The organism is Microcystis sp. M169S2 (assembly GCF_020245865.1).
Taxonomy (GTDB): domain Bacteria; phylum Cyanobacteriota; class Cyanobacteriia; order Cyanobacteriales; family Microcystaceae; genus Microcystis; species Microcystis ichthyoblabe_A.
In genome coordinates this window covers 1-45,258 of the sequence record NZ_JADBUB010000049.1, presented here as the reverse complement: position 1 = coordinate 45,258, position 45,258 = coordinate 1, and the positions used below count along the sequence as shown (strand labels likewise).

Annotated in this window: 29 protein-coding genes and 1 tRNA gene; 22 read left to right on the top strand and 8 right to left on the bottom strand. The window is 42.5% G+C overall.

The window, feature by feature from the left end:
• Positions 1-629: 629 nt before the first annotated feature.
• The 5 genes from IM485_RS05685 to carA all read right to left on the bottom strand — a co-directional run bounded on the left by IM485_RS05685 (position 630) and on the right by carA (position 3,942).
• Positions 630-926 (bottom strand): DUF1816 domain-containing protein, encoded by a 297-nt coding sequence (locus IM485_RS05685; RefSeq protein ID WP_104397146.1) that lies wholly within the window; start codon positions 924-926, stop codon positions 630-632.
• A gap of 112 nt (positions 927-1,038) precedes the next feature.
• Positions 1,039-1,905 (bottom strand): 23S rRNA (guanosine(2251)-2'-O)-methyltransferase RlmB, encoded by an 867-nt coding sequence (rlmB, locus tag IM485_RS05680; protein ID WP_002741323.1) that lies wholly within the window; start codon positions 1,903-1,905, stop codon positions 1,039-1,041.
• A gap of 43 nt (positions 1,906-1,948) precedes the next feature.
• On the bottom strand, positions 1,949-2,365 hold the full coding sequence (locus IM485_RS05675) for a Mini-ribonuclease 3 (protein WP_002734315.1): 417 nt from the start codon (positions 2,363-2,365) through the stop codon (positions 1,949-1,951).
• A 3-nt stretch (positions 2,366-2,368) separates the two neighbouring features.
• The gene (locus tag IM485_RS05670; protein WP_045360375.1) at positions 2,369-2,719 is read right to left on the bottom strand and encodes an STAS domain-containing protein; all 351 of its coding nucleotides are present in this window, start codon (positions 2,717-2,719) and stop codon (positions 2,369-2,371) included.
• 74 nt (positions 2,720-2,793) lie between these two features.
• Complete coding sequence (carA, locus tag IM485_RS05665; RefSeq protein ID WP_287741853.1) at positions 2,794-3,942, bottom strand: glutamine-hydrolyzing carbamoyl-phosphate synthase small subunit; 1,149 nt, start codon at positions 3,940-3,942, stop codon at positions 2,794-2,796.
• 197 nt (positions 3,943-4,139) lie between these two features.
• On the opposite strand from carA, the gene IM485_RS05660 reads away from it, so the two are divergent.
• A complete protein-coding gene (locus IM485_RS05660; RefSeq protein WP_287741849.1) occupies positions 4,140-5,021 on the top strand; it encodes a helix-turn-helix domain-containing protein in 882 nt (293 codons plus the stop codon).
• 256 nt (positions 5,022-5,277) lie between these two features.
• Entirely contained in the window at positions 5,278-7,995 is a 2,718-nt protein-coding gene (locus tag IM485_RS05655; protein WP_287741847.1) for an AAA-like domain-containing protein, read from the top strand.
• On the opposite strand, the gene IM485_RS05650 is transcribed toward IM485_RS05655, so the two are convergent.
• Positions 7,992-9,434, bottom strand: coding sequence for an AAA-like domain-containing protein (locus IM485_RS05650; RefSeq protein ID WP_110578006.1), 1,443 nt, complete (start codon positions 9,432-9,434; stop codon positions 7,992-7,994). The genes IM485_RS05655 and IM485_RS05650 overlap by 4 nt on opposite strands.
• Positions 9,435-10,058: 624 nt before the next feature.
• On the opposite strand from IM485_RS05650, the gene IM485_RS05645 reads away from it, so the two are divergent.
• From IM485_RS05645 to IM485_RS05585, 13 genes are all read left to right on the top strand, one after another.
• Entirely contained in the window at positions 10,059-10,988 is a 930-nt protein-coding gene (locus IM485_RS05645) for a VOC family protein (protein WP_110578005.1), read from the top strand.
• A 34-nt stretch (positions 10,989-11,022) separates the two neighbouring features.
• Positions 11,023-11,682 (top strand): nitroreductase family protein, encoded by a 660-nt coding sequence (locus IM485_RS05640; RefSeq protein WP_002741314.1) that lies wholly within the window; start codon positions 11,023-11,025, stop codon positions 11,680-11,682.
• A gap of 93 nt (positions 11,683-11,775) precedes the next feature.
• Complete coding sequence (locus IM485_RS05635; RefSeq protein WP_287741843.1) at positions 11,776-15,570, top strand: AMP-binding protein; 3,795 nt, start codon at positions 11,776-11,778, stop codon at positions 15,568-15,570.
• A 195-nt stretch (positions 15,571-15,765) separates the two neighbouring features.
• Positions 15,766-21,210 carry a type I polyketide synthase gene (locus tag IM485_RS05630; protein WP_287741841.1) on the top strand — a complete coding sequence of 1,815 codons (5,445 nt, stop codon included), beginning with the start codon at positions 15,766-15,768 and terminating at the stop codon, positions 21,208-21,210.
• A 70-nt stretch (positions 21,211-21,280) separates the two neighbouring features.
• Positions 21,281-25,213, top strand: a complete 3,933-nt coding sequence (locus IM485_RS05625; RefSeq protein ID WP_287741838.1) for a beta-ketoacyl synthase N-terminal-like domain-containing protein — start codon at positions 21,281-21,283, stop codon at positions 25,211-25,213.
• A 28-nt stretch (positions 25,214-25,241) separates the two neighbouring features.
• Positions 25,242-26,561, top strand: coding sequence for a flavin-containing monooxygenase (locus IM485_RS05620; RefSeq protein WP_271927095.1), 1,320 nt, complete (start codon positions 25,242-25,244; stop codon positions 26,559-26,561).
• Between the two features lie 49 nt (positions 26,562-26,610).
• Positions 26,611-27,786 carry a type III polyketide synthase gene (locus IM485_RS05615; protein WP_002731880.1) on the top strand — a complete coding sequence of 392 codons (1,176 nt, stop codon included), beginning with the start codon at positions 26,611-26,613 and terminating at the stop codon, positions 27,784-27,786.
• Positions 27,787-27,798: 12 nt separating this feature from the next.
• Positions 27,799-28,404, top strand: coding sequence for an isoprenylcysteine carboxyl methyltransferase family protein (locus tag IM485_RS05610; protein WP_002731647.1), 606 nt, complete (start codon positions 27,799-27,801; stop codon positions 28,402-28,404).
• A gap of 80 nt (positions 28,405-28,484) precedes the next feature.
• A complete protein-coding gene (locus IM485_RS05605) occupies positions 28,485-30,116 on the top strand; it encodes an FAD-binding oxidoreductase (RefSeq protein WP_002776861.1) in 1,632 nt (543 codons plus the stop codon).
• 48 nt (positions 30,117-30,164) lie between these two features.
• A complete protein-coding gene (locus IM485_RS05600; protein WP_002776862.1) occupies positions 30,165-31,466 on the top strand; it encodes an MFS transporter in 1,302 nt (433 codons plus the stop codon).
• 60 nt (positions 31,467-31,526) lie between these two features.
• Positions 31,527-32,882 carry an efflux RND transporter periplasmic adaptor subunit gene (locus IM485_RS05595; RefSeq protein ID WP_287741833.1) on the top strand — a complete coding sequence of 452 codons (1,356 nt, stop codon included), beginning with the start codon at positions 31,527-31,529 and terminating at the stop codon, positions 32,880-32,882.
• Positions 32,883-32,924: 42 nt separating this feature from the next.
• Positions 32,925-36,023, top strand: a complete 3,099-nt coding sequence (locus tag IM485_RS05590; RefSeq protein WP_287741831.1) for an efflux RND transporter permease subunit — start codon at positions 32,925-32,927, stop codon at positions 36,021-36,023.
• 436 nt (positions 36,024-36,459) lie between these two features.
• Positions 36,460-37,239 (top strand): pentapeptide repeat-containing protein, encoded by a 780-nt coding sequence (locus IM485_RS05585; RefSeq protein ID WP_287741829.1) that lies wholly within the window; start codon positions 36,460-36,462, stop codon positions 37,237-37,239.
• 41 nt (positions 37,240-37,280) lie between these two features.
• Here the strand turns inward: IM485_RS05585 and IM485_RS05580 are convergent, their stop codons facing one another.
• Positions 37,281-37,799: a hypothetical protein gene (locus tag IM485_RS05580; protein WP_104397161.1), complete on the bottom strand. Its 519-nt coding sequence runs from the start codon at positions 37,797-37,799 to the stop codon at positions 37,281-37,283.
• Positions 37,800-38,174: 375 nt separating this feature from the next.
• On the opposite strand from IM485_RS05580, the gene IM485_RS05575 reads away from it, so the two are divergent.
• Genes IM485_RS05575 through IM485_RS05560 form a run of 4 tightly spaced genes read left to right on the top strand, consistent with a single transcriptional unit; the run spans position 38,175 to position 41,355 of the window.
• A complete protein-coding gene (locus tag IM485_RS05575; RefSeq protein ID WP_104397162.1) occupies positions 38,175-38,684 on the top strand; it encodes a coiled-coil domain-containing protein in 510 nt (169 codons plus the stop codon).
• Positions 38,685-38,728: 44 nt separating this feature from the next.
• On the top strand, positions 38,729-39,283 hold the full coding sequence (locus IM485_RS05570; protein ID WP_287741827.1) for a coiled-coil domain-containing protein: 555 nt from the start codon (positions 38,729-38,731) through the stop codon (positions 39,281-39,283).
• A 44-nt stretch (positions 39,284-39,327) separates the two neighbouring features.
• Positions 39,328-39,750: a shikimate 5-dehydrogenase gene (locus IM485_RS05565; RefSeq protein WP_104397164.1), complete on the top strand. Its 423-nt coding sequence runs from the start codon at positions 39,328-39,330 to the stop codon at positions 39,748-39,750.
• 57 nt (positions 39,751-39,807) lie between these two features.
• On the top strand, positions 39,808-41,355 hold the full coding sequence (locus tag IM485_RS05560; RefSeq protein ID WP_287741825.1) for a protein kinase domain-containing protein: 1,548 nt from the start codon (positions 39,808-39,810) through the stop codon (positions 41,353-41,355).
• 49 nt (positions 41,356-41,404) lie between these two features.
• On the opposite strand, the gene trhO is transcribed toward IM485_RS05560, so the two are convergent.
• A complete protein-coding gene (trhO, locus tag IM485_RS05555) occupies positions 41,405-42,217 on the bottom strand; it encodes an oxygen-dependent tRNA uridine(34) hydroxylase TrhO (RefSeq protein WP_287704157.1) in 813 nt (270 codons plus the stop codon).
• A gap of 77 nt (positions 42,218-42,294) precedes the next feature.
• On the opposite strand from trhO, the gene IM485_RS05550 reads away from it, so the two are divergent.
• From IM485_RS05550 to IM485_RS05540, 3 genes are all read left to right on the top strand, one after another.
• Positions 42,295-42,367: transfer RNA gene (locus IM485_RS05550), tRNA-Ala, on the top strand.
• Positions 42,368-42,680: 313 nt separating this feature from the next.
• The gene (gene recO / locus IM485_RS05545; RefSeq protein WP_287741824.1) at positions 42,681-43,463 is read left to right on the top strand and encodes a DNA repair protein RecO; all 783 of its coding nucleotides are present in this window, start codon (positions 42,681-42,683) and stop codon (positions 43,461-43,463) included.
• Between the two features lie 22 nt (positions 43,464-43,485).
• Complete coding sequence (locus IM485_RS05540; protein ID WP_104397168.1) at positions 43,486-44,976, top strand: MFS transporter; 1,491 nt, start codon at positions 43,486-43,488, stop codon at positions 44,974-44,976.
• Positions 44,977-45,258 lie beyond the last annotated feature (282 nt).

Sequence of the window (45,258 nt, the reverse complement as noted above, 5' to 3'; positions counted from 1 at the left end):
AGCAGAAAAATTAGCTAAATTAACAGGATGTACTCTCAGACAATTTCAAGAGAGATAGGCTTTTAGTGGTTTGGGAACAAGCTTTATCAATTTATTTATAATAAATTTGGTAGAGGATTAAAGATTAGTTATTGTGACTAACTCTTTTGATTAAAAAAAGATAAACTTGAGAATCTTCGATCAAATTTATTGACTCAAAATCAGCTGTACTTAGGGCTTGCTGAATAATGGTAAAACCCTTTTAAAATAAGGCTTGTGACCTGTTAAAATCCGATGTTAGTGCAAGAATATAGGATTGGGACATTCAAAAACCTTACATTATTCTTCTTGTAGTACATAGACTGGTACAAAAAAAGAAGGGCAACAAAGCCTGAAACGACTGGCTACTGACTCCTGACGACCGGCTACTAACCCCACCAACAAACTTTTTCAGCAAACCCTACTTAATTTAAATGAATCAACCCTAGCCCAAACCCCCCGCGCATCAGCTTTTCGGTGGGATGCTTACAGACGGCTGCTGATATATTTGTAATCATCTAAGAGTCACTGATAATTGCTGATTGTCGGTATTCCTGCAAATGTGAGATGCACCCGTTTACTGATCACTGATTACTGATTACTGAAAATTGTTAAGAAACTTGACTGCGTAAGACCTTTAGGGTATTCAGGAGCTTACTTTCTTCTTTTTCCTCAAAAATAGTTAAATCTTTCGGTTTACAACGTTTTATATCCAATTTAATCCCCTGCGCTCCTTCTGTTTTCAAATCTTCTTCATAACCGGCTTGAGCGACTTCAGCCTCGTCTTTAGCGAGAAAAGGACCGAAATAATAAGTACATCTGGGATAGTCGGTTTTAATCTCGACCCAGTAGGCTAATCCGAACCTTTCGAGTAAGCTAATCAAAAATTCTTTCATTTCGTTCCCCATCTAAATCTACTCTGGTGGTTTTGTTACGTTCGTTTACATTTCGCAAACTTCCTTCCTATTTTATTTATACTTTCTCCTTTTGGCTATTGGGAGTGTCGAAAAATACAGATTCTCAGTCCGGGGAATTTTGCCAGCGTTGACGGTAAACCTCGTAAAGAGCCATAGCCGCCGCCACCGAAGCATTGAGACTGGGGGTTTTGCCGGCCAAGGGGATAGATACCAACTCATCGCAGGACTTTTGGGTTAACAGACTCAAACCCTCTCCCTCCGAACCTACCACCAATCCTATCGCACCCGTTAAATTGATTGTGTGTAAAGATTTACCAGTTTTTGCCGCCGTGCCGTAGAGCCAAAAACCGGCCGCTTTTAATTCCTCTAAAGCACGATTGAGATTAACCACCCTAGCGACGGGTAAATATTCCAAAGCCCCCGCCGCCACTTTCATCACCGTCGATGTCACCCCGGCGGCGCGACGTTGGGGAATAACTACCCCCTGACAACCCATAGCTTCGGCGGTGCGAATAATTGCCCCTAGGTTATGGGGATCCGTGATCCCTTCAGCGATGACGATGACGGGGTGGCGACTTTTGCCCTTCGCTTTTTCGATTAGATCGGCTAATTCGATATAATCATAGGGGGACATCTGGGCCGCAATCCCCTGATGATTGGCCTTATTGGTAATCTGATCGAGACGCAGATCGTCCACCTCATCAATTACCGTGCCGTTGGCCTTGGCTTTTTCCAAAAGGGTATGATAACGGGGATCGTAACGGAGTCGATTGACCACCCAAATCCGATTCAGTTGGCGCTCCTCTTCCATGGCTGTTAAAACCACCCGGCGACCGTAGAGCAGATCATCAGCTTCTTGGTTTTCTGGAGTTACTGCTGGGGATTTAGCCAGAATTGGCCCGGTTTTTGGCCGCGAGGGCCGGCGAGAATTACGATTATCGGACTTGTCACGAAATGGTCGATCGCTCATGGTTGCATGGATTAAGAGTAAAGTCGGGAATCGTCCCTGAGGGCTATAATTCTAGTTTTTCTAATAGTTGATGTAATCTTGAGGGGTCTTGCAGATAAAGATAGCCGAACAGGGTTTCTAAACTGCTGGCCTGCTGATAGACTTGGGCTGTCAGACGACGGCGTTTTCCCGTGACCGCATTGCGTCCCCGGCGCAGAATTTCTTTTTCTTGGTCTGTCAGATAGGGCTGCAGTTGTGCTAAATCTAAAGCCTGTTGTTCGGCCCTGACCTTGCCCACCACCTGAGCGTGATAGTCTCCCAGACGCTGGGGCGGCAGTAAATAATAGGTGCGGATGTATAATTCATAAACAGCATCCCCCAGATAGGCCAGAGAAGCAGGCGATAATCGGTCAAGACCCTCTAGGATTGGTGAACCCTGGCCACTGACCTGTAAGCGAAGTTTTTCGAGAGGAGATTCCACGATTTACGCTTTTTCTAGATATTCGATCGCCGCTTCTAGGGTGGGTTGCAGGGAAAAAAACTTTTCCAATCGCACCAGTTTTACGGTTTGAGTTACCCGGGGATTGGTAACAATTTGTAAACTGCCCCCTTCGGTTTTGGCCTTTTTCACCAATTTTACTAAAGCCCCTAAACCGGAGCTATCGATAAAATCAATCTGAGCGAGGCTAATAATCACATCCTTGGGACCTTCCTCCACATAGCCTTCGATCACCTTACAAAAAGTCGGTTCGGAAAAGGCATCTAAAAGACCCGTCAAACGGAAAATTTGGTACTTATCTCTGACCTCACGCGTGCCTCGCAAGCTGACGGTCAAGTTAATTGCTTCTGGAATAATCCCCTCCTAGCCCTAGGTCCGTAAAAATCAAAACCCTAGTATATCCTAAAAATTTACGACCGATCCTTTTTTGCTTCCCGCATTAAATCAACAAATTTGCCAAACAGATAATCGGCATCGTGGGGGCCAGGACTGGCCTCGGGGTGGTATTGTACCGAGAAAAAGGGCAAAGACTTGTGTTTTAACCCCGCTACGGTGCGATCATTGAGGTTGAGATGGGTAATCTCCACTTGCGGATTTAAAGAGGCCTCCTGCACGGCAAAACCGTGATTCTGACTGGTAATTTCCACCTGTTGCTGCAGTCCGCAGGGTTGATTTAACCCGCGATGGCCAAATTTTAGTTTAAAGGTTTCTGCCCCTAGGGATAGGCCTAAAATTTGATGACCCATACAAATGCCAAAAGTGGGTTTTTCTCCTTGCAAAAGTTGCTTGGCTAGGGCAATTCCTTCGGTGACAGCTGCCGGATCTCCCGGTCCGTTAGAAAAGAAAATACCATCGGGATTATATTCGGCGATTTTTTCTGGGGGAGTGTCGGCGGGAACCACGATCACCCGACAACCGTAGCTGGCTAAACGTCGGAGAATATTGCGTTTGATGCCAAAATCGATCGCCACCACCGTTAACGGTTCTTGATCACTATCAATTGGCGCAAATTCCCAAGCGGACGGGGTGGGAGTCGTCCACTCGTACACTTCCTTGGTGGTTACTTCCTTAACGAGATTTAACCCAGCCATACTGGGGGCTGCCTGCACCAACCGCAGTAAATCATGATAATCGAGTATTTCCGTAGAAATTGCCCCATTCATCGCCCCAACCGAGCGAATTTTGCGGGTCAGAGACCGGGTATCGATGCCATAGATGCCAATAACATGATGAGCGGCCAGGTAATCCGGTAGGGATTGGCTAGAACGCCAATTACTGGGCCGGTGGCAGATATTTTTGGCGATCGCTCCTTTCACCTGGGGACGAATTGACTCCTCATCCTCGGGGTTAACCCCCGTATTTCCCAATTCCGGATAGGTAAAAGTGACGATTTGACCAGCATAACTGGGATCGGTGAGGACTTCCTGATAACCGGTCATCCCCGTGTTAAAGACAACTTCGCCGACGGTGGTTCCCTTGGCTCCGAAGGAATAACCCTCGTAAACTGTACCATCGGCCAGAACTAATAAGGCTTTTTGACTAGCAGCACTGGATATCATCGTCAATTTTTTAATTTTGAGTAGTGGTGAGAAACAGAAGTCAAGGATAGACTAGAACAGGGACTAGAAAACGAATTGCTTAGTTTTAATTGGCTAGAGCGTTTTATGATTAAGAGTACATCCGCTCAAGGACAATAGTTCCCCCTGACTAGCCATCGGCAATATCCTATCGCTTAAAAAATAACTATATAAGTAATATGAGTCCAAGAAAACTGACTGATGCCACGAAAAAAGAAATTCTTAAGCTTTATCGGGAAACGGAGGCCACCACTTCCACGTTAGCCGAGCGTTATGGCGTGAGTAGTTCTACGGTCAGTCGGTTTCTCAAAAATTCTTTTTCTAGCGAGGAATACGAGCAATTAATCCAGAAAAAACGCTTGGCCCGCAATCCTCGCGGTCTCGAGGAGGAGGGAGCGGCGGCGGATTTACCAGAAAAAGCGATCGAGGTGATTAGTGTTCGGGCAGCGCGCATCGCAGCTAAGGATGAGCAGGCTTTTGAGCAACCGATCGCTTCTGTGGAACAATTAACCCTGTTAATGGATACCGCTTACCCGCCAGAAGCAGATAATTCGGAAGACACGGAAATTAATGGCGATAAGACCCTAGAAACCGCTAATTTAAACGAGTTTTTCGTCGAAGCTATCGAGGAAGAGGAGGAGGAAGATGAGCTTGACGAGGATTGGGATGAAGAGGAGGATGAAGATGAAGATGAAGATGAGGAGGAACTAGCGGAGAGCTATTTAGGCCCGACTATCGTTAAAACCGCCCAATTACAGATCTTACCCCTCTCGGCGGCGGCTTTTCCCAAAACCTGTTACTTGGTCATCGATCGCGCTGCCGAATTAATCACCCGTCCCCTCAAGGATTTTGCTGAATTGGGTAAGGTTCCCCCTCAGGAAATCCAACAGCGCACTCTCCCCATCTTTGAAAGTCATCGCATCGCTCGTCGTTTCTCCAAGCGCAAGGAAAAAGTGATTAAAGTTCCCGACGGTCGCCTGATCGAAAAAGCTCACGCTCAACTGGAAGCGAAAGGGATCACCCGTCTGCTCATGGATGGTCGTATCTACGCTTTAGAGTAGGGAATTAGGGGATAGGAGACTTTTCAGTCTCTTCCGAACCCGTTGCTGAGGGTGGGGACTCGCGCAGTTGAGAGAATTCAGCTTAGATGAGTTTACCCGAAGAAAATATGCCAATTTCATTCAGAGCAGAACTAGCTTACCAATAATCGGCTATGAGTGAGCGCGGTTTTTTCTGGATTTATCACCGGGGTTAGTGTAGTTCAAACTGGTATTACTTACCCAAGTTTTGGTTATCTGGTCAATAAAATACCGAAATATGCAAGAAAACGCAACCGCCGAGAATGTTTATAAGTTTTCTAGTACCTTATCTCCTTCCGATCCAAGCTATGTGGATAGAAGGGCTGATCTGGAACTGTACCAAGCTCTGATGAACAGTCAGTATTGTTATATTTTCAATTCTCGCAAAATGGGCAAGTCGAGTTTGACGGTACGCATCCAAACTCAAATTGAAGTCCAAGGAGTAGCCTGTTCCCGTATAGACTTAAATGAATTGGGGACATCAGTAGATCAATCTAGCTGGTATCATTCCTTAATTATTGAAATTGCCGAACAATTAAAACTAAACATGACGGATTTAGAATCCTGGATCGCCAGTCAATCTGTTTCTAATGTTGGGTTACTTAGACAATTTATTAAAAAAATTTTATTAAGAAAAATTTCAACCAGTGTTGTTATCTTTATTGATGAAATTGATGTGGTTAGAAAACTACCTTTTGCTACTGATGACTTTTTTGCTTACCTTAGGTCTTGTCATGAAAAGCGAGTTATTAATGCAGATTTTAATCGTATTTCATTTGTTTTAATTGGCACGGCTACCCCCAATCAATTAATTCAAGATAGTCAAAGAACTCCTTTCAATATTGGTAAAGCAATTGAATTAAATGGACTGTCGTTAGAAGATAACTGTCAACCCTTGATGCAGGGACTAGAAGGGTTGGGTGTTTCCCCTCAAGAAATTCTACAAGAAATTTTTAGCTGGACTAATGGTCAACCTTTTCTAACTCAAAAATTGTGTTATTTAATTGCCAAGTTTAAAGTTACAATACCTCGGTCTCTCTTATCAGCCTGGATGCGAGATTTTGTTTATAAACACATTATTGATAACTGGGAAAAAAAAGATGAACCTGCTTTTTTATCAAGTATAAGAGAGCGACTGATTTATCATCCTGATCAAGGATATTTACTAAGGGTTTATGCCAACCTTTTAAAAGGTAAATTGGTGAAAGCTAGTAACACACCAGAACATGATGAATTATTACTATCTGGATTAGTTATCGTCGATAATCAGGGCTATCTTAGAGTGGCTAATGCTATTTATCAGGCAATTTTTAATCAAAAATGGTTATATAATGTATTAGCAGCTAGTCGTCCTTATCAATCGGAAATTGCTAAGTGGGAAGACTCAAATTTTACCGATACAAATTGTTTACTGACAGGTAAAAAGTTAGAGGAATCTAAAAAATGGCAAGAAGATAAAGAATTAGATAGTATCGATTATCGTTTTTTAGCCGCATCTGAGAGCATTACTCGTCAAAAACAATCTCGTTTATTTATGTTGGCAGCGGGAATATTTACTAGCATTGTTACAGGTTTACTTGGGTTGGGATTCTACCAGTCATGGCTGTTACCTTACTTTTATAAAATTCCCTATACTAAGGAGCCTGAACTATTTAGCCAAGGCGAAAAAAAGCTACTTATTAAACAGGAAAATTTTTATAAAGATCGGGGTATTTTAGCTTTTAAAAATGCTAATTATCTGGAAGCTAAACATTTATTCAAAAAAGCCTATCTTGCTCATCCTGAAGATGCAGAAACCTTGATTTATTATAATAATGCTATCGCTTATTTAAGTAATAATTATGTTACTTTGGCGGTGGTTATTCCCAGTGGCAAAAAAAATGAAATTTCCCAAGAAATCCTTAAAGGGATTGCTCAAGCACAATATTTATTTAATAGCCAATTACCGACAAGTGCGAATAATTTATTTTTAAATATCGTTATTGCCAATGATAATAATGACGAAAAAGTTGCTAAGATAGTCGCCAAGGAAATCGTTAAAGACCCCAAAGTTATTGGAGTAATTGGACATTATTCTAGTGAAGCCACCTTAGCAGCTTTACCTATCTATGAAAGAGCCAAAATTACTTTAATTTCTTCGACAAGTTCCTCGGATGTAATTGAGAGTGAATACTTTTTTAGAACCGTTATCACCAATGAAAAAATTGGTGAAACTTTAGCTAATTATGCCAGCCAACATGATCTAGATAAAGTAATTATTTTTAATAATTCTAACCAGATTGATAGCCAAGAACTTACTCAAGAGTTTCATCAAGCTTTCCAAAAAAAAGGCGGTAAAATCACTAAAGTAATTGATTTATCATCTTCCCTAGATATTGACGCAGAAGTTTTAAAAGCATTTTCCCAAGATCAAGTTAGAGGAATTGTCTTATTTCCCAGTTTGGAATCAGCTTCTGTGGTAGTAGAATTATCCCATACTCTTGAACAGTTAAATACCAGCACCACTCCAGAACTGAAAAATAAGCTAGTTCTTTTAGGGAGTCATTCCATGTATGAACATGAAATGTTGGTTGATAGCGGTAAATTTATTGATAATTTAGTTTTGGCTGTGCCTTGGTTTTCCCATCTAATTAAGTCCCAAAATTTTGTCAGAGATGCTCAAGCTTTATGGAAAGAAGATATTAGTTGGCGAACCGCTACCAGTTATGATGCAGTCCAATCATTTATAGCTGCTATTAGAGCCTTGCAATCCCAGAATAAAATTTCTTTAGAGTTGATACAAGAACATTTAGAAAACCTCAATCTTTCGGCCAGTTTGACCTCAGGCAATTCTCTCAGGTTTGTAGATAATGAATCCGAATCTAATCGAGAACCAATTACTGTGAGGGTTAAGAGTAAGTTAGAAGCAAAACTTGAAAAATCAATTCAGTTTCACTGGGAATCTCAAGGAGACTAATCAAGCAAATCGTCAAAATATACTTGATACAAATTGCAACGCACCTCTAGGGTATCATAATTTTTGTCGATCAGTCCCAATCGTTCCAAAAATTGGACAGATTCTCCTTTCATTTGAGCCGGAGTCAGAGCTTTTTTCTGAAGAATTTGCCTAAAAATATTCCGTAGGTTAGCATTACTTTTCAGATATCTCATCAGTAGGAAAAAATGACTTTGAAATGGCTCTCGTCCCTGCAAGGCATCATCTAGAACCTTTTCTAGAGAATTCCCTTCCTGCAATTTTACCAAGATTAACTTAATTAAATAAGGATTACCTCCCACTAAGTTCATGACCTTGTGAACATCTGATAACGTCCAATTAATGCCATTAACTTGAGCGAAAGAGAGAACTTGTTCCGCATTAAAATCCGATAAACTAGCCACATAACCTACACCAATTAAGGGAGAGGCATAAAAATCGTAGTTGCTATAAAATTCCGTTGAATGAATAATAATTAAGCGCAGTTTCCGCCAAGGTTGGGAACGTCTTTCATGCCAACTTCTGAGAATACCACAAATTTCATTACCGATTGTTTCAGTTTCCAAAATTGTATCAAATTTTTCAAAGACAAAAACCAGAGGATTAGCGCTGGGTTGGAGAACATATTCCTCTAAATATCGTCGAGTTTTGTGGGCAGGAGTTCCGGGACGAGACCAAAATTTATCGAGAAGAGATTCGTTAATCTTTAATTCTTGGGTAATGGTACGACAAATCGACAGCAGCAAGTCTTCACAACTAAGGGCAATAGTAGCTTTTTCCTCCTCACAATCAATGATAACTGGTTGATAATTATCTTGTTTGAGATGATGGACTAACCAATTAACTAAACGGGTTTTGCCACTATTATGAGGTGCGCGAATTCTTAGCAACGATTGTTCTTGCTGAAGAACTTTGAGACAATTTTCCTCCAGAGGTGGACGTTTTACATAATCCTTAATATAGGTCTGATAATCCTGTTGTTTTTCCTCATCTAAAGAGGAGAAAATAGCAGCAATTGCGGGAGATTGATGTTTACTTTTGTTTGCCCACTCTTGATCAAAGCTCCTTAGGTTAGTTAAAATATCATGACCCCTTTGCCAAAAAGTAATTTTAAAAGTACGAATTTTCCCTTGATTATTGAGACGATGATCTTCCAAAATACCTAAAAACTTTTCGTTAAGATATTCCGTTAGAGCATCCCGAATTTGCCATAACTCCAGCCTTTGACCACATTTTTCGGTCAGCATTTCTAAAGCATTAAGTTCGGCTTGAATTTTTAATTCTTTCTCATTAATCCAGCTAAATTTAATAGCTAGATTTTCACAATTATCCACCTCGTAGTTAGCAAACTTTAACAGAGCATTAAGCAGATATTTGGTTCTTTGTCTGGGAATATCCCCATAGGTAACTTTTCTAGACATTATCTCAAGTTTAGTAATTAAGGACTTTGCCGGTAATTGAAAAATTTAAGTAATGATTTGGTTACGGAATAAACTTAAAACAGTGATTTTCCTATCCTCCTTTTTGAGTGCAAGCTTCGCTCCCCTGTTTAACGGCGTGCGCTAAATCCAAGCGAATCGATTTTTAGGGGTGCTGGCAAGGTTTGATTCATCCTCCACAAAGGTTTCTCGGCTATTTTATGAGTTTTTTCACCTACCCACTTAGCCCTATTTGGCGGGCCTGGTGGTTGTGGCTGTTGACCATCCAAGTATTTCCAAGTAGTAACATGAATTTCCCGTTATGGCAACGATAGCGGATTTTTCTAGACGACCTTGACCACATCTCTCAAAAAAATTTTCCGCAAAACCCCGAAGTTCCCCAAGGTTTTTCTCCACCCCCAAGTTACTCAAACTCCAGTCTGGGATAGCAATTGAGGGCAAGAAAAATTAGCCTTTGACTGTGGGTGTACCCACAATGCCATAATCAACCACAACAAAGTTCAGATTTTCTTAATAGTCTTTTTCCCCTTGCTATGGCAGCACTTTGACCGATATCTGTCTGGCTATTTTGTGCCGAATTAGACAAACTCCACTGGATGACCGACTATGACTAAAATTGCTGATATTGCCTACGTTACCTATCAACATCCGGATTTAGACCTGTGCGAACGTTTTTTGAGGGATTTTGGCCTGATTACCGCAGTTAAAACCGATACAGCCTTGTATATGCGAGCTAGAGGCAAAAAACAGTTTGTCTATGTCGTAGAATGGGGAAAAGAAGCTAAATTTGTTAGTTTTGCCCTAGAAGCGACATCAGAATCTGTCTTACATGAACTAGCCACTTTAGCCTCCGCTTCTCCGGTGGAAACCCTGTTCACCCCCGGCGGTGGTCAGCGCATCAAAATTATTGACCCCAACGGTTTTAACCTAGAATTGGTCTATGGTATCGAGGAAGTGGAACCTTTGCCGATTCCTGAACCCTTGCAATGGAATCACGCTAGTCGGAAAACCCGTTTAGGTCGCACCCAAAGGCCGAAAAAAGAACCCGCACCTATTTTACGTCTAGGTCATCTAGCTATTGATGTCAAAGACTTTGAGGAAAGCTATCACTGGTATCAGCAGACTTTTGGCTTAAAAGCAACAGATTTAATTTATTACGGCCATCCCAGTTTACGAGTCGGGGGTTTTCTTCGTTGTCAACGGGGAGACGAATGGGTTGATCATCACACCATCGCCATGTTGCAAGGTTCTCACCCCAAAGTCCATCATACTGCCTTCGAGGTACAAGATTTTGACTCTATTAAAATCGGCCACGATTGGTTACGAGAAAAAGGATGGACTCCTGTGTGGGGTATTGGTCGCCATTTGTTGGGAAGTCAAGTGTTTGACTATTGGCAAGATCCTTTCGGTAGCCTCATTGAACATTTTACCGATGGGGACCTTTTCGAGCAAACCACCGAGCCAGAACTTCACGCCGGGGGGTTAGATATTCTCTATCAATGGGGACCGGCGATTCCCGAAAGTTTTTTAGGTTAAACCGTTGAAAACGTCTCATAAAAGGGTTTAGATGATGAATATTGCTGAAATATTTCAAAAAAGACGCTCTACTCGTAAATTTCGCACCGATGCCATTCCCGAAGAAATTTTAGCCGAAATTTTTCGTTTAGGATTCCAAGCTCCCTCTAGTTATAATTTGCAACCATGGCGATTTATAGTGGTTAGAGAACCAGAAAATAAGGCAAAATTGCGAGAATTCGGCTTTGAACAAGATAAATTAGTCGATGCACCCGTGGTTTTAATCTGTTGTGGCGATCGCCAAGTTAACCATCGTGGTTACATTAATCAAGTAATTGAGTTAGGAAAACAAGAGGGGACGATTTCCGAAAAACGGGCCAAGTTCATGCACATGGCCATTCCGCCTTTTTTCCAATTTAAACCCTGTTATCAGTCTCCAGAAGCTTGGAGCAACCGACAAGTTATGATTGCGGTTACTTATCTCATGATAGCGGCGCAAAGCTTGGGGGTGGATAGTTGTCCCCTAGAAGGATTTGTGGCTAAACCCTTGCGCGAGTATTTCCAAATTCCCGATACGGTCGATGTCTGTTGTCTCTTAGCCTTGGGATACGCCGATGAACCCTTGAGCGAGTATGGGGGACGTTTTGGGACTCAGAAGCTCTGCTATGGCGAAATTTACGGAGAAACCTTTAATTTAAGCCCAAATCACCCCTAGAATTCTAGTCGCCCCCCGTCACCAGGAACTTTTCCCGGTGCGAGAGGATTAAATCTTTGTCTTCGATTCCATTTAATAATAGGGAGTAAAAAAATGACTCTTTGTTTAGATACTAAGCTTAATTTGTCAGAAATAAGCAGTTTAGTCGATATTATTCGTTATCGCGCCCAATACCAACCCCAAAAAACGGCTTATACCTTTTTAGTCGATGGCGAAACCGAAGAAAAACGCCTTACCTACGGGGAATTATTTCTGGAAGCGCAAGCGATTGCCAATAGTCTCCAATCCATCCTATTACCGGGGGAACGAGTTTTATTAGCATACCCTTCGGGATTAGAGTTTATTACTGGGTTTTTCGGCTGTTTATTAGCAGGAGTAGTGGCAATTCCAGTCAATTTGCCCAAGAAAAACCAAAAGATGGCTCGCTTAACTTCTATTATTAATAATTCGCAAGCAAGCTTACTTTTAAGCACACAATCGGAATTAGACCAATTAAAAAGGCAACTAGACAGAGATATTCCCTTTCTAGCTACGGATAGCTTAATCGGCAAAAGTTTAGCCGAAGACCACCCCACTCAGATAAAAGCAGAGACCTTAGCCTTTTTACAATACACCTCTGGTTCCACGGGGACTCCCAAAGGAGTGATGGTCAATCACGAGAATCTTTTGACCAACCTCCGAGATTTAGATTTAGGTTGGGAACACGATGAAAAGAGCGTTATGGTGACATGGTTGCCAACTTTTCATGATATGGGGCTAATTTATGGCATTTTACTGCCTTTTTATCGAGGATTTCCCTGTTATCTCATGTCCCCGGTTTCCTTTTTACAACGTCCTCTCGGTTGGTTAAATGCCATCAGCAAATACAGGGCCACCCACACTGCCGCCCCTAATTTTGCCTATAAACGTTGTCTTGACAAGATTAAAGAGGAGCAGCTAACGGATTTAGACTTAAGCAGCTGGAAAGTGGCTTTAAATGGAGCAGAAACCGTCAGAATGGAAATTTTGAGCGCATTTGCTCGTAAATTTGCCCCCTGTGGTTTTGAGTTTGCCGCCTTTTGTCCGGGTTATGGTTTAGCCGAGGCCACCTTAAAAGTTGCTGCTGTCAGGAAAAATCAAGTTCCTCAAATCTGCTGGGTTGAAAAAGCCGCTTTAAACCGTCATCAAATCGTTTTTACGGAAAAAAGCCCAAATTCTCAATCCTTAGTCAGTTGTGGACAAACAGAAATCGACACAGAAATTGCCATTGTTAATCCTGAAACCTGTCAACGCTGTCCCTCCCAGCAGGTGGGAGAAATTTGGGTGAAAGGCAAAACCGTTGCTCAGGGCTATTGGCAACATCCCGAAGCTACAGAAAAAACTTTTCAAGCAGTTATCGCCGATACTGGACAGGGTTTTTATTTGCGTACAGGGGATTTAGGTTTTATTCATCAGGGTCAACTATACATCACCGGACGCTTGAAAGACCTGATGATTATTCGCGGTGGTAACTACTATCCCCAGGATATCGAACAGACCGTAGAACAATGCTATCCCGACTTTTGCCCCAGTGGAACTGCCGCCTTTACCGTAGAAATCGAGGCAGAAGAAAAGTTAGTCCTAGTTCAAGAGGTAGAAAGAACGGCAATTCGCCGTTTTAACCAGCAAAAAGCCCTAGAAGCAGTTCGTCGAGCGGTTTTTCAAGAACACGAATTGCAAGTTTATGATATCGCTTTTATCAAACCCGCATCTCTGTCCAAAACTTCTAGCGGCAAAATTCAACGCCACGCTTGCCGTCAACAGTATTTAAACCAGCAACTTCCACTAATTTCATCCCCTATGCCGACGCTAACCCCCCCCCTCAGCAGTCACCAAGCTGACCCCACAACCGCTAGTCAAGAAAAAACCGAGCAAATCTTGACTTGGTTGCGAGATTACGCCAAAACTCGCATTAATTCCCATCTGATTGATGACCGTCGTTGTGTGCCGCCCTATATTGTCATGGATTTTGGCAATCAAGGACTGATGGGAATGCAGATTCCTGAAGAATACGGGGGAATAGCCCTTAATAATCGCAATTTTTTGCAGGTGATGGAACAATTAGCCGCCATTGATTTAACTCTGGCGACGATGGTGAGTCTCAATAACAGCTTAGGTATCCGTCCGCTGCTCAACTACGGGACTATTTCCCTCAAGCAAGAGTTATTACCTCTTTTAGCGACAGGAAGACAATTATCCTCCTTTGGCATGACGGAACCGGAAGCAGGAGCGAATATCGGGGCAATTAGTACCGTTGCAGTGCCGGATGGCCGAGATAAATGGCGAATTCGCGGCCTTAAGCGTTGGAATGGTTCCGCTTGGGCCGGAATGATTAATGTTTTTGTCCGTTTGCTTGATTCGGAAGAACCGGGGAATAACGGTTTGACAGGTTTTCTTGTCCGTCAAGGTACCCCCGGTCTGCGTTTGGGACCTGAATCCCTAACTATGGGATTACGGGGAATTATGCAAAATGCCATCTATTTTGAGGATGTTTTAGTCACTAAAGAGCAATTGCTGGGAGAATTGGGCAATGGCACTGAACCCGCCGACGATGCTTTACTTTATGCCCGTTTAGGTATTGGCATGATGGGAGTTGGCGGCATGAAACGCTGTTTACAATTAATGTTACGTTATGCCAGCCGTCGTTCGATCGCTACCGGTAAATTGCTAGAAAGTCCGATTACTTTAGCCCGTTTTGATCATTTAACTGGGGCTACGGTGGCCTTGTCCAGTCTCTTAAAGTGTATCACCACCGCCTTAGACCAAAAAGTGGCCGTTCCCAGGGAAATGGCCGTTATTGCCAAGATTACGGGGGCTGATTACCTCTGGGAAGCGGCCGATAGTCTCGTTCAGATGCTGGGGGGTAGAGGTTACATGGAAACTAATCTTGCCCCGCAAATTCTCCGGGATGCCAGAGTTTTACGAATTGGCGAAGGTCCTAACGAAAGTTTGAAAATCTTTTTGGGCAAAAGTATCACCCATACGGACAAATTAGGCGAATTTCTGACAAAAGTTCTGGAAGCGCCCGAGATTGCCCTGCAACTCCACAGCACCGCCCAATCTATTAATCAGCGTTGTCTCCAGTCTAATCTCTGGGGTGATCGTTCTGCCGCCTTAGCTTGGGCCTATTCTTTAATCGGAGAATTGGGTTGTTACGCCGCTTTAGTAGCAACAACGGCGAAAATGGCCCAAATTCACCCCGGGGAAAAGTACAGTCATGCCCTAGCTTGGAGTCAATTGCAGTTTGATTTATGTGTGCAGAAAGCTCTCCGGGGAACACCCGAAGAAAACTTTGCTTCTTCGGTGGCAACTATCCGCGATCGTATCCTCGATTATACTCAATCTATTGATGATATCGAACAACGTCTAGAGGGTTCCGATTATCAACTCGACGAGTTATTGACGTTGGAACCAGAAGCTAAACAGACTCATCCTCAAGCTGAAACTTCTCTGGTCGAAATTGCTAGTCAACCGACGCAGAACCGAGTAAATAGCCCCTCTAGTCCGAAAAAGTCCCTTCTTAGCCAACAAACTCCCGAAAAGGTGGAAACATGGTTAGGTAATTGGTTACACCAGAAATTAAAGGTCAATCCAGCCACTATCCAAACCAGCCAGTCTTTTGCTGATTTTGGCTTAGATTCAATTTTTGCCGTGGAATTAGCCCAAGATCTTGCCGATTGGTCGGGAATCCCCGTCGAAGCCACCATTGTTTGGAATTATCCCACTATTGATAGTTTGGCAGAATATTTAGCTAACCAGATTAATCAAAGCAATACTGCGGCTGAATCGGCAAATAATCGAGAAAAAGGCGAAAGTTTAGCATTTTTGCCCCAAATATCCGAAGAAGAAATCTCAGCCTTCTTTAGTTAATCGCTGGTGGGGATAGGATAGCTAATTGCCCTTAACCTATCCCCCACCTCGGAGTCACGGGGACAATTGTGACTATGCCACTAAATTTTTCCATCCCGACAGTATCAAGGTTTTTCCCGCTTATCCGTGACTTTTTCCCAAGCATAACCTGAGATGAAAGTGACGTGACATAACAAGACAAGAGTTGTTAGGAAGATGAATCAACAAAAACAAGCTTTTTTAGAACAATACAAACACCTCGATGCAATGGTCAAAGCGCAAACCGAACCCATCGCTATTGTGGGGATGGGCTGTCGTTTTCCCGCAGGAGTCAATGATTCCGCAAGTTATTGGCAGTTATTGGTTAATGGCATCGATGCAGTAACAGAAATTCCCCTAGAACGTTGGAATATTGCCGACTATTATCACCAAGATGCCGATGTTCCGGGGAAAATGTATAGTCGGGAAGGGGCATTTTTAGACAAAGTTGACGAATTTGACCCGGCTTTCTTCGGCATCTCACCCCGGGAAGCCGCCGCCATGGATCCGCAACAACGGTTACTGTTAGAAGTCTGTTGGGAGTCCCTAGAAAATGCGGCTATTGCGCCCGAAAGTTTGATTAATAGTCAAACTGGCGTATTTATGGGCATTTTTCGCGATGATTATGCCCAATTATGTTTTCATCAAGGCGTAGTCAATCACATTGATGCTTACAACAGTTTAGGAACCAGTCGCGCTATTGCCGTCGGCAGAATCTCTTATCTATTTGGGTTTCACGGTCCGACTCTGCAAATTGATACGGCCTGTTCCTCCTCCCTCTTGGCAGTACATTTGGCCTGTCAAAGTCTGCGCGGCCAAGAATGCAATCTCGCTTTAGCGGGGGGGGTGAATCTGATGTTAACCCCGGCCACTGCGATTAGTAATTGTAAATTAAAAGCCGTTTCTCCCCAGGGTCGCAGTAAAACCTTTGATGCTTCGGCCGATGGTTATGGTCGCGGCGAAGGTTGCGGTGTCGTGGTCTTAAAACGTCTCAGTGATGCTCTCCGAGATGGCAATCTTATTTTCGCCCAAATTCGCGGTTCGGCTGTCAATCACGATGGAAAAAGTAATGGCTTAACCGCCCCCAATGGTCAGGCACAGGAAGCTTTACTCAGACAAGCCCTCGAAAGAGCGAAAATTCAACCTAAAGATCTGCAATACGTCGAAGTTCACGGTACAGGTACATCTTTAGGAGATCCCATCGAGGTTTTATCCTTAGGGAAAATTTATGGCCAGGGTCATAGCCAAGATAATCCCCTGATTTTGGGAACCGTGAAAACTAATATGGGGCATCTGGAAGGAGCTGCGGGAATTGCGGCGTTAATTAAGACAGTTTTACAGCTACAAAATCAGCAAATCGCCCCTAATCTTCATTTTAAGAACCCTAATCCCTATATTCCCTGGGAAAAACTGCCGGTCAAAATCCCCACCACTCTTACCCCTTGGTTCGTCAGAGAAGGAGTCCGACGGGCTGGAGTGAGCGCTTTTGGGATGAGTGGCACTAACGTCCATTTAATCGTTGAGGAAAGCAATTTTGAGCGGCTTGGTGACGAAAAACCTCATTTAGAACGTCCTTGTCATTTAATTACCCTTTCGGCGAAAAGTGAGCCAGCCTTACGGGAATTAGCTCAACGCTACTACGATTTTTTAGGTCAAAATTCCCAGACGGTCATGGCAAATCTGGCCTATACCGCTAATACTGGGCGATCGCATTTTGAGCATCGTTTAGCTATTCCCTTTCTGGCTCAAAAACAGCTTGAGCAAGCTTTAAAAGACTTTATTAGGGATGAAAATCGCTTTTCAGGTCAAAAAAGTCTTTTAACCTCGAAAAAAGCCCCTAAACTGGCTTTTATGTGTACGGGACAGGGTTCACAGTATCCCGGAATGGCTAGGGAACTCTACGAAACGCAACCGACTTTTCGCCAAACTTTAGAGAAATGTGACGAAATTTTACGGAGCTATGGGGTGAAATCCTTACTGCAAGTGTTATATGGGGACGAAAAAACCAGTCAGTTGATTAATCAGACTTTTTACAGTCAAATTACCCTATTTTCTCTGGAATATGCCCTCGCCCAACTCTGGTTATCTTGGGGAGTGAAACCCGATGCTCTCATCGGTCATAGTTTAGGGGAATATGTGGCCGCTTGTTTAGCGGGAGTCTTTAGCTTAGAAGACGGTTTGAAGTTAATTGCCCATCGGGGACGCTTAATGCAGACATTACCGAAAAACGGCATAATGGCGGCAATTTTTACCGATTCCGACACCGTGACCAATCATCTGAGGAAGATTAGGGGCATCTGTACCATTGCTGCGGTCAATAGTCGAGAAAATACGGTCATTTCTGGCGAAACTGAGGCTATTAACCATTTAATCGCTAACTTCAATCAGAGAGGCATTGAAAGTCAGACTTTAGGGGTTTCCCATGCTTTCCATTCTCCCTTAATGACGGGTATGGTGGGGGAATTTGCCAAGATTGCCGAAACTATCACCTATAATTCCCCGCGTCTCCCCCTTATTTCTAACCTGACTGGGGATGTTATCGATGCAGAGATAGCAACTTCCCAATATTGGGTTAATCATCTACTGTCTCCCGTAGAGTTTGCCCGAGGTATAGAAAGATTAGGAGAGTTAAATACGGAAATATTCCTAGAAATTGGTGCCAAAACCACCTTAATTAACCTAGGTCAGCAAAATCTCCCCGACCGAGGTCTCTGGTTAGCTAGTTTATCCCCAAAACAGTCGAATTGGGAAACCCTACTCCAAAGTTTAGCAACCCTTTATGTAAAAGGGGTCAAAATTGACTGGAATGGATTCGACCTGGATTATTTACGCGAAAAAATCCCCTTACCGACCTATCCCTTCCAAAGAAAACGCTATTGGTTAGATTACATTGATTCTCAGCTAAAAACCCCGACAGTAGCGGCAGCTTTCCACCCTCTCCTACAGCAACCGCTGCATCTATTGGGGTCAAAGGATGTCCACTATCAATCCTCTCTTTCTCCCTGCTCTCCGAGCTATCTGCAAGAACATCAAGTTTTTGGCCAGGTAGTTTTCCCAGCCGCGGCCTATCTAGAGATGATTATAGTGGCAGCTGGTCAACAATATCCCAATCAGCAGTTTACTATTGGTCAATTGAGTCTGAATCGACCCTTAATTTTCTCAGACAACCAGAGTAAAAAGGTACAGTTAAGCTTACTAGCGGGGGGACAATTTCAGATTCTCAGTCTTGGGGAAGGGGAAGTTTCCCTACTGCATCTATCCGGTAATTTAACCAATGAAAACCAGGACTTACCCAGCTGCAATTGGACAGATATCCGGAACCGTTGTCACCAAAAAATCGAAATTGCACAGCATTATCAGGACTGTTTAAGTAAAGGAGTGAACTACGGGGAAAGTTTTCGAGTTATCCAGCAACTTTACCGCAATCAGTCCGAAATTGTCGCAAAAATTCAACTTTCTTCCCATCTACTCTCGCAAGCGGTGGATTACCAGCTACATCCTGTCTTACTTGATGGTTGCTTTCACGCTATGTCGGCACTATTTCCCGCAGGGAATAGCACCTATCTTCCCACTAATATTGACCGATTGACCTTTTCGGGAGTTAAGGACACATCTATATACTGTCATGGTCGCTTCAGCCATAGCAATTTGCAAAACGGCATCTTAATCGCTGATTTGACTATTTTCAGCCAATCGGGTCAATTAATTAGCCAAATTGACGGATTAACTTTTCAACAGGCCCGGCCAGAAACCCTCTTTTCCCAGACCAACGACCTCAAGGATAGTTTATACGAAATTACTTGGCAAGCCACGGACTTGACGGGAATGGATTGGACAGAAACAGGAGATTGGTTAATTTTTGCTGACAAAAAGGGAGTGGGGCAACAATTAGCCGAAAAATTGCTGCAACAAGGGCATAGATGCCAACTTATCACCGAAAAGAATCGCCAGACTTGGCAATATCTCCTCAAAAAACCCTATCAAGGTCTAATTTATCTCTGGGGAATCGATGACGACCAAGCTTTAGAAAATAATCAAAACCTAGCCGTCACTCAGGAGCGAATTTGTGGAACTTTGCTGGAAATAGTGCAAGAACTAGGCAAAATAGAGGTTAATTACTCTCCTCGCCTCTATATTGTCACCCAATCGGCTCAATACATTCCTTCTCAACCCACAGTGATTGCCCTTGCCCAAAGTTCCCTCTGGGGATTAGGACGGACTATTGCCCTAGAACACCCAGAATTGCGCTGTCTGTGTCTAGATGGAGATAAATTTCAGGATAGCCACACCTTAGCCCTAGAGGTGTTCCAATCTTTACAAAGTTCGGAGGAGGAAAATCAAATCGTTTGGCGGCAAGGCCAGAGCTATGTGGCTCGTTTAGGGCGGTTTATCCCGAAATCGTCGCTAAAAAACCGAGAAATTGCCGAAAATGCCACCTATCTTATTACTGGTGGTCTAGGGGCCTTAGGGCAGCAAGTGGCTAATTGGTTAAGGAAAAAAGGAGCAAAATCCCTCGTCTTACTGAGTCGCCGGGGAATAACTCCAGAAACCCAACCAATTATAGACCAATGGCGACAAGAGGGAACCAATGTAGAAGTTTTTGCCGCCGATGTTAGCGACTTTGGCCAAATGCGTCGGGCTTTTGAGATAATCGAGCAACAGTTACCCCCCTTAAAAGGCATTATTCACACGGCCGGGGTGTTAGAGGATGCCAGCTTATCCAAACAGACTTGGGAGAAATTTGAGCGCGTCTTTTCCCCCAAAATACTCGGCGCTTGGAATTTGCATCTCCTCAGTCAAGAAGTGGATTTAGACTGGTTTATTAATTTTTCCTCGATGGCCTCGGTGTTAGGGTCTTCTGGACAGAGTAATTATGCTAGTGCTAATGCCTTTTTAGATAGTCTAGCCCATTATCGTCAAGCGCAAGGACTGCCGGCCCTGACCGTTAATTGGGGTCCCTGGGCAGAGGGTGGTATGGCCGAAAATTTAGGCGAAAAAGCGAAAAAAAGGCTAATTAAACAGGGTTTTACCCCTCTTGATCCCCAAAAATGTTTGCATCTCCTCGAAACATTGCTGACGACTTCTCGGACACAGGTAACTGTCGCTTCTCTCAATTGGAATAGCTTTTTTAACAGTTTCGAGAATCAAAAAATTCCGCCTTTATTACGAGATTTCCAAAGTTTTTCAGCCCCAAAATTAACCCCAGACAATAATTTTATTGATGTCTTAAGGACAGTACCAATTGAGGAGCGTTTTGCGGCTTTGACTGCTCATGTTCAAGGGATTGTAGCGGAAATTCTCGCTATTCCGGCTAGAGAATTTACCCAAGTTGACCAAGGTTTTTTTGAGTTGGGAATGGATTCTTTAATGACGGTGGAATTACGAAATCGTTTAGCCAAGGATTTAGGTAAATCTCTGGCGGCAACTATCACTTTTAAATATCCAACAGTGACCAGTTTGGTTGATTATCTGGTAGCTGAAGTTATTGACCTTGACTTTAGTTTAAAACCCTTAGCAATAGGAGCAAATCAAGATACCAATCTTGATCCCCTCAACGAAGAAGATTTATCCCTAGAAGAATTGTCCGATTTACTGCTACAGGAATTAAATTCCTTAAGTTAGAAAAGTAGACCTCAAACCCTATCTAAATAACCTGTTTACCATGACACAAACACCTGCCAAAACTGATCAAATGAGCTTAATAAAAGATGCCTTAAATCAAATTAAGGTCTTAAAAACTAAGCTACATACCCTAGAAAAAGCTAAGAATGAACCAATTGCAATTATTGGTATGTCCTGTCGCTTTCCCCAGGGAGCTAATTCACCGGAAACTTTTTGGGAATTATTGCAATCAGGAACCGATGCCATCAGCGAAATTCCGCCGCAGCGCTGGAATATTGACAATTATTACGATCCTAAGCCCGATGCAAGGGGAAAAGTCTATACCCGTCACGGTGGCTTCTTAAATCAACCGATAGATCAATTTGACGCTGATTTTTTTGGTCTTTCTCCCCGGGAGGTGGCACAAATGGATCCGCAACAGCGATTACTGCTGGAACTAGCCTGGGAAGCTCTGGAAAATGCGGGAATATCACCCTTAAATCGGCGAGGAAGTCAAACGGGGGTATTTATAGGCATGATGACTCAAGATTACTCCCATTTTAGCCATCATCCCGATCTGATTGATGCCTATACGGGAACGGGAAATGCTAAAAGTGTAGCTTCGGGACGTTTATCCTATCTTTTTGGATTTCATGGCCCAACTTTAACGGTTGATACTGCTTGTGCCTCCTCTTTAGTCGCTGTTCATTTAGCTTGCCAAAGTTTACGCAATAACGAGTGTGAAGTTGCCCTAGCTGGGGGGGTCAACCTAATGTTAACCCCCTTCGTTACTATCATGGAATCCCGCGCCCAGATGTTGTCTCCTGACGGTCGTTGTAAAACCTTTGATAGAACAGCGAATGGCTATGTGCGGGGAGAAGGCGGCGGTATTATAGTTTTAAAGTCTTTATCTGCGGCTATTCGGGATAATAACTTGATTTTAGGACTAATTAAAGGTTCGGCCGTTAACCATGGTGGTACGAGTAGCGGTTTAACAGTTCCCAATCAACTTAGTCAAGAACAATTGATTCGTCAAGCTTTAAAAAATGCTCAGGTAAAGCCAGAGGACATTAGCTATATTGAAGCCCATGGAACTGGCACTTCTTTAGGCGATCCCATTGAATTAGGTGCATTATCGACAGTTTTTGCTAAAAATCCCCAACCTGTTTGGGTTGGTTCCGTCAAAACCAATATCGGCCATCTAGAAGCGGCCGCTGGTATTGCCGGACTGATGAAAGTGATTTTATGCTTGCAACATCGACAAATTGCTCCCCATCTCCACTTCCAGCAACCGACACCCCATCTAGACTGGGAAAATCAGCCGCTGAAAGTTCCGACTAAAAACCGTGAATGGGTTAGTGAAAATTCTGCTCGTTTAGCTGGAGTTAGTTCTTTTGGCTTAAATGGCACTAATGCCCATATTATTCTCGAAGAATACCCTTACGAACCTCAAACGACTGCGGCACCTGATTCATCGCCCTATCTGTTCACCCTCTCAGCCAAGACTGAATCGGCTTTAATCAAACTAGCTCAAAAATACGCACATTACCTAGAAAATGCGAAAAATATTGCTTTAAGCTCCATTTGTGCTACTAGCAATCGCAGTCGCTCCCAATTACCCCATCGTTTCACCTGTATTGTCTCTAGTCACTGCCAACTTCAAGAAAAATTAGCCGCTTTCGTTCAAGGTGAACCCAGTTCTTTTCGCCAAAAAAGTGAATTTAATGGCAAAAATCGGGCAAAAATTGCCTTTCTCTTTCCGGGACAGGGTTCTCAATACCCCGGTATGGGAAGGGAACTATACCAATGTTATCCTCTATTTCGTCAAACACTCGATCGCTGTGCTGAGATTCTCCGTCAATATGGGGACTATTGCCTAACGGAGATTATTGACCAAGAAAATCATCTCAATCAAACTTTTTACAGCCAACCTGCCCTATTTGCTCTCGAATACGCCCTTTTTAAACTCTGGGAATCCTGGGGAATTACCCCCCATGGGGTTATGGGTCATAGTTTAGGGGAATATGTGGCCGCCTGTGTTGCTGGAGTCTTTAGTTTAGAAGATGCCTTAAAATTAGTCTTCTATCGGGCTAAATTGATGGATTCTGTGGGAAAAAGTGGTTCAATGGTCGTTATCTCGGCTAGTGAAGCTGAAATTATTCCCTTAATTGCCCCCTATCAATCTCAGGTCGCTATTGCCGCTATTAATGGTCAGGATAATATTGTCCTGTCCGGTGCTGCAGAGACCATAGAAACCCTGGTAAAACAGCTTCAGGTCAAAAATCTGAAAATTACCCGGTTAAATGTCTCTCAAGCCTTTCATTCCCCTCTGATGGAGGAGATTTTAGACGAGTTCCGACAAATTGCTGAAACTATCACCTATCATCCCCCCCAACGAGCCTTAATTTCTAACCTTAATGGCAACTTAGTCAATTTTGAGGTCACTACTCCCGATTATTGGTGTCGTCATCTCCGGTGTTCTGTTCGCTTTGCCGATGGGATAAAAACCTTACTGGACAACGGTTATGAGCTATTTGTCGAATGCGGCTCCCATCCCGTTTTATCGGCCATGGGCAGCCTACTGGATAAAAATTATTCTTGTCTTTGGTTGCCCAGTTTGCGTCGTCAAACCTCTGACCGACAACAGATCCTCGAGAGTGTCAGTCAGCTTTATCTGCGGGGATTCGCCCTGAATTGGCAAGAGATAACGGCCAATCAAGACAGTAAACCCTGTATCTTACCGACCTACACCTTTGAAAGAAGTAGTTATTGGCTAAAAACAGGCGACTTGACCCCAGAAGAAGCGCAATTATTGCCTGAATTGTCGAAATATCTCCTAGAAACACCGCCGCAACCGCCAGAAGTTGTCAAAACCACCACTGCATCATCTTCTGGTCATCTAATTACCCTTGACTCTCTTTTGGCCACACCCGCAGAGAAACAGCTTAAACAACTAGAAACCTACATTATCGGTGTTTTAGAACAGATTACTGGTTTATCCGTGGTCAAGCTACATACCAAGCAACCGCTCTCTAGTTTAGGCTTAGATTCTCTCATGTCCAGTCAATTACGACGTCAACTAGAGGAGGATTTAAAAATTATTGTTCCCGTGGAATACCTAGCGGGATTGAGTATTGAGCAGTTTTTACCGCAAATATTCAACTTAATCACCCAAAATTCCCAACCTGCAACTAGCAATAAAACTCCTCTCCCCTCAAAACAGAAAAAACCAATCAAGACGACTAAAGCCGAAAATATCTCTAATGATCCGAAACTTTGGCTAATTCGCAAACAAGCTAATCCTAACGCCCACATTCGTCTATTTTGTTTTCCCTACGCTGGTGGGGGTGCCTCCGTATTCCAAAATTGGCTGAATTACTGCCCCAAGCAAGTGGAATTGTGGGCGATTCAACTACCCGGACGCGAAACGCGTCTTCAGGAAACTGCGATTACATCGCTAAAATCCCTGATTAATCGTCTCATTCCGATTCTGACTCCCTATTTAGACCAACCTTATGCTTTTTTTGGTCATAGCATGGGTTCTTTAATCAGTTTTGAATTAACCAGAGAATTAGCTAAAACTCGGCAAAATCTACCCCAACATTTATTTATGTCTGGATTTCGAGCGCCTCAAATTGTCAATCCTGATTTACCCATTCATCGTCTGGGAGATGAGCAATTTTTAACAGCTTTAGGTCATTTTCAAGGAACCCCAGAAACTCTCCTCAAAAATCCCGATTTAATGGCGGCTTTTTTGCCAATTTTACGAGCAGATTTCAAACTCCTAGAGACCTATTCTTATCAACAAGGTCAATCCTTAAATTGTCCTATTACCGTTTTTGGAGGCCACAACGATGCCAAGGTTTCTGCCGATCAATTACAACAATGGCAACTGCAAACCAATCAAGATTTTGTCCTGCATACCTTACCGGGAGGACATTTCTTTATCAATCAACATACGGAGAAAATTATGAAAATAATTGGCCAAAGTTTACGAGAGTTTCCTGAACAAATGACTGCCTAATCAACCAATTATTCAAGGGAGAAAAATCATGACTTTAGATTACAAAGAGCAATACTGTATTATTGGGGCTGGTGCCGCAGGATTAGCGGCGGCTAGAGCCTTAAGCAAAGCCAAAATTCCCTTTAATGTTATCGAATCTGCCCAGGATGTTGGGGGTATTTGGATTTATGATCGTCCCGATAGTCCAATGTATAAAAATACACATCTGATTGGTCATAAAACCACACAACCTTTTTCCGATTTTCCCATGCCAAAAGATTACCCAGATTATCCCAATCATCGGTTAGTCTATGAATATCTTCGCAATTATGCCGCTCATTTCAATCTCTATGATTTCATGGAATTTAATCTCAGCGTGGAGAAAGTAAAAAAGGTGGGTAACTTTTGGGATGTCACCCTTAGCAACCAAGAAACCAGACGATACCGAGGGGTTTTAATCGCTAGTGGTTATCATAGTAAACCGAATATTCCTCAATTTTCTGGGCATTTTGACGGGGAAATTATCCATTCAAAAGATTATGATAATCCCGCTCAACTAAATGCTAAAAAAGTCCTAGTAGTTGGAGCGGGACAATCAGCCATGGATTTAGTCGTCGAAGCGGCTATTAATGGTAGTAAAACTTTCCATAGTACCCGCCGTGGCTTTCTCTGTATGCCGAAATTTTTGTTCGGTTTGCCCCCAGAATGGGTGATGATTAACACGCCAATCATGAATCTAATTCCAGCCCAAGAACACATGAAAATGATGGCTTTATTATCACCAATAGCTCTATTCTTACAAGGAGTTAATCTCAAAAAACTCAATATTCCTACAGACTGTAAAAGTAACGGTCTAATTATTCCCAACAGTGACCAACAAATCTATCGTTATTATGTGCATGGAGATGTCACCCATAAGCCTAATATCCAAGAATTAGATGGAAAGAATGTTATTTTTGCCGATGGCAGTACAGAAGAAATTGATCTGATTATCTACGCCACTGGTTACAAAATTGAATTTTCTTTTATTGACAAATCGGATTTAAATTGGCAAGAAGGAACCACCCAGCCTAACCTCTATATGAATGTTTTTCACCCAGAGGAAAATAACCTGTTTGTCATCGGAATGGTTCATCCCACTGGCACCCACTGGCGAGTATTTGAAGAACAAAGTAATTTAGTGGCCGCTTATCTACAAGCTCAGGATAAAAAATCCCGGTTTGTCTATAAATTTGAAAAGCTAAAACGTCAAATTAGTGCCAATTTAAGCACCGACAATAAACACCATAGCGGTACTCACTCCTTAGTGATTGACAAATTGGGTTATATACGCCAAGCCCAAGGATTAGCTCGCCGATTACTGGCTTAAATCTCCCAGCATAATTCTCCCCCCCTGAAATCCCTCTCTCTTAACTCCAATGCCCTACATTATTGAGACAGCTACTGGTTTTCCAGAACATTACTATCCCCAAGAAGTTCTAGAAGTCAATATCAGAAATCATTGTGCTAATCTTCTTCAAGATTATTGCCGAGAAAATCAACTCGACTTCCAGGAACAAACCTTTTTTGATTTAGAACAAATTCATCGTTTTTTCAGTAATGTCAAAATTCAAGGGCGATACTTCACTATTCCCCTAGATGAATTCGATGCCGATAATCCTCCCGGAATCGCCCAACCCTTTCGTCAAATGGTCGATCTAACTATGGATTTAGTAACATCGACAGTAACTAATTTGCTCAAAAAAGCCGCTCTTTCTCCCAAAGAAATCTCCCTAGTTACTTCCGTTACTGTTCTTCCTTCCGTTCCTTCCCTAGAAAGTTTACTCCTCAATCGTCTAGATTTTTCCCTCGATATCAAGCGGCAAGCGTTATCGGGTGTCGGCTGTTTGGGAGGCGCCCAAGGATTAGCCAGAGTAAACGATTATCTGCAAGGACATCCCACCGAAGCAGCGATTTTGTTTACCACCGATCCCTCCTCTGGCCTTTGGCAAGGGTCAATTCATAGCGATTTAACGGAATTATTGGGACAATTACCCGAAGATCCGTCTCAATATAGCAATATCATTATGACCCTTGTGGTAGCGGCTTTATTTGGCGATGGAGTCGGCACGGTTCTCTTAGCGGGAGATGAACATCCCTTAGTCAAGCAAGGTAAAGCAAAACTGAAGATTATCGGCACTCAATCGCTGTTAATGCCCCACACAGAGCATTTAATGGCATTACCTTTAACAGACTACGGTTTTCGCCAAATTCTTCGCCCAGAAGTCTCTGATTACGTCAAGGGTGGGGTGAGAAAAGCGGTGACATCTTTACTGGAAAAAACAGGAGTTTCCCTCGAGGAAATTGTCTGTTGGATGGTGCATCCGGGGGGTCCAAAGATTCTCGATGCAATAGTTGAAGAATTCCAGTTAGAACCGGATGTTTTACAGGTTAGTTGGGATATTTTGGCAGAAATTGGCAATATTGCCTCTGCTACTATCCTCTGCATTCTCGATGAAACCCTCTCCCGTCCCCATCCTCCCACGGGTTCCTACGGATTAATAATTTCCATGGGTCCCGGATTTGCTCAAGAAGCCATTTTAGTTCAATTCTAAGGATATTTAAGGATGTTAAGCCAAATAGTTTTCATTGCCCTGATTAGTTACATTATTGTCCAACGAGTGCGCGTTACTCGTCTGAGTAAACAGAATATGGCCAAAGTCTTAGCGGAAGGTGGCAAACTGCATAGTTCTAATTATGTGGGATTCGTCAAGATTTTCCAATCTAGCTGGATGCTTTGCATGATCGGGGAAGTTTATCTGCTCGATCGACCTTTTATTCCAGCATTGGCTTTATTTTCCCTAATTACTACTTTTTTAGCTCAAAAGCTCCGCTATGCCTCCATTGAAGCCTTGGGCGATCGCTGGATTCATCAGGTGGTCACGGTTCCTCAGACACCCGTGATCGACAATGGCATTTATCAATATATCCGTCATCCTAACTGGTGGGCTATGATCACGGAATTAGCGGTGGTTCCCTTGTTTCATACCGCTTATCTGACATCTATAGTCTTTAGTCTCCTGAATGCTTGGTTATTAATCCAACGCATTCCGGCTGAAGAAGAAGCTTTGAGTCAAGACACCAATTATCAAGCAGTTTTCGCCAATACTCCCCGTTTTATTCCTAGTTTTAGCGCAATTTTCTCTCGCAAACAGCAACCGCTTAAAAGTTAATTGCCACGGATAGCAGGGCCGGTTCCCTACGGCCCTTTAATTACCCTTCATACCTGAATTTCAAGGAGAAAAAAAATACTATGGACTCTCTAATTGTTTCCGAAAATATTATTAGCGACAATTTAACTAACGCTCTACAAGAATGGGAAAATTTATTAGGCTCCGAATATGTCAGCACCGATAACAAAAAACGCCTAGAAGCCGAGACCGCTACCTACGAAACCCATGCTAAAATCCCGGCAATTATTCGCCCAGGTAATCGTCAAGAAGTCCAAGAATCTCTAAAAATTGCTAATCGCTATCAAACCCCTGTCTATCCTATTAGTACAGGTAAAAATTGGGGTTATGGTTCGCGAGTTCCTAGCCGCACCGGTTCGGTTTTAATGGATTTGAGTCGATTAAATCAGATTTTGGATTATAATGAAACCCTAGCTTATGTAACTATTGAAGCGGGTGTTACTCAGCGACAACTCTACGATTTTTTGCAAAAAAATGGCAATAAATTATTAATGAGTGTCACCGGTTCGACTCCTGATTCTAGTATTATTGGCAATATTCTCGAACGAGGTGAAGCCAAAGGACCTTTGGGCGATCGCTTTAATCATGTCTGTGGAATGGAAGTAGTTTTGCCCACCGGTGAATGTGTTCATACGGGATTTAATCGCTTTGAAAATTCCCAAATAGGGGCGGTCAATCGTTGGGGAGTCGGTCCTTATTTTGATGGAATTTTTACCCAATCTAACCTGGGAATCGTCACCAAAATGACTTTTTGGTTAACCCCCTATCCTGAATATTTTCAGGCTTTTTTCTATAGCATCGATCAGGAAAATAAATTAGAGTTATTGATCGATAAACTACGTCAACTGAAAATGGCAGGGGTAATTAAAACGACCTTCCACATTAATAATAACTACCGAATGTTGTCTATTCAACAACAATATCCCTGGCAGGAATGCCAAGAAAAAACCCCTTTACCCCCCGATTTATTAGAACAATTAAGTCATCAATGGGGTGGCGGTGTTTGGATAGGAGAAGGTGCTTTATATTCGGCTTCACCAGAACAGGGAAAAGTTGAAAGAAACCTAATTGAAAAAGCCTTGAAAGGAATTGTCAATAAACTTATGTTTTTTGATGAAAATAAGTTCAAAATGGCCAGCAAAATGAGTCCCATTTTTAAAGTATTTACAGGGGTGGAAATTAAGGATAAGGTGGATTTAATTTATCACAAAAATCCCCAACGAGGAATGATTACCGAAAAAGTGCTGAAGATGGCCTATTGGCGCAAAAAAACGCCCCCCACCGATAGGTTGAATTTAGACCTGGATGCCTGTGGCATGATTTGGTGTGTTCCCGCTGTTCCTTTTCTGGGAAATCATCTCAGAAATGCTCTCAATATTATCAGCAGCATCGCTCAAAAATATGGTTATGAACCTAATATCGGCATTAACTGTGTTACCGAGCGCAATATTAACATCAATGCTGCCATTTTTTATGATCGATTGCTAGAAGGCGAAGACCAAAAAGCCTTAAATTGTCACGATGAAATGTTGGCAGAATTGATCAATCAAGGTTATTATCCCTACCGTCTTAGTACCCACTCTATGAATAGTTTACCCGCAGCCCAAGACGATTATAGTTGCTTAATCCAGAAAATTAAAGACAGCTTGGATCCCCATCGCATTCTCTCACCCGGTCGCTACGAATTTCTTTAAATAAGCCTAACAATCTACTGCTAACTGCCCATCTCTCCCCCAATTCTAATGACTTCTAGCACTTCCAGCAAATGGCAACATCTCCGAATAGATTATCTTCCTTATATCACTGGTTGGTTTGGTAACTTTATCGTTAACAATGCCCTTCTAACCATGCTAATCTATCGCTACGACCCGGGCATTCCCAATGACTATAACTTATCCATTTTATTGCCCTCTGCTTTAGTGGGGATAGCGATAATGATTAGCCGTATTGCTGGGGCTTTTGTGCAGCCAGTAGTCGGTTATTTTTCCGATCGCTTTTGGAGTCCTTGGGGCAAAAGAAGACCATTTATACTGGCGAGTTTAGTCCCTTTAATTGGTGGTTTTATCCTGTTGTTTAATCCCCCTAATAACTTAAATCAAACCACTTACTTCATTTATTTAGTCACCATGCTTTGGGTGTTTTATGTGGGTATGGCATCCTATCATGTTCCCTATTTAGCCTGGTTGCCCACTCTCGCTAAAAGCCCAGAAGGAAGGGTTAAATTATCAACTCAAATCGGAATTTTTGGTTTAGTTGGTGCCACCATTGGTGGGATTATTGCCCCTTGGTTAACTGATAGCTATGGTTTTCAGGGAATGGGTATTGCTATTAGTCTTATTGGGCTAATTACTCTAGCTATGCCCTTGCTAGAAAAAGAAGAATATAGTCCTTCTAAGGGGAAATATCCTAACTTTAAAACCACCTTAACGGCTGCTTTTACCAATCGGACTTTTTGTATCTATATGATCACCATGATCTTGGCGTGGATGGTGATTAGTATTATCTCGGTGATTCCGACTTTTTTAGTAATTGCTCTCCTCAAACGAGAGGTAAGTTTTGCCGCCGTGATTAATACTATTATCGTCGGTAGTGCCTTGGCTGGATTTACCCTAGTTCTACCCTTAGCGCGAAAATATGGCAAAAAACTGGTTTTTCAAGGTTCTTTAATCTGGGTTGGTCTGGGTATGATTGCCATGGCCTGTGGTCGTTTTTGGTGGCAAGATTCTTTGATTCCCTGGTTAATCCTTTCGATCATCGCTAATTTAGCCCTAGCCAGCTTTTTTAGTCTGCCGAATGCCATGTTATCGGACATTATCGATCAAGATGCGGAGCAACAGGGAATGGGACGAGAAGCAATATTTTTTGGAACTAGGGGGCTACTAATTCAATTTAGCCAAGGTGCGGGGTCTTTTCTAACAGGATTAATCCTGTCTTTCGGGAAAACTCCTGATAACCCCTGGGGGGTACAAATTGCCTTTTTGTCCGCCGGTATATTATCCCTAGCAGCGGCTTTTGTCCTACGGCCTTATGCGATCAAAAAATAGTTCTTTCCTCGCTAATCTGTTATTACTCTTGACAAAACCCTACTCATTTGGAACTAGATTATGACTTCCCCCAATCCCGTCACTAAGCAGCAAGAAACTGCCATCAAAAAACTGCGATTGCCTTGGCGATTAATTATTACTGGTATCCTAGCGGCCACTTCGGTTTTTGCCTATCCTACCCTGCGTAATGTCCTCTTAGAAGACACCTCTGAATCCACCACCTCAGAAGAAACCGCTTCGTTAGCAATTGATAAGAGCAAGACGGCAGCCTTACCGGTGCGAACCTTAACTTTAAGTCCTGTCACCCATCACCAAGAACCGCGCCGTTATACCGGTAATATTGTGGCTAAACGGACAAGTGAACTAGGATTTGAGCGTTCGGGACAATTAATTAGTTTATTGGTTCAAGAGGGTCAAGAGGTACGCCGAGGTACTTTAATTGCTACTCTAGATACACGCAATTTAGAAGCACAAAAACAAGAACTCATCGCCCAGCGATCGCAAGCAACGGCTAAACTGCAAGAATTACAAGCTGGTTCCAGGAAAGAAAGTATCGCTGCAGCCCAAGCAAAAGTCCGAGATCTCAGGGAACAATTAGCTTTAGCCCAATCTAAATACCAAAGACGGCTAGGATTGTATCAAGAAGGGGCAATTACTAGAGAACAACTCGAAGAAGTGCAAACAGATGTTAATGCACAACAAGCGAGAATTGATGAAGCCCAAAGTCAATTAGATGAACTCAAAGCTGGTACTCGTCCCGAATTGATTTCTCTGCAAAAAGCCGTTATTGACCAATTTGATGCCCAACTGAAGAATATTAAATTAGAGATTGAGAAAAGCCAACTTCAAGCCCCCTACGATGGCACTATTGCCCTCCTTCACGTCAATATTGGCACTGTTGTTTCTGCAAGTAATCCGATCGTTCGTTTAGTGGAAAGTAATAAACTGGAAGCGCGTATAGGGGTTCCCATTGACCAGTCCGAAAAATTACCAATTGGGAGTAAACATCGTTTAAAAATTGGTAACAAAATAGTAACAGGACAAGTCACTTCAACCCTGCCCCAAATCGATCCGACTACCCGTACCGCCACGGTTATTTTAAGTTTAAATCAGACTCAGGGCTTGATTCCGGGGCAAGTGGTCAGCCTAGAATTATCTCAATCGGTTCCACAATCGGGCTATTGGTTGCCCACAGAAGCTTTAGTACAAGGCACGAGAGGATTATGGTCTTCCTATGTTCTAGGAGAAGCTAATCCCGATAATCCTCGACAATTTACCGTCAAACGCCAAGATTTAGAAGTTCTAGCGATTCAAGGCGATCGCTTGTTGGTGCGCGGGACTCTCACCTCCGGTGATCGGGTGATCGTCGAAGGGGTTCACCGCATCGTACCAGGGCAAATGGTGGAAATTTGGTAGTCAGCGGTCATTAATCAGCTTTATTATCCCTAATAATCTCCAATGAATAACTTATTTGAACGTAAACCTAGATTACTAATTCTTACCTTAATTCTGATTATTGTCTGGGGATTGTCTTCCTTTCAAATTTTGCCGCGCATGGAAGATCCCGAAACAATTAATCGAGGTGCCACCATTACCACCAATTTACCCGGTGCCAGTCCTTATCGGGTCGAATCCCTAGTGACCGAAAAAATTGAACAATCTCTCTCTAGCATCAAAGAAATTAGCCTGATTGAGTCCTCCTCGGAATTAGGGCGTTCCACGGTCAATATTGAACTTAAAGATGAAGTGACTGATGTGGATCCCGTCTGGTCACGCATTCGCGATCGGATTACCGATGTCATCCCGCAACTACCCCCAGAAGCCCAAAGACCCTTATACGAAGAAGGATATAGTAAAGCCTTTAGTTTATTGACTGCCATCCTTTGGGATCTAGATACCGCTCCTAATTACGCTATTTTACGCCGACTTGGCCAAGAACTGTTCGATGAATTAGAAGCCCTTTGGGGAACCGAAAGGGTCGAGTTAGTCGGGGTTCCGGCCGAGGAAATTTTAGTCGAAATCGATCCGGTGAAATTATCCTCTCTGGGCCTAACCGCCGTCGAAGTTGCCCAACAAATTCAAACCAGTGATGCCAAGGTCGCCGCCGGACAACTTCGCAGTAATCGCAATAATTTATTATTGGAAGTCGATACCAGTTTAGAATCACTCTCTCGGATTCGAGCCATTCCGATTCGTTACAGTAATGATGGACAATTTACCCGTTTAGGAGATATCGCTCTAGTTACCAAGGGAATTCAAGAACCACCACCAGAACTAACCATTATTAACGGTAAACCGGCTATTGTGGTGGCCGCTATGATGGAATCTGGTCAACGCATAGACGAATGGACAGCGGCGGCCCAGGCCAAGTTAGACCTGTTTCGCCCTTCTCTCCCCCAAGGTGTGAGCCTCAAGATAATTTTTGCCCAAAATCGTTATGTGGCTAACCGACTCGATGGATTATTCAGCAACATGATCCTAGGGTTACTCTGTGTCATGGGGACAGCTTTTGTGATGATGGGATGGCAGTCCGCCTTGGTAGTAAGTGTATCCCTGCCTTTATCGATCCTGATGGTCTTTGCCGGTATGAATCTCTGGCAAATTCCCCTACATCAAATGTCGGTGACAGGAATTGTTATTGCTTTGGGACTTTTGATCGATAACGCTATTGTGATTGTCGATGAACTGCAAAAAGGACTACGGACGGGAATAGCTCACAAACATATTGTTGCTGAAACCGTTAAACAGTTAGGGATTCCCCTCTTAGCTTCTACCCTAACCACGATTTTGTCTTTTATGCCGATCGCTCTTTTGCAAGGAGGCACTGGCGAATTCGTGCGTACTATCGCCCAAACAGTGATCTTAGCCTTGGTTAGTTCTCTAATTTTGTCCCTAACGATTATTCCTGTCCTCAGTTTACGTTTATATCAACTGACTCATCGCTCGCATCAGACAAAAACCCATTGGTGGGATACGGGAATTAATTTACCGCTCCTAACGGGTTTGTATCGCCAAATTTTGAAGTTAATTCTCTATTTTCCCGTATTAGGTCTGGTTATTGGCTTGATTATCCCAATTACTGGCTTTGTTGTCGCTGGCACTCTCCCAGAAGAATTCTTTCCCCCGGCAGAACGAGATCAGTTAACCCTAGAAATCGAACTGGCCCCCACCACAACCCTAGAAGTAACTCAGGTAAAAGTGGCTCAAGCTGAAAAAATACTGCTAGATCATCGAGAAATTGGGGAAGTTCACTGGTTTTTAGGGCGTAATGCTCCCCCCTTCTACTATAATCTCTCCGATGGCGTCAAAGACTCTCCTAATTTTGCCCAAGCGTTGATTCAACTTCGGCAAGTTTCTGATGAACCCCAATTGATCGAAACCTTACAAAAACAATTAAGTCAAGCTCTACCGATGGCTAGGGTATTAGTCAGCCCCCTAGAACAGGGTCCACCGGTGGGCGCCCCGATCGAAATTAGGGTTTATGGCTCAGAATTGGAGATGTTAAGGAAAATTGGCGAGTCCCTACGGGAAGAACTGGCAAAAATACCCGAAATAACCTATTCTGTTGCTGATTTAAGTGAAATTCAAGCTAAATTAGCCTTAAAAATTAATGAAGAAAAAGCTCGACTAATTGGTTTGGATAACGCGGCGATCGCAAGTCAATTGGATAACCTTTTAGAAGGTTCTGTGGGTGGCTCGATTTTAGAAGCAACGGAAGAATTACCCGTACGAGTCCGAGTCGCTAATCGCGATCGCGAGCAACTGCCACAAATTGCCTCTTTAAATATTCTCGGTAATTCCGCCACTGCTGAACGGGCGAATATTTCCCTTTCCTCCGTGGCAGAATTTGATTTTCTCCCCGAATTAGCCACGATTCCTCGACGAAATGGCAAGCGAATTAATACGGTGAAGGCCTATGTTCAAGCTGATGCGATCGCTGCAACGGTTTTAGACGAATTTCGCCAAAACTTAGAATCGGGCAAATTTTCCCTTCCGGCAGGGTATCGGCTCGAATTTGGCGGAGAGGAAGAAGAAAGAGATACAGCTGTGGCTAATCTAATTGCTAGTGTGGGAGTCTTGGCGATTCTAATGCTATCAACTCTTGTTCTTTCTTTTAACTCCTTCCGTCTTGCTGCCCTAGTTACTGTCGTCGGTATTAGTTCAATTGGACTAGCCTTATTTTCCCTCTGGTTATTTGAATATCCCCTAGGATTCATGTCCATTTTAGGCACTATCGGCTTAGTTGGGGTTTCCGTTAATGATTCTATTGTCGTGGTAGCGGCTTTACAAGCTTTACCGCCCCATCTTCAACGCCAACGCAAGGCAATCCGGGAAGTGGTCATTGCTTCCACCCGTCACATTCTCACCACTACCTTAACCACCGTGACGGGATTTGTGCCATTATTTCTCTACGGCGGCGCTTTTTGGGAACCCCTCGCTATCTGTATTTCCATCGGGGTAATCGGAACCACCCTAAGCGCACTGGTATTTGTCCCGTCGGGATGGTACTATCTCGCTCAAGCCCAAAAGGTTTCCCCTCTGTCTGTTTCTGAGTAGCTTGATTAAATGCCACTTTTGTAGAGACGTTGCTAGACAACGTCTCTATTGATTTGGGTAAAAATAGCCTGAAAGTCCTCTCGGCTCCACCGCCCTGATCCGAGAAAATAGGGATAATTGGCTGGGTTAAATATAATCGAGTTTGAACAATAGATAAGTTTTTTAACAAGAGTAGTTTTAGATACTAATTACCCGATGGGCTGGGGTAGAATTGGGAAAACCAGTCAAACTGTTTTAGCCAAGCCACTTAACTATGATTAAAATTAACTTGCTGTTCGGGTTATCTTCCCTTAAAAAATCGATAAAAAACTTTACATAAACTCAAAAGAGAGCCTGATAAATAACTCAGCTTTTAGATGAGTTATTTATCAGACGAAGTTTTTGGGTGCCTTTGTTGATTAATTCTTAACCACCATCTTAAAGTAGAAGAAGGGAGATGAAAGTTAATCAGTTACTAAGACTCTACGAACAAGGAGAGCGGGATTTTTTAGGCATTGACTTGATGAGTCTAGATCTACAACAAGTGACTCTAATCGCTGTCAATTTTGCGGCGGCCAATTTGCGCGGAACTAATTTGAGTCGCTCTTTTCTGACTAAATCAAATCTACGGGGAGCGAGTTTGAATTGGGCGAATTTAACCTATGCCAAATTAAGTCAAGCGCAATTAGTGGAAGCGGACTTAACCAAAGCCAATCTCACCGGGGCCTTTATGGTACAGGCAAACCTGCGTAACTCGCGATTAAGTGGGGCGGATCTTTCCCATGCTAATCTCCGGGGGGCGAATTTATGCGGGGCGAATTTATGCGGGGCGAATTTATACTTAGTTAATCTCTTGGAGGCAACCCTAGATAAAGTCAATCTCAATTGGGCTAATTTGCAAGAGGCGCGGTTAAGTGGGGCTAAATGTCGTCAGATTTCCGCAAGGGAAGCCAATTTTAGCGGCTCTTTTCTTAAAGAGGTGAACTTTCAGGGGGCCAATTTAGAAAGGGCTAATTTTAGCGAGGCACGTCTGACCGGTAGTGATTTACGCGGGGCCAATTTAGCGGGTGCTAATCTAGCGGGAGCGCGTTTACAAGAGGTAAATCTACAGGGAGCGGACTTGAGGGGTGCTAACTTGACGGGGACTTGTTTTGAGAGTGTCACTGGTTGGACAGAAATCGTCCAAGAAGATGATATTTTTCCCCTAGACTGGTTTCAGCCTCGTTTTGCCACTTAAAAGTCAATATATCTGCCGAAAGCCCCTGCTTTTCCTATCAATTAACGATTAGCTGGAGTGGTTAGTCTTTGCTTAGGAATAGGGATTGGGGGAGCATTATTCGGCTCGTCCTCGAAGGGTAAAGCAGGGGGAGTGGTAGCGGTGGGAGATGGTGCCGGAGATGGCGTGGGGTTAACGGCAGCGGGAGGACTTTTCGGGGTGACGACGGGTGCGGGAGAGCTAAAACCAAGGAGAGCTTTGCCAAAGGGAAAAACATTAGCCCAGCGTTGAATATTGGGATGGCCAAACCAATCTTGACGGGATACCTTCACCGAGAGGAGAGGTGCGATCGCCCCTGATTTTTCGGCCGTTATTAATAAATCAATTTTATTAAGACCCTGTTGTTGATTAAAACGACTGATGATAGTTTTCTCCGCTAATTGCGATGCTCTAGTCAATAATCCTTCGTAGGATTCTCCCTGTTGAACTGCGATAGGAAGATTAACAGTGGATTGAGCAAAAACCACGTCAACGGCGATAATTCCCGTCAGCAGCGTTAAAACAGTAATAGACTTGTACATAGGACAGACGGTTAAACAGGCACTCCCTGGTTAGGGTCGGTATCTTCCCTGTTAGAGTTCCCCGATCGCTTTCTTAAATTACCATGACCGCTCTCTGGCCACAATGGAATTTTTTCGGTAGCAAAATCGTCCTTGGCTCCTAGCAATAGGCAATAGGGGAATAATGAGGGCTGGCTGAATAAATCTAAAAACTTTGTTGGATAATATCTTTAGGCTTTTTTGAAATCAAACAGTGCTGGCCATTGGAGTGGTCAGAGGGAAAATTCAGGTACTTCTTTCCTGAAAATTGGATAAAACCCTACACCCCACACCAACGAAAAACTTTTTTAGTATAACCTAATTATATTTGGCTATATCGACCAGAGGTTGTTAATTATGACACAAACTAGCGAAACCGTTACCTATTCCCTTGAATCTGTCCTAAAAGAAATTAAAGATAGTATTAAAGAGGTTAATCAGAAAATTGACTCTCTCCAAAGAGATATGGGTCAGAAAATAGATTCCTTTCAGAGAGATGTGGATCAAAAATTTGATACCCTGCAAAGAGATGTGGATCAGAAAATCGACAATCTCCAAAGAGATATGGATCAAAAATTTGACAGTCTCCAAAAAGATGTTAATCAAAAATTTGACAGTCTCCAAAAAGACGTTAATGATTTAAAAGTGGAAGTCACAGAAATCAAGGGAGATATTAAAACTCTTGATCAGAAAGTCGAAACAATGGATAAACGACTAGAAAAAGTTGAAGATAGTTATGCAATCCTAGTTAAAGATATTGCTGACTTGAAAGGGTTTAAATCTCTGATTATTCCCATGGTTGTGGCTTTTTTAAGTGCCGTGGTCACTTTGGGATTGCGCGGCTTTTTTCTTGGTAATAAACCTTAATTTTTTATTTCAAGAAAGTAGTTATCTGTAAGAGGGTTTTAATTATGACACAAACTAGCGAAACCGTTACCTATTCCCTTGAATCTGTCCTGACAAGGATCGAGAGTAAAATCGACAATCTCCAAAGAGATGTTAATCAAAAATTTGACAGTCTCCAAAGAGATGTGGATCAGAAAATTGACAGTCTTCAAAGAGATGTAGATCAGAAAATCGACAATCTCCAAAGAGATATGGATCAAAAATTTGACAGTCTCCAAAAAGATGTTAATCAAAAATTTGACAGTCTCCAAAAAGATGTTAATCAAAAATTTGACAGTCTCCAAAAAGATGTTAATCAAAAATTTGACAGTCTCCAAAAAGATGTTAATGATTTAAAGGTGGAAGTCACGGAAATAAAGGGAGATATTAAAACTCTTGATCAGAAAGTCGAAACAATGGATAAACGACTGGAAAAAGTTGAGGATAGTTATGCAATCCTAGTTAAAGATATCGCGGACTTAAAAGGGTTTAAATCCCTGATTATCCCCATGGTTGTGGCTTTTTTAAGTGCGGTGGTCACTTTAGGATTGCGTGGCTTTTTTCTTGGTAATAAACCTTAATTTTTTATTTCAAGAAAGTAGTTATTTGCAAGAGGTTTTTAATTATGACACAAACTAGCGAAACCGTTACCTATTCTCTCGAATCTGTCCTGACAAGGATCGAGAGTAAAATCGACACCCTCCAAAGAGATGTTAATCAGAAAATCGACAATCTCCAAAGAGATATGGATCAAAAATTTGACAGTCTCCAAAAAGATGTTAATCAAAAATTTGATACTCTCCAAAAAGATGTTAATGATCTGAAGATTGAAACCACAGAAATAAAGGGAGATATTAAAACTCTTGATCAGAAAGTCGAAACAATGGATAAACGACTGGAAAAAGTTGAGGATAGTTATGCAATCCTAGTTAAAGATATTGCGGACTTGAAAGGTTTTAAATCCCTGATTATCCCCATGGTTGTGGCTTTTTTAAGTGCCGTGGTCACTTTGGGATTGCGCGGCTTTTTTCTTGGCAACAAACCTTAAATATATCAGGGAATATTGTCATCATCAAGTTTATTTTGTACTCTACCAATAAAATCTATGAGTTTTTGTATTAATCCTCATTGTCCTAAACCGAAAAGTATCACGGAGAGTCGTTACTGTCAATCCTGTGGTTCCGACTTGCTTTTAAATGGTAAATATCGAGTCACAAATTTATTGAGTGCCAAAGGTGGATTTGGTAATACCTATGAAGTGATAGATGAACGTAAAATACCCAAAGTCTTAAAAGTTCTTACCTACGATTCCAGCAAAGCTATTGATTTATTTCAACAGGAAGCTAATCTTTTAAAACAATTAAATCACCCCGGTATTCCCAAAGGAGAAAACTATTTTATTTATCATCCCCGGGAGAGTCAAACTGCTTTACACTGTTTAGTTATGGAGAAAATTGCCGGTATTGACTTAGAAGAACATCAAAAACAAAGAGGATTTAAACCGATTGATTATAATCTCGCTTTGGATTGGTTAACTCAGTTAGCTAATATTCTCCACGAAGTTCATAAACATAAATTCTATCATCGTGATATCAAACCCTCTAATATTATCTTAAAACCCGATGGTCAATTAGTTTTAATTGATTTTGGAGCAGCGCGACAGGTGACTAAAACTGTCCTAGCAGGAGGTAAAAATACAGGAATTTATACCCCTGGATATGCTCCTCCTGAACAATCTCTTGGTCACTCTGTCCCCCAATCAGACTTTTATGCTTTGGGCAAAACTTTCGTCTTTTTGTTAACCGGTAAAGAACCCAGTGATCCGAAAATTTATAATATTAACACAAATGAATTTAACTGGCGTAAATATGCCCCAAAAATCCCTTCTCGATTAGCAGATTTTATCGATAATTTAATGGCAGAAAAACCTATTGATCGACCTAAAGACACCAAAACTTTGCTAAAAATTATTACCGATATTAAAGCCAATCCCCATCAACCTAAAAAAACTAAAAATTCTTCTCCTGAAAAACCTAAAATTATTGCTATTCCCAATCCTGCAATTATTTCTTTAATCGCTGCAATTTCTCCCAGTTATGCTGGGTTTTGGCTCCGTTTAAAAGCTTCTTTAATTGATTCTTTTATCGTTATTGTTATCGCCGCTTTATTAGGTGGTTATATCTGTTTTCGCTTACAACAATGGTCAACTTTTCAAGATTTAAATCTTAATTTTGATATTCCCAAAGAAATCTGGGTTTACTATGCCGCAGGATTAAGTGCAGCTGGAACAACAATTATTGGGTTTGCTTTATTTATAGCGGCAATTATCTATAATATTCAAGCCAAACTTAACTTTACTCACGAACATATTGCCATCCTGACTGCTCTCGGTTTAGGAATAGTTATTAAATGGTTATATTATGTTTTCTTAGAATATCTTTTTAAAGCCACTATTGGTAAAATGTTTTTTGATTTATCCGTCACCGATAGCCAAGGAAGACGCATATCTTTTGCAAGAGCAAATCGCCGCTACTTACTAAAATATCTCTCCACTGCTCCCTTATATTTAGGCTTTTTGCTGGCAGCCTGGACAAAGAAAAAACGCGCCCTTCATGACATGATTTCTGGTACACAAATCCGCAAGAAAAAGTAACCAGATACTATAAAAGTAGGGAGATGAGAGCGGTTAAGATAGGAGAAAATTAACTACAATAGGGACAAGATATTCCTGCTCGGTAATTGGGGGACTGTTTATCTTTTTCATCGATGGGATGACCGCAAGCGGGACACATTTCATAATGTCCTACCTCTAAATTAGCTGTTAGGGCCACTCTTTGATCAAAAACAAAACATTCTCCTTGCCAAAGACTCTGATCGGGACTAACTTCTTCTAAGTATTTCAAAATACCTCCCTCTAGCTGATAAACTTGAGAAAAGCCTTGATTTAATAAAAAAGCTGCCGCCTTTTCACAGCGAATTCCTCCCGTACAAAAAAGAGCTATTTTTTTATCGTTAATACTATCAAAATTGTCGTGAATATACTCAGGAAATTGGCGAAAATGCTGGATTTCTGGGTTAAGCGCTCCTGCAAAAGTACCGATCGCCACTTCATAATTATTACGCGTATCGATAACTACCACGTCCGGCTCTTTCAGCAATTGGTTCCACTCTTCAGTTTTGAGATGAATTCCTGTTTTTTCGAGAGGATTAGCCTTGGGTTGACCGAAAGTCACAATTTCCTTTTTTAAGCGAATTTTTAAGCGTTGAAAGGGCAAATAATCACAAACAGACTCTTTCACCTCTAGATTAGCTAAACGAGTATCGGTTTTTAACCAACTAATCACCTCGGCGATCGCTTGACGGTTCCCGGCGATCGTTGCATTAATCCCCTCGGCTGCCAGAAGAATAGTTCCTTTAATTCCTCTTTCTTGGCAGTATTTTTGTATTTCTGGCTGTTTTTGACGATAATCTGACAAAGCCACAAACTGGTAAAAAGTGGCGACTAGATAAGACATGGCAAGTAAGGGAAAAATTAACTTGTAATATTTTTCACTATAGGTTATAATAACGAGAGTGTCTCAAAAACCAGATCGGGGGTTTAGCTCAGTTGGTAGAGCGCCTGCTTTGCAAGCAGGATGTCAGCGGTTCGAGTCCGCTAACCTCCATAGCATCTCCCCCATAGTCCTGACTGATTCACTTTTGCTTGGTGATTAGCTCAAGTCTTTTTGGGAAGACAATTAGCTAGGGTTTGCTGAAAAAATCTAAAAACTTTGTTGGGTAAGACTTTTAAACCTTTTATCAATCAAAAAGTACCAGATATGGGAGTGATCGGGGGGAAATTTCCTGGACTTTTTCCCTGAAAATTAGGTAATTGACCCCCTCAAAATCGGTAAAACCCCACACCCCACACCCCACACCCCACACCCCACACCCTGTCCCCACGGAAAACTTTTTCAGCAGACCCTAGTTAATTATTAAATGATGTCTCGTACCTATCAAGCTACTGGAATCAATCTGCAAGGAATGGCCTTCGGAGAAGCCGATCGCCTCTTAACTATTTTGACCGCCGAATATGGTTTAATTAGAGCCATCGCTCCAGGTGCGCGCAAGTATAAATCTTCCCTGCGGGGTAGAAGCGAACTATTTGTGGTCAATAATCTGTTGATAGTCGCTGGAAAATCCCTAGATAAGGTCGTTCAAGCTGAAACTATCGAATCTTATCCCAAATTAAGTCAAAATCTCGCCAAACTCACCGTTAGTCAATACCTCTGTGAACTGGTTTTGGCGATCGCACTGAGCGAACAACCCCAGAGGGAATTATACGAGTTAATCTGCAGCCATCTGGCCAGAATTGAAGTCCTCGACGAGAATGAATACATACTTCCCTACCTTTGTCAAGCAATTTTTCATTTCTTAATAATTGCCGGCTTAGTGCCGCAAGTCCATAACTGCCTGTTGACGGGAAAAGCTTTAATTGGGGACAATTGCCTAGGATTTAGTTTCGAGGCAGGGGGAATAATAGATTTAGCTGCCCTAACAGAAACAATCAACCCGCCCAAAATCGATAGTAAACTGACGCGGCAAGAACTGCAATTACTGCAATGCTTAGGAAAACCCGATTTTCCCCCAGAAGAAAACCCTGTCTCAGAACTAGCTTGGATTAACCTCGATCGCCTGCTGCGCCGCTATACTCAATATCATCTGGGAAAAACTTTTCGCTCCTCGGCATTAGTTGAGGGTTTATCTCCCTTAGAATTTTAAACAGATAGCAAAAATCATCATAATGCAACTGTTTGACTCAGAAACTGACGACGCTACGTCTAGCGACTCTTCCACACCTGTTTTTAATTCTTCCGATTCCTCACCGAGGCAATCCGACGCAGAAACCATGAACCGCTTGCCTAAACGTGCGCCCAAATCCAATCCTAGTCAGGGTTTTGCCCCAGTGCTAAAAAACCCGCGCTTTCTCACTCTCTGGGCGGGGGGAATTTTTTCCCAATTAGCGGATAAATTCTATTTAGTCCTGATGATATCCCTAATTGCCACCCATTACCAAAAAGCCGATCAGTCGATTAGTGGCTGGGTATCGGCGATAATGATTGCTAATACAATTCCGGCGGTGTTAGTGGGTTCGGTGGCGGGTGTATATGTTGATAGATGGTTAAAAAAACAAGTTTTAGTTATTTCTAACCTTTTACGCGGGGCTTTTGTCCTCCTCATTCCCCTATTATTATGGTTAGTGCGCGAGCAAACTTTAGCCGTTCCCCTCGGTTGGTTGCCTGACGGTTTAAGAAATTGGCATTACCGGCTACAGGGAGAATTTAACTTACCCTTCGGTTTTTTCCTGTTGTTAGTCATTACTTTTCTTGTCTCCACCTTAACCCAATTTTTTGCCCCCGCCGAACAATCTACCCTGCCATTGGTGGTAAAACGTCGTCATCTTCTGCCCGCAAATTCCCTCAACACTTTAACCACCATGGCAGTATTAATTATCGGTTTTGCCATCGGTGAACCGGTATTAGCTTTTGCCGATAGCATTTTCGGCACGAGAGCCGGACAATTTGATATTGGCAAAGTGATGATTGTCGGTGCTTTTTATATAATTGCCGGTTTAATTCTAATTATCCTGCGAACTAACGAAAAATATGTCATTCCTACCGCAGAACAGCCCCATGTTTGGGAAGATATCCGCGATGGCATTCGTTACCTCAACAAAAATCATAAAGTTCGTAACGCCCTAATTCAATTAGTCATCTTATTCTGTATTTTTGCCGCTCTATCAGTATTAGCTGTCAGTATGGCGGAAAAACTACCCGGGTTAAAAGCTTCTCAATTCGGCTTTTTATTAGCCTCCTGTGGTGCAGGAATGGCAGTTAGTGCGATTACTTTGGGTTATTGGGGCCAAAAATTCTCCCACACCCAATTAAGTCTCTGGGGTTCCTTGGGTATGGCGGCAGCTTTAATCGGTTTATCTCTAGCCACAAAGAGTTTAATTTTAGCCTTCGCTATGACCGCTTTATTAGGGATTTTTGCCGCTTTAGTCGGGGTTCCCATGCAAACTACCCTACAGGCAGATACACCCCCCGAAATGCGCGGTAAAGTCTTTGGTTTAGAAAACAATGCCGTTAATATTGCCCTCTCTTTACCCCTAGCTGTTGCGGGTATCGCCGAAACTCAATTCGGACTCCGACCAGTATTATTAGCTTTAGCAGTTATGGCAGTTATCGGCGGTGGTTTTACTTGGTACGTTTCTCGCAATTTATCTAAAGATTAGCGGAACTTTTCAGTTATCAGTTATCAGTTATCAGTTATCAGTTATCAGTTATCAGTTATCAGTTATCAGTTATCAGGAGTCAGGAGTCAGGAGTCAGGAGTCAGGAGATTGCTTTTATTTATTCTCCTATCTCCCATCTCCCCCGGCTCTTCTAGGTTCTGTGTGAGCATGGTATAATAGTAACACAGAACAGGAGGTGGGTTATGTGGATAAATTTTGATCAACTCCTCGATTTACCAAATGTAACAGTGGTCAATTATCAAAAAATTGATGAGACAATTT

Bases quoted from the DNA above. Each gene is read 5' to 3' on its own strand.
- IM485_RS05640 (WP_002741314.1), top strand. From the start codon at position 11,023: ATGAATATTGCTGAAATATTTCAAAAAAGACGCTCTACTCGTAAATTT.
- IM485_RS05635 (WP_287741843.1), top strand. From the start codon at position 11,776: ATGACTCTTTGTTTAGATACTAAGCTTAATTTGTCAGAAATAAGCAGT.
- IM485_RS05660 (WP_287741849.1), top strand. From the start codon at position 4,140: ATGAGTCCAAGAAAACTGACTGATGCCACGAAAAAAGAAATTCTTAAG.
- IM485_RS05625 (WP_287741838.1), top strand. From the start codon at position 21,281: ATGAGCTTAATAAAAGATGCCTTAAATCAAATTAAGGTCTTAAAAACT.
- IM485_RS05585 (WP_287741829.1), top strand. From the start codon at position 36,460: ATGAAAGTTAATCAGTTACTAAGACTCTACGAACAAGGAGAGCGGGAT.
- IM485_RS05580 (WP_104397161.1), bottom strand. From the start codon at position 37,799: ATGTACAAGTCTATTACTGTTTTAACGCTGCTGACGGGAATTATCGCC.
- IM485_RS05540 (WP_104397168.1), top strand. From the start codon at position 43,486: ATGCAACTGTTTGACTCAGAAACTGACGACGCTACGTCTAGCGACTCT.
- rlmB (WP_002741323.1), bottom strand. From the start codon at position 1,905: ATGAGCGATCGACCATTTCGTGACAAGTCCGATAATCGTAATTCTCGC.
- IM485_RS05570 (WP_287741827.1), top strand. From the start codon at position 38,729: ATGACACAAACTAGCGAAACCGTTACCTATTCCCTTGAATCTGTCCTG.
- IM485_RS05575 (WP_104397162.1), top strand. From the start codon at position 38,175: ATGACACAAACTAGCGAAACCGTTACCTATTCCCTTGAATCTGTCCTA.
- IM485_RS05645 (WP_110578005.1), top strand. From the start codon at position 10,059: ATGACTAAAATTGCTGATATTGCCTACGTTACCTATCAACATCCGGAT.
- IM485_RS05650 (WP_110578006.1), bottom strand. From the start codon at position 9,434: ATGTCTAGAAAAGTTACCTATGGGGATATTCCCAGACAAAGAACCAAA.
- IM485_RS05590 (WP_287741831.1), top strand. From the start codon at position 32,925: ATGAATAACTTATTTGAACGTAAACCTAGATTACTAATTCTTACCTTA.
- recO (WP_287741824.1), top strand. From the start codon at position 42,681: ATGATGTCTCGTACCTATCAAGCTACTGGAATCAATCTGCAAGGAATG.
- IM485_RS05610 (WP_002731647.1), top strand. From the start codon at position 27,799: ATGTTAAGCCAAATAGTTTTCATTGCCCTGATTAGTTACATTATTGTC.
- IM485_RS05600 (WP_002776862.1), top strand. From the start codon at position 30,165: ATGACTTCTAGCACTTCCAGCAAATGGCAACATCTCCGAATAGATTAT.
- IM485_RS05595 (WP_287741833.1), top strand. From the start codon at position 31,527: ATGACTTCCCCCAATCCCGTCACTAAGCAGCAAGAAACTGCCATCAAA.
- IM485_RS05605 (WP_002776861.1), top strand. From the start codon at position 28,485: ATGGACTCTCTAATTGTTTCCGAAAATATTATTAGCGACAATTTAACT.
- IM485_RS05630 (WP_287741841.1), top strand. From the start codon at position 15,766: ATGAATCAACAAAAACAAGCTTTTTTAGAACAATACAAACACCTCGAT.
- IM485_RS05615 (WP_002731880.1), top strand. From the start codon at position 26,611: ATGCCCTACATTATTGAGACAGCTACTGGTTTTCCAGAACATTACTAT.
- IM485_RS05620 (WP_271927095.1), top strand. From the start codon at position 25,242: ATGACTTTAGATTACAAAGAGCAATACTGTATTATTGGGGCTGGTGCC.
- IM485_RS05685 (WP_104397146.1), bottom strand. From the start codon at position 926: ATGGGGAACGAAATGAAAGAATTTTTGATTAGCTTACTCGAAAGGTTC.
- IM485_RS05655 (WP_287741847.1), top strand. From the start codon at position 5,278: ATGCAAGAAAACGCAACCGCCGAGAATGTTTATAAGTTTTCTAGTACC.
- trhO (WP_287704157.1), bottom strand. From the start codon at position 42,217: ATGTCTTATCTAGTCGCCACTTTTTACCAGTTTGTGGCTTTGTCAGAT.
- IM485_RS05560 (WP_287741825.1), top strand. From the start codon at position 39,808: ATGAGTTTTTGTATTAATCCTCATTGTCCTAAACCGAAAAGTATCACG.
- carA (WP_287741853.1), bottom strand. From the start codon at position 3,942: ATGATATCCAGTGCTGCTAGTCAAAAAGCCTTATTAGTTCTGGCCGAT.
- IM485_RS05565 (WP_104397164.1), top strand. From the start codon at position 39,328: ATGACACAAACTAGCGAAACCGTTACCTATTCTCTCGAATCTGTCCTG.